The following is a 57,671-nucleotide window of genomic DNA, read 5'->3' on the forward strand; positions in this document are numbered from 1 at the left end:
CCTCCCTTTTTATTGAAGTAAATTATTGTCTATTCTTGACGTATTTTTCCAGCCACTCATGTTGTTCATGAAGGGTATGGAGTATGGATTCCAGAGCAGCATATCCATGGCTTTCGTGGGGTAGGAATACCAGTCTGGCCGTGGCGCCGTGTCCTTTTAATGCATTGTAATATCTATCACTTTGAATGGGGAATGTACCAGAGTTATTATCTGCCTCTCCATGGATCAGCAGAATAGGTGTCTTTACTTTATGTGCATTCATAAAAGGAGACATGATATTATATACCTCTGGAGCTTCCCAATACGTCCTTTGTTCATATTGAAAACCAAATGGGGTTAATGTTCTGTTATAGGCCCCACTTCTGGCTATCCCTGCGGCAAATAAATCAGAATGTGATAGTAAGTTGGCTGTCATAAACGCTCCATAAGAGTGGCCTCCTACTGCGATCCTGTTTCTATCACCGATCCCTCTTTCTACAATATAGTCTATCGCGGCTTCGGCGTTGGCTACCAGTTGCTCTACAAATTGATCATTTGGTTCTTCCTCTCCTTCACCTACTATAGGCATTTCGGTACGGTCCATGATGGCATATCCCTGAGTGACCCAGTAGAGGGGAGAACCCCAGTTTAACCTGGTAAATTCATATTTGGAACCCCTTACCTGTGCAGCAGTTTCAGTAGATTTATATTCACGGGGATAAGCCCACATCACCACAGGAAGAGGTTCATCACTTGCTGGATCAAATCCTTCTGGTGTATATATAGTGGCGGATAGGTTTAAGCCGTCTTTTCGGGTATAGGTTACCAGTTCTTTGTTTATATTTTTAATGGATTCATATGGGTGCTCAAATTCAGTAATCTGAATAGGTGCTATTCTTTTACGGGTATTTACCCTCCAGTAGTTCGGCTGCTCATCCGTACTTTCCTTAAGGGTGATAAATTCTGAGGCATCATCTGACAGTACCTTAGCTACTCGCTCGTAATAGGGGGCTTGGCTTCTCCATAGGATGTTTTCTGTTTTGCTTTTTACATCAAAACTGGCCAAATATGGCATACTCCCTTCTGGAGAACCTCCCTCACTGGTCATAAAAATCTGGTTTCCTTTACGGATTACTACAGATTTGCCATACTGGTTTTTCTTGAATACAGGGCTTCCCGGATCGTTGTATATATCGTCATACGATCTTTCTACTATTATATTTCCTTTTTCTCCTGGTCTGGAAGGATTAATAACCGTCCTTTTTTCCTGTCTGGAAGCAAACCATCTTTCGTTAAGTATAGCAAAACTATCATCCGACCAGTTCACACCGCTGTAACGCAATGAAGTGGATCCTAATTTTTGTTTATCACCATTAAATGGGGCATTGAGGTAATAGATGATGTCTCTTTCTTCAACCTCTTTTTTGGGATCTCCACCATCCTGAGCTTCAGCCCAATAAAGAGTAGCAGGCTTATCGGCCCTCCAATTAATAGATCTTGGACCTGTTACTGTAGCATCAAAGCCTGTGGGCCTAACTTCATCCAAAGGTATTTCTGCAAATGTTTTAATTTTCTTACCCTCTATATCCAAAATTTCCACGTCATATGGAAACCTGGATGCAGGAACTAAATAAGAGAAAGGTTTTTTTATTTTTTCCACTAGCAAAAATTTTCCGTCAGGCGATATATCCACTGATTTGATCATACCGGGTTCCCCAATGATATCATGGCTTCCATCCAAACTAACGATCATAAGCTGACTGTCCATGAAATAGGCAAACTGTTCTTCCTCATATGGATTGGTGAGAAGGTCCTGATACGTTCTGGAGGGGGCTGCATCACCCATAGTTTCTTGAATATTAGGGCCTTTTGGAGCTTTTGGAGCTTCCGGTTTTGATCCTCTTTCAGGATTTACTGCTTTAATTAGAATTCTATTATCCGGTAGCCATTCCAGCGATGTTCCATAAACCTGGTTTAGAATATCCTCAGTCAGTCTTCTGGCTTGACCTGTCCGAATGTCTGCTAACCAAAGACTAATACCGGCATCTGATGTATGGGTAAAAGCTAAATATTGTTCATCTTCAGATAGTGTCATACTTCCCAGCTTAGGATTTTCAGGCAATCCGTGGATGTCTATCACCTCACCTGACTGGAGACTTTTGATTTTAATTTTTTCTATACTTCCAGAGCGGCTAGGGCCATTGGTAGCGGGATTGATTCTTATGCCGGCTATGCGAAGTTCTTCTTGGGCTAAGTCCTCAATCGACCCGTGTCCTGACCTTACCATCATGAGCATGAAATCACCTCTATTACTGAAACTTACTATAGGGGTAATAGGCGCATTGACCAGTTCCTCAATTTGACTCGGAGGCTTTTGGTATGTATTATCCTGCGCTACGGCCAGGATGTTACAGGCAAATAATCCTGCCAGTAAGATTAAGCTGTGAATTTTTAATTTTTTTAGACCTTTCGACATAGGGTAAATTTTTTATCAGGTCTTAATTTACTATTTTATTTTGAACAGTGACTTTTTATTTATTTTTTGGTTTGTGGATTGTATAAGTGGTAAATGATGAGCATAAAAAAAACCGGTTGCAGGTAAGGCAACCGGTTTATAAAAGATTTTATTTTTAAATGTTATTTGTCTTTAGCTCCTACCGAAATCATGGCGCACCTGAAACCGATATGGTTGGTGGCTGAATCCTGGTGCATAAATCGTCTGGTCCCAGGAGATAACCAGTATGCTACGTCTCTCCATGATCCTCCTTTGTATACTCTAAAATTATCATCTATCAAAGTAGTTCCATAGGTACCTTCCTCATCATAAACACCGTCCCTTCTAAGGGGGTTTAGATCATCAAAGTCTTGATAGGAAAGTGGGCGGTACACATCTTGAACCCATTCGTTCATATTTCCCGCCATATTGTATAGGCCAAAATCATTTGGTGGAAAGTCATAAACGTTGGCAGGAATAATATCTCCATCATTGGTCATTCCACCGGCTATACCTGCGTAATCTCCCCTGCCTCTTTTAAAGTTGGCTAAGAAATCCCCCTGTTTTCTTTTTCTTTTTACATTATATGGATTTCGAAGACCTCTTCCGTCCCATGGGTATATCCTGCCGTTTTCTTGGTTTTCATCTAAATACTGGGTACCTATCATGGCTTTGGCGGCATATTCCCATTCTGCTTCATTAGGAAGCCTGTACTGTGGCAATACTACTCCTCTTTCGATAAGCTGGTTTCTAGTAAGGGTAGTGTCAACTTTGTTTCTTTCCTGCATGATTTCATTAACCCTTTCCGTTCTCCACAATCCATATGTATTGGCCTGGCTCCAACTTACCCCAGCCACAGGGTAGAAATTAAACCCTGGATGTCTGAAATAATAGGTGGAATACACATCATTATATGACATTGCTCCTGCCCAGACATTTTCGTTTGGTTCAAGTCTCAGCAGGGAATCTGCGCTCACTTTTTTGCGCATGTCAAAGAGAAATTCTTTGTAGTCCACATTCGTCACTTCTGTTTCATCCATGTAAAAGGATGCAATGGTCACTGTTCTTTCTGCATTGTCACGGAATGCCATGATATCCTGCTCCTGAGACCCTATAACTGCTCTGCCACCCTGAACATATTTTAACCTGGGGCCTACAACTTCCTGTGATAGTCTTACTACTCTAAACTGCGTGGTATCTCTATCATTAAAGCTAAAGGCAGCACCAGTGGATGCACTGACTCTTCCCGGATTTCCTGCTGTTCTTCTACCATCCCTGCTGCACGAAGAAAATACCGTGGCTGAAGCCAGGGCAATGACAGTCAATATCAAACCTAAATTTCTGTTTCCAAATATCATCTGACAATAATTTTTTGCCTATTTTAAAGTGCTAATATATAATCAATATAAACTTATCACAACTTAAATATTTTTAGTCCTATCTATAACATGGCATCATTTGAATAATTGTTGTAGATATGACATAATTTACATCCATAATGACAAAATTATACTGATAAAAATTTTAAATTTTTTTTACCTTAACATATCCTGAAGCCATTTAATCCCTTTAGCCACCGTAGTTACTGCACTGATAGTAAGTAACAAACGGTTTTTGTGTTCTTTTATTTTACAGTGCTTGGGCTGAGTTTGAATAAAAGCTAATATCTTACCAAAAACGGGGGATTTAAAATATACTTCATTGTTTGAAGGCACAAAGTAGCACTTCATTTGCCCATTTTTCAGTGCCAGTTTCTCAAACCCCAATTTTTCTGCCAGCCACCTTAATCTTACTGTATCAAATAATGTAATGACTTCCGGTGGTATTTTTCCGAATCTGTCCTCTACTGATAAATGGAATTTTTCAAGCTCCTCTTCTGAACCAATACTGTCGAGTTTGGAATATAGGCTTAGCCTTTCCGAAATATTGGATACATAGGATTCAGGTATCAGTAATTCCATATCCGTTTCTATGACACAGTCCTGAACCAATACTTGCACTTTTTCTTTCAGATCGGTTTCAAACAGTTCAGCAAATTCTGTTTCCTTAAGTTCTCTGACTGCTTCGTCTAAGATTTTATGATACATTTCAAATCCGATGTCAGTAATAAATCCACTTTGCTCAGCGCCTAGTAGGTTTCCTGCACCTCGAATGTCAAGGTCACGCATGGCCACTTTAAATCCATCTCCTAGGTCTGAAAACTCCTCCAGGGTCTGTAATCTTTTTCTGGCTTCAGGAGTAAGTCCTGATGTGGGAGTGGTAAGAAGGTAACAAAACGCTTTTTTATTGCTTCTTCCTACTCTTCCTCTCATCTGATGAAGGTCACTTAGACCAAACATATGTGCCCTGTTGATAATGATAGTATTCGCATTTGGTATATCAAGGCCTGATTCTATAATATTAGTAGATACAAGGACATCATATTCACCATCTATAAAATCTACCATGACTTTTTCAAGCTTTTTTCCATCCATCTGGCCATGGGCACCTATTACCCTGGCTTCAGGTACTAGTCTTAGAATGATGTTAGCTATACTTTCTATTTCTCCTACTCGGTTATGTACAAAGAAAACCTGTCCTCCTCTCCTGATTTCATAAGCTACTGCATCTCGAATGACCTCTTCCTGAAAGGTATGGATTTCTGTGGTCACTGGCTGCCTGTTAGGCGGCGGGGTAGCGATGACGGATAGGTCTCTGGCTCCCATTAGAGAAAAATGAAGGGTCCTAGGTATGGGAGTGGCGGTAAGGGTAAGCACATCTACATTTACCCTCATTTCTTTAAGCTGGTCTTTCACTTTTACACCGAACTTTTGTTCTTCATCTATTACCAATAAGCCCAAGTCCCTAAACTTAATATCTTTATTTACTATGCGGTGTGTACCCACCAAGATATCTATTTCGCCCGAGCTGACTTGTTTGGTGATTTCCTTGATCTCCTTTGAAGTCCGGAACCTGTTTATGTAATCTACTTTAACTGGAAAATCTTTTAATCTTTCGCTAAAAGTCTGGTAATGCTGCATGGCCAATATGGTAGTAGGTACAAGAATGGCTACTTGCTTTCTATCGTTCACTGCTTTAAAAGCTGCGCGGACGGCTATTTCTGTTTTACCAAAGCCTACATCTCCGCATACCAACCTGTCCATCGGGTAAGGTTTTTCCATATCTGATTTTACATCGCCCGTAGCTACCGCCTGATCAGGAGTGTCTTCATATATAAATGAGCTCTCCAACTCTACCTGTAATACACTATCATGGCTAAATTGGGTCCCTGGAGCATTTTTTCTTTTTGCATAAAGTGCTATCAGGTCTTTTGCTATGTCCTTTACCTTACTCTTTACCTTTCTTTTCTTATTCTCCCATTCTGGACTCCCTAGTTTGGACATAGCTGGTAATGTACCCTCCTGGCCAGAAAATTTGGAAATTTTATGAAGTGAATGGATATTTACATAAAGCAGGTCATCATCTCTGAATATCAATCTTACTGCTTCTTGAAAGTTTCCGTTGACATCTATTTTTTCCAGCCCAGCAAATCTCCCTATCCCATAGTCCACATGCACTATAAAATCGCCGGGATGTAGCGATTTTATTTCTTTTAAAGTAAGGGCTTTGGATTTGCTAGCTTTGGCTTTAGTCTTATATCTGTGGAACCTATCAAAAATTTGATGGTCAGTATAGCAGGCTATTTTTTGATTTTTATCTATAAAACCCTCTCTCATAGCTAGTGAAAGGGTGTTAATTTTGAGTGTAGGATCCTGCTCTTCAAAGATACTCAGCAAACGGTCCATTTGTTTTTCACTTTCAGAACAGATGATGTTCATATATCCTTCTTGGGCATTCGAAGAAAGGTTATCGACCAGCAAAGCAAAATTTTTATTAAAAGAAGGCTGTGGGTTAATATTAAATTGAAAACTTTTATAGGGATCTAAGTAATATTTGTTGCCAAATTCAATTTTATTAAACCGCTGTAAACTTTTTTGGAAGCTGACAGCATTATCAAATAAATTTTCTGGTTGAGTTAAAAGTTTACTTGAGGCACTGTTATGTGACAGAACGTCAAACTTATCCGAAGCTTTTTGATAGGCCATATCGAGTATGTCCAAATTCTGCTGGTAGTCTTTCATCCAAATGGTAGTATCCTCAGGCAAAAATTCCAGAAATGATTGCCTTACTTCCTGAAGTAATCTTGTCTGTATGTTAGGGATAATGTTTATTTTTTCTATGGGGGCTATGGAAAGCTGGCTCTCTGGATCAAAAGTCCTAATACTTTCTATCTCTCTTCCGAATAGTTCGAGCCGGAATGGGTTCTCATTGGCAAAGGAAAAGATATCAATGATGCCTCCCCTTATAGCAAACTGGCCTGGCTCATAGACGAAATCACTTTTTTCAAAATCATAAGTAGATAATAGTTCAGCGATAAATTCTACATCTACTTTTTCTCCTACAGTCGCGGTAAAGGTATTTTCTTTCAGGGCTCTTTTATTGATGACTTTTTCATAAAGTGCTTCAGGATAGGTGATGATGATCTGTCCTTTATTATTTTTGGCCAGTATATTATTTAAAATCTCAGCACGCATGAGGACGTTTGCATTTTCAACTTCATCATATTGATAGGGCCGCTTAAAAGATGAAGGAAATATAAGAGGCTCCTTATAGTCGATCAATGCATCCAGATCTCCTGCAAAATAGGCAGCTTCTTCTTTGTCATGAGCTATGATAAGATGGTGTCCCGGTAGTGTTTTATCCAAGGAGGCAATGATAACCATATCCATGCTTCCTGAAAGACCTTTTATATGAAAAGTTTTTTGTTGAGTGGAGTTGATTTCAGCACCGATGGTTTTAATGAGGGGATCAAGCTGATATAGGGTCAAAAAAGCTTTTTTTTCCAAAATAGGGGTTGATTTTTTATTTTTGATTGAAGGCTTTGGCTATAATAACCGCAAAGATACAAAAAGGATTTTTAAGTCTCTGCGGAACTGTTTGGTCTATAAACCTAAATGGATTTTTTTTGTTTATCACCTATCAGATATGCTTATGTCAGCTAGAAAATATTTAAGAATAATTGAAAAACTGCATCCTTATCAAACGATTATGTACTTGGGGATGTTCGGAAGCGGTTTGATTTTCTTGTTTTTGGCACTTGCATTTTTTTTTACCCACAACCCCGCCCTTATACATCTAAATGAAATAAGAATGCCGTATGCATTCTTGATCAGCTCTATAGTCATGGTGGGCAGTGGCTTTTATGTAGGCCGTCTGATACCCCTTTTTGAACAGGAAAAATTCTGGGAGGTAAGGAAAATGCTGAGCATTACGCTGATGTTAGGCCTCTTGTTTATAGTACTGCAGGTAATAGGATGGATAGAACTAGGCGATATGGGATTGCATTTTACTGGGATACCTTATAGTAGTTTTTTGTACGTTCTGACAGGTATACATATTTTTCATTTGTTGGGAGCATTGATATATGGGCTAATGATTACCTTTTATTTTAATAAAATAAAAAATGATACCGTTAAGGTTTTTTTGGTTATGATCAATCCTTTTGAAAAGATGAAGCTTAGCCTTTTTACCTTATACTGGTATTTTATGGATGGGATTTGGTTGGTTTTATTTATACTATTTTTTCTATCTTTTAATTGATTTTATGCTTTCATAAGCTGTTTTATCCTTACCTTCCACAACTTTAAAAAATTATATTTTCTATGTCAGATAAAGAATATGAGCTAAATATTAATCCCGATTGGATTAAAAAGTACCTCATCAAAATAGTATTCGGTCTTATTTTATTTATAGGCGTATTGTCTTCTATCCGAACAGTGGGACCAGAGGAAGAAGGAGTAGTGGTCCAGATGGGAGAATTTAACCGTATAGTTCCTCCGGGATTAAACTTTATTTTGCCATTTGGTATTGAAACAATGTCCAAGATACCAGTACAAAGGCAGTTAAAACAAGAATTTGGATTTAGGACCACAGATGCCGGACGTCAGAGCGAATATGCCAAGACAGGCTTTGGTGAGGAATCCATGATGCTTACCGGTGATCTGAATCTTACGGATGTAGAGTGGGTAGTTCAATATAGAATCATTGATTCTTATAATTACCTTTTTAGGGTACGTAATCCTGAGAAAACGCTGAGGGATATGGCCGAGGCATCGATGAGGAAAATCGTGGGTGACAGAACGGTCAATGAAGTATTAACTGTAGGCAGACAGGAAATAGCTACCAGTGTGGAAATATTGCTGCAGGAATTATGTGATGAGTATCAGAATGGGATACGAATAGATCAGGTGGTATTACAAGATGTAAATCCCCCCGAACCGGTAAAACCATCCTTTAACGCTGTAAACCAGGCTCAGCAAGAGCGAGAAACACTGATCAATCAGGCCGAAGCAGAATATAACAGGGTAATACCACGGGCTAGAGGAGAAGCCAGCGAAACCATTCAATTAGCTGAAGCTTTTGCGTTGAACAGGGTAAACAGGGCCAAAGGTGAGGCAGATAGATTTAATTCACTATTTGAGGCATACCAGCTATCTCCGGAAGTTACTAAACAAAGAATTTATCTTGAGACTATGGAGAGGGTGCTTCCACGCATAGGCAATAAGGTAATCACGGATGAGAAAGGCAATAATGTATTGCCGCTTTTAAACCTGGAAAGAAAGGATAACTAGACCATGAAAAAAAATTATATAGGATATATTGTACTCATAGCACTAGCGCTACTATTATTGAATAGCAGTTTGTACATACTGGATGAAACCCAACAAGTAATCGTTACGCAGTTTGGAAAACCTGTAGGCCAACCTAGAACAGCGCCAGGGCTACATTTTAAAACCCCGTTTATCCACAAAGTGCAGTATTTCGATAAGCGTTTTTTAGAATGGGACGGAGACAGAAACCAGGTGCCAACAAAGGATAAAAAATTTATCTTTGTGGATACATACGCCCGGTGGGAAATCACTGACCCTTTACAGTTTTTTATCAGGCTTAGGGACGAACGATCTGCCCAGTCAAGGCTCGATGATATTTTGGACGGAGAGACCCGTAATGCCGTAGCCAGCAATGAACTTTTGGACATAGTCCGGTCCAGCAACAGAGACCCTGAGATCACAGAAGATTTTATGGAAGAGATCGAAGTATTGGATGATATAGCGGTAGGAAGATCTGCCATTGAAAAGATCATACTGCAAAAGGCCAATGAGCGTACCATAGATTTAGGTGTCAGGATCCTTGATTTTAGGTTTAAGAGAATGAACTATGTAGATGAAGTCAGAGACCGGGTTTTTGACAGGATGATCAGTGAGCGTAACCGTATAGCGGACCAGTTTAGGTCAGAAGGGCAGGGAGAAGCCAGAAAAATAGAAGGGAATAAAGAAAGGGATTTAGCACAGATACAGTCTGAAGCTTTTAGGGAGGCAGAAGAGATCAAAGGCCGTGCCGATGCTGAAGCCACACGGATATATGCTTCCGCCTATAATAAGAATCGGCAATCTGTAGACTTGTATAAATTTCTCAGGACGATGGAGAGTTTTGAAAAATCTATGGATGAGAAGACAAGTCTGATCATATCTACAAACAGCGAGTTTTTTAAATATTTAAATAAGCTCAATTAAAAGACTTACCTCATAGGAAAATAATAAAAACCTAAAACAAAATATCCCTGATCGTGCTTAAGTGAATATGAAAATAAGCATCTCCACTTTAGTCGATCGGGACTTTATTTCTGTAAAGAACGGATTTAATGCTCAATTATTAAAAAGCTTAAGTCCGCCCTTTCCGAAAGTAACTATCAAAATCTTCGGTGGTATTTCTACATCAGATAAGGTAAGTATGGAACTTGACTTTCTGTTTTTTAAACAAACATGGGATGGAATTATAACCGATCATTTACAGACTGATGAAGAATTCTATTTTATAGATAAAGGCACCCGGCTTCCATTTTTTCTAAAGGAGTGGCAACATAAACACCGGATCATAAACAAAGGTGGTAAAACTTTAATTGTAGATGAAATAAATTATAAGTCTATGAATAAATTGATGACAGCATTACTTTATCCAGTTATGATCGGGCAATTTTTATATCGTAAACCGATATATAAGCGATATTTCTCGTTAAAAAATAAAGTAGTCTATCCTAAATGAAGATTATCACAATCCTGTATATAACAGTCTCCATATAAAACTAAAGAGTGGCTGGTGATTCCAGAAGCAAACTCTTTGCCCATAGCATCTTTGATCAGGTTAATTCTTTCATCAGAAAATTCCCGGATTTTTCTGCATTGGTTACAGACATGGTGATCATGATGTTTATAAGTGAGGGCCTGTTCATAAAGGGCTACCTTGTCTTTGAATTGATGTTTTACAGCCAATCCACATTCCACCAAAAGGTCCAGGGTATTATATATAGTAGCCCTGCTGATGGAATATCCTTTATTTCTCATCATCAAGAACAAACCTTCCACATCTATATGTTCATCCTGAGGCATAGCATAAAGCTCATCTATTACTGAAAACCTTTCAGGTGTCTTTCTGCTGCCTTGTCTAAGGAGGAAGTTTTCAAAAATTTTCTTTGCTTTTTCTGATAGGGATTTTTCAGCCATATAGGTTAAATGATTCTAAAGATTAAAGATGCACGATTTTAATTTTTTTTCAAAAGCTTTCTGCCATTTACGGCTAATTTGCCATCATTCTAAATTAGAAACACTATTGGGTGTAAATAGTTAGATGCTTATATTGAGCTCTAGATATTCATTTGATTATTAGTAAATTAAAGGTGTGTATCTATATCAGATTATCAGAAAAGCCCAAAGTAATCATTAGTACATCATGAGGTTGTGTTTTATTTCCATATTACTGCTTCTGTTTGTGCCCTCTTATCATCTATATTCCCAGATACCGGGATTTTTTATGAAGGGCAATGTTAACCGGATGGAAATTCCATTTATGCATCACCATGACATAATAATTATCCCGGTTTCAATTAATGGATCCAGTCCATATAATTTTTTGCTGGACACAGGTGTAAAAGCAAATCTCCTATTCAGTAAGGCGCTGGGAGATGAACTGGATTTATTTTACACACGGAAGCTGAATCTTATGGGTGCTGATGGAAAATCTATTCTGACAGCTTCCATTTCTCCAAATAATAAACTGGATATAGGTGATTTAAAAGGTGTAGCTCAGACTTTATTGGTACTCGATGAGGAATTTGTAAGCCTTGACCTGGTTTTGGGTGTGGCCGTGCATGGCGTGATAGGTTTTGAATTTTTTAAATTTAATCCCGTAAAAATAGATTATGACAGGAAAATGATAACCTTTTACCGGTCTACTGCGCTCAGAAAAAGACCTTTAGGTTATAAAAAATTAAAGGTGGATATGATCAATGCGAAGCCCTATATTAAAGGTACTATTTATCAAAGTGATGGGAGCCATTTGCCCGCTAAACTACTTATAGATACAGGAGCAAACCACAGCTTACTGATCAATCCCGAAACATCTGATAAAATTATTATACCGGAAGTAGTATTAGAAAGTGATCTGGGAACATCATTAGGAGGCGATTTAAGTGGGGTAGTAGGTAGGGTGCCACAACTCAAAATAGGTAAATTAAAATTTAAGAGAATAACCGCATCATTTCCGGATAAAACAGAATTCTCAGATATCATCATCCAAACGGGAAGGCAGGGAACTATTGGGTCAGATATATTGGGTAAAATGAAAATCATATTGGATTATACGCGTGAAAGGATGTATTACCGTAGAGGGGATAGGTATAGAGAGCCATTTGAATATGATATGAGTGGGATTACTGTAAGAATGATGCCTACAGCTGATAATAGAATCTATGTCTCCCAACTTAGAGATGGATCTCCAGCCGAGAAGGCAGGGATCAAGCAAGGGGATGAAATAATTAGTGTAAATGGGATTCCGGCTGAATTTTGGGCTCTAACGGGTATTACAGAACTGTTTAGAAGTAAGGATGGAAAGAAAATCAAAATTGAATTAATACGACAAAAAGGGGATGTGGCATTAGTGATTTCTAAAAATATTACCCTTCGCAGACAGATATAACATCCTTATAAAAAATCTTGACTGATAAATAGCAACAAATATTAAATTCATTTTTTTGTATTTTAAATGAATATTATTGGGTGAATATAGGGTCTGTATAGGAGTAGAATTAATGGTCTAAAAATTGTTTAAGGTTAAATATATTCCCTATCATAAATATTTAGCACATTTATAATCTGAAAGTGCTTGAAATAAGTCAGGAAAGTATATAACAATTTATTAGATAAAAAGATAAAAAGCTTATTTTTGGCTATTAAATGCAAATTTGTTTGAATATGTCGGAAAAGGCTGATTTTAAAAAAGAAAATATATTCCTAACGCTTAAAGGGCATAGCAATCAGAATGTAGAGGTGCTGTATGTTTCATCTGGATCTATAGATCTTAATATAACGCCCGGAATGATTGCTGAAAATTTAAATTTTGAAAGGCTCTTTCCAGGTTTGCAATTTCCGGTTTTACAATTATTCTTTGATACATTGAGAAGTAATAGGAAAATAATTACTCCGCTTTTGATTAGTGAACGTCAATTTCAATATGTAGAAATAGAAGGATGTGTAATACCGTTAGAGGACAATGATTTTATAGCTAATGTTTTGATTTCGTCTATCCCTCAAGATGTAAATACAAGTTTTTCCTGGTTATTAAATATTTCTGAAAATAAAGTATATAGTTTTGATCATAACAATAATTCTCCAGCTATGGAGCATATCGGAGATCTTAAACTATTTCTATTGAATAGGTACAGTTTTTTAGTTGAAAATACACTTGATCATTTTTTGAATAGGGCTGGTGATGACATTATTGAAATTATTTACCAACAATTATATCTTAAAAAAGAGACATTATCAAATGGCTTTGGCCTCTTATCCTTATGCTCGATAAAAGATATTAATGAGGATTTTGTTACAGAAGGTCAATATAGTTACGATCAGATTTTCCGTCAGTATTCTGGGTCTATCTATTATGAACATCAGGCTGGCAATAATGATATAAACTGGTCAGGGGCTACCTTGCAGATTCTGGGTTATTCCCCTTTCGAAATGAACCAGATATCGATGCATGATTGGATGGAAATGATACATCCAGATGATAGGGATTTTATAATAGACGGTTTTGAGAATGATTTTAATATACATGGCACCTATGAAGTGGTATACAGAATAAGACATAAAGAAGGACATTATTTATATGTCCACGATATAGCTAAACCCTTTTTGAAATCAGAACATGATACACCTATCATAATAGGTACTATAAAAGACGTCTCAGAACTCAAGAAGGTAGAGCAGGATCTATTGAATGTTGAATCTAAACTTAATGAGCTAACAGGTGTGGTACCTGGCATGGTATACATGATGAAATATCTGCCAGATGATAGGCATAAATTTGTTTTTGTAAGTGATGGAGCACGTGAACTTTTTGAGATTAATCCTGAATCTATCAAAGAGTCGGAATATAATCTTACAAATCTTATTCATCCTGATGATCTGGCACAAGTTTTAAAAGCTGATAAACATGCATATGCCAATGATGTTAATTTTGCCTCCCAGTTTAGGATAATTACACCTTCTGGAAATATTAAATGGATCTATGGCGCTTCCAGCCGATTGCCCCAATATGACAAAGAATCTATATGGGCAGGATTTTTTGTAGATATAAGTTATACAAAGAAAAAAGAAGAGGAGGCCAACTATAATTTTCAGAGGTATAGGGCCCTTTTTGAAGACAGCCCCTTAGCCATATTTCAGTTTGACAGGAAAGGCCAGGTTTTAGGGGCCAACAAAAGTCTTCTAGAAAAGATGAAAATTCAAAATGAAACTGACCTCTTGGGCCTCAATATTGATTCAGCATTTTCCGGTATGCCCATACATAGGATATATAAAGAAAGTATAGAAAAAGGCAATGCTACCTATGAGGGGCCATTTACATCACTAACCCACAAAATACCCCTTTATATCAGGGTAACTTCTTCTGCTATAGATAACGGGGAAAGCTTTCAAGCCATCATGGAAGAGGTCTCGGAGCAGGAATTTTTTCAAAACATACTGAATAAGGTCGCTGACATTTCTACCCGTTTGAGGGGACAGGAATTTCTAGAAAGTCTATGTGGGTTACTCACTACTAGTTTTAACATAAAATATTGCTATATAGGTCAATGTAGTGCGGATAATAAGTCCATAGATATAGTGGCACTGGCAAAAGAGGGCCGGCTTCAGAAAACCTTTTCCTATTTACTGGAAAATTCACCCTGCCAGGTCATGCTTGAAAATCCGGATTCACACTTTAAAATTATAGTCAATAATGTAGCCAGTGCTTATCCTGATGATCCCGTACTTCAAAAACTGGATGTCCAGTCCTATGGAGGAATATCGCTATTAAATGCTAACCATGAAAAAGTAGGGGTATTCGCTTTTTTAGATGTTAAACCTTTAGAAAATCATGAATATTTCGCTGAAATTCTCAAAATATTAGGTGACCGTATCGGTGCGGAGCTCCAAAGGGAGCAATATGAACAAGAGTTACTTAGGACCAATAAACTTCAGGAGACAATCCTAAATGGCTCAGATTATGCGATTTTTTCAATAGATGAGGACATGAAGGTTAATTTAATCAATTCAAAAACGCTTGAATTCTTTAATATAGCAGACAAAGATGAATTACTTGATGTAAACTTAAACAGGGGAGGATACCTCAAATCCTTAAAAGAATTGATTCTGGAATCTTCTGATAAAAAGACCAAGGCGGATTATTACCTGATGCCCATGGAAGGAGGGAAAAATAAAGAACTTAAACTATCATTTATATCCATCAGAGAACCCCAAAGTCATAATTTAACCTACGTAGTATTTGCAGACGATATCACTGATAGGACAGCGGCGGAGAAAAAACTTCAGGAATCTGAGCAGCTTTACCGAAGTATAGCAGAGAATTTTCCTAAAGGAACGGTAGATGTGCTCGATAAAAACCTAAGATACATCTATACTGAAGGTAAAGAATATGAAATTATAGGATTGAATCCCAAAGATCTTATAGGGTCCTACCACCTTTTAAAATATGAAGCCGAAGTGGTACAAGAAGCTAAACTCCACTTGGCTGATGTGTTTGATGGTAAAACCGTCATGTACGAAGTAGCTTATGGAGGCCAACATTATTTGAAAAGTGGTGTGCCGCTGTATAATGCCGGGGGACAAATAGATAGGATCCTTTTGGTGACCCAAAACATAACTGATTCTAAAAAGTCTGAAAAGGAAAGGGAAAAGCTAATCAAGGACCTCAAATCCCATAATGAGGAACTGCAAAGATTCGCCTATATCGTTTCACATAATCTACGCGCACCTATAGTAAATATATCCGCACTTCTAAATCTTTATAATGAAGATGATCCGGCTGATAAAGAAAATGAGGATGTCATAGAACATTTGAAAATTTCCACAGAACTTCTCAGTTCCACCCTTATGGATCTTATCGAGGTGGTTTCGATAAGAAAGCAAAAACTTCCCAAAGTGGAAAACTTAAGCTTCCAACAGGTACTACATAATGTAGAGCGAAGTTTGTTTCAACAAATTAATGAATCTAAAGCTCTTATCACCACTGATTTTGAAGATGTAGGGGAAATAAACTATGTGTACTCTCATCTGGAAAACTTCTTTTTAAATTTTCTTACTAATGGCATTAAATATAAACACCCTGACCGCTACCCGGTCATTCATATAAGTGCGTACAAAATGGGAGATTACCATGTAGTAAGCTTTACTGATAATGGAATCGGTTTGGATCTGGAGAGATACGGTGACCGCCTATTTGGTCTTTACCAGCGGTTTCATTCACATGTAGATGGCAAAGGGCTTGGGCTTTATCTGGTCAGAGAGCAGATAAGGGCTTATGACGGAGATCTTACAGTAGAGAGTACAGTGGGAGAAGGTACCACATTTAAAGCCTATTTAAAAAATATGAGGTATAATTCCTCTGCAGAGAAAAACGAACCTGCAAACCAAGATTAATTATAACTTATTAATCTTCTTTTTCGTAACCGGTAATTAGTAAATTTGCAGCAAATTTTATTTTAAAATGAAAAAAGCCTTAATACCCATTGCAATCATAGCCATCATTGGGCTATTCATTTATACCAAATCGGTAGGGACTTATAATCAGTTTGTTCAGAAAGAAGAAATCCTTAATGGCCAGTGGGCAGAAGTGGAAACCCAATATCAAAGAAGGGCAGATCTTATTCCAAATCTGGTATCCACTGTTAGAGGTTATGCGGATTTTGAAAGAGAAACGCTCGAGGGCGTGATCAACGCCAGGGCTAGAGCTACATCTGTAAATGTTAATGCTGATAATCTTTCACCTGAGCAGATAGCAGAATTCCAAGAGGCTCAAGAGCAGCTATCCGGATCATTGAGCCGCTTATTGGTTTCGGTGGAGCGGTATCCTGAATTAAAGGCAAATGAGAATTTTAGAGATTTACAGGCGCAACTAGAAGGTACTGAAAACCGGATTTCGGTAGCTAGAAGAAATTTCAACCAGTCTGTCCAGTCGTATAATGCTGAACTTAGGACTTTTCCCAATAATATATATGCGGGATGGTTTGGTTTTGAACGTAAGGGATATTTTGAAGCCTCTGCCGGGGCAGAACAGGCTCCAACAGTACAATTTTAGTATTATGGCAGAAAAATTATTTTCACAAGAAGATAAGGATATCATCACTGAGGCGATAAAGAAAGCAGAATTGGAAACGTCTGGTGAAATTCAAGTTCATCTGGAAAGTCATTGTAAAGGTGATGTCCTGGATAGGGCGGCAGCGGTTTTTGAACTTTTGAAGATGCATAAAACTAAATACAGAAATGCTGTATTGTTTTATCTTGCCACAGATGACCATAAATTTGCCATCCTAGGAGATGCAGGAATTAATGCTGTGGTAACGCCAGATTTTTGGGAAAAAATCAAAGATACAATGATAGTTTATTTTAAAAATCGCCAATTTACAGAAGGCTTAAGGTTAGGGATAGAAATGTCAGGGAAACAGTTAAAGGCTCATTTTCCCTATGATCAAAAAGGCAGTGAAAATGAATTGCCGGATGAAATTTCATTTGGTTAGTGTATGCTGTTTTACTTTTGAAGGGGTTAGTCATCATCAATATCTTTAGCTGAAATAGAAGCGATTTTTCCTAAAAAGAAAACCAATAGGAGGTTTACAAATCGCTTTGAATAGCGGATTCATTTAATATAATGTGGTATAAAAATATAGTTACTTTCATAATCTTACTCATCTCTTACCCTGGTTTTGGCCAAGGTGACTTTCCGGGGGCACCGACCCCTCCCAGGTTAGTAAATGATTTTACAGGTACGCTTTCTTCTAAAGAGATAGCGCATTTGGAGCAAAAACTGTTGGGTTATGAAGATACCACTTCATCGCAGGTAAGTATTGTTCTGATTAAGTCTGTCGGTCCCTATGAGATAGGGGACTATACCATCCAATTGGCAGAAAAGTGGGGAATTGGACGACGCGATAGAGAGAACGGAATTTTGATACTGGCTGCTATAGAAGACCGAAAAGTTTTTATCGCCACGGGATATGGTATGGAAGGTGCTATACCGGATGTCATGGCCCGTAGGATCATTGACCAGTTGATCGTGCCTTCGTTTAGAATGGAGGCTTATCATGAGGGGCTGGATAAAGCTACAGATATGATCTTCAGGCTCGCTTCAGGGGAATATAAGGCAGAAAGGTCAGATCAAAAAGGAAATCCGGGAAGTGCAGGTTTTTTCATAATGTTTTTTGTGTTTCTTTTTATTATTCTTCCATTGATAAGGAATAGAAAAGATAATAATAACCATATGGGAGGACGTGGAGGTGGTGTGAATATTATCACTACTATGATGCTTATGAATATGCTAGGAGGCGGGGGACGTGGTAAGTACGGAGACTTTTCTGGAGGAAGAGGATCCTTTGGCGGTGGTGGAGGCGGAGGCTTTGGCGGTTTTGGTGGTGGATCCTTTGGCGGCGGCGGCGCCGGAGGTAGCTGGTAATTTCCTTTTATAATATTTTCGGCATAATCTACCTAAAATTTTTTGCTTTTAAGTATAATATGGATAATATAGCTGATTAATACAACCATCCATTTATGCTGATTAGTAATATAGACTGGGCCATTATTGCTGGATTTTTTTTAATCTCTATGTTAATAGGGATAGTTACGGCAAAGCAGGCGGGTAAAAATGCCAAGGAGTTTTTCTTATCTGGTAGAAACATGCCCTGGTGGCTGCTGGGTGTTTCTATGGTAGCCACTACTTTTTCTGCTGATACCCCTAACCTGGTCACAGATATAGTCAGAAAAAACGGTGTATCTGGAAACTGGGTCTGGTGGGCTTTTTTATTGACAGGTATGTTAACTGTATTTGTTTATGCAAAGCTATGGAGAAGGTCAAAAGTTACCACAGATCTTGAGTTTTATGAAATAAGATATGGTGGTAAGCCTGCCGCTTTCTTAAGGGCCTTTAGGGCATTGTACTTAGGGGTATTCTTTAATGTAGTCATTATGGCCACTGTATCATTGGCCGCTATTAAGATCGGAGGCGTGATGCTGGGCCTCTCTCCGGTTCAGACAATGTTGATAGCTTCTATCGTTACAGTAATATATAGCTCCCTTGGGGGGCTCAGAGGTGTATTGCTTACAGATTTTTTCCAGTTTTTTATATCCATAGCCGGTTCATTCGGTGCAGCTTGGTATATACTTCAGCAGCCTGAGATAGGCTCATTAAATGCATTATTTACTCATCCACAAGTTTCAGATAAATTGAATTTGCTCCCTGATTTTGGAGATAGTAAAACCTTAATTCCCCTTTTGATCATGCCTATAGCGGTGCAATGGTGGGCGACGTGGTATCCTGGAGCAGAACCAGGTGGTGGAGGGTACATAGCACAGCGAATGCTTTCAGCAAAAGATGAAAAAAATGCTATCGGAGCTACCCTGTTTTTCAATATCGCACATTATGCCTTGCGGCCGTGGCCATGGATCATCATCGCCTTATCATCGCTTATCGTTTTTCCAGAGATAAGCGATCTTAAAGTGGCATTTCCCCATCTTCCGGATGACAAGCTGAATGATGACTTGGCCTATCCCGCTATGCTCACCTTTTTGCCTGTGGGCTTATTAGGTATAGTATTGGCCTCCCTTATAGCAGCTTTCATGTCCACCATTTCCACCCACCTTAACTGGGGCAGCTCCTATATAGTAAATGATTTTTATGTGCGGTTTGTAAAACCAGATGCATCAGATAAAGAACAGGTGAATGTAGGTCGGATCAGTACTGTTTTATTAATGTTCTTTGCAGCACTTTTGGCGCTGGAACTTTCTAATGCACTACAGGCTTTTGACATCCTGCTCCAAATAGGGGCAGGGACAGGCATGATATTTATATTGCGATGGTTTTGGTGGCGGATAAATGCATTTACTGAAATCACCGGTATGGTGGTATCTTTTATTGTAGCCATATATTTTGAACTGGTCCATGAAAAAACCGGTATGGAACCGCTGCTAAGCTATGAGAAATTATTGATAGGTGTAGGGATTACTACTGCTGCATGGCTGATAGTGACTTTACTGACTAAGCCGGAAAATAACAGCGTATTGAGAACATTTTACCAATTGGTAAAACCAGCATCTCATGGGTGGAAAACATTTCTTTCCCAAAACCCTGATGTCATAGCAGAAAGAGGACAGTTGCCCTTCGAAATAGGACTGATGATTTTGGGATGTGTGACCGTATATTGTGCGCTTTTTGCTACTGGTTTTTGGCTCTATGGGAATATAACAGCTGGCATCATCACTACATTTATAGCTGTAGCAGGCGGTTTATTAATGTTTTTAAGTTGGAAAAAAATGAAGGTTTCCTAGAGATCATGTTCTGTTTTTACTAAACCCTTTACGGATAAGTTTTGCCAGCCGCTTTTCCTTTTCCCAAAAGAAAGCAAACTGCCCAAAAAGAAATCCATAAAACAGTAAAATCACCTGGTAAAGTGGAAGGACAAATAGAAAGTACAGTGTATTTTTCCAAAATCCACCCGTACTCATGTCTATCCCAAGCGCTTCGAAGAGAGGGTTTTTAATGAACATAACCGTCATGCCTGTACAGGCAAATACCAATAAAACCAAAAATACTTGCCAAATATTTTGAAGTCCCCATTTGGTTTGTAACTTAAGAAGATAACTTTTCTTTTGATGTATTTTTTCTTTATTCATTTCATTTATGGTTCTATCCGATAAATGGGATATCGGTTATGCGCTGTTTCTTTCCAAGGTGAATGCTCATATACCCATCTTAACTGGGCGGGTCCGTTTGAAGCAAACTCATCGTCTTCACTTTTCTTTTTTTCCAGGGCTGCCTTTATATTAGGGTTTTGGTCTAGGAATGCGGCAGCAAGGTCCTCAAAGACATACGCAGAGTAACCTTCTTTGGCCTGTAATATAGTATCAAAATAGTTCCACATAAAATAACTGTCTTCAGCCTCTGGCTCCAGGACTTCCATAACAAACCTATTGGTCACTTGATTCATGGGTATCAAAAAATCCCCTTTACTAATGGGAACAATTTCATCTATTCGTTTAACCTTTACATTTGAATGTATATAATGTCCTTCATAAGGGTTGGATGCAGTTTCTAATCCTTCTATGAGGTAAACTGACACTTGGATGGAGGTGTCCCTATCAAAGGTCTCAGCTTTTACCCCATTTCTTTGGAGATTCTCCACTACCTCAAACCAACCTTGGGGGACTACATAGGCAGCTGGCTTATGCAAACTGAAGGACGCCTGATAAGTATCATAATATTTTACTTTATTTATAAAAGGTTTTGTCTGATCATAATATAAGCGGTCCTGTCCCGATATTTTACTTGGTTTAGTGGCGGAAGTATAGCCATGAAACGGTATTTCTGTATAGCTGGTTTTGTCGCTGATATGGTTAAACCCAAAGGTGTTTTGCAGTGAGGTTTGGTTTTCGTCCCTCAGTTTCATTTCCAGTATATGAGCCCCATCTTTTTCTACTATCTTTATAAATGTCTCTAACAGTGCGGTCATACTATTTACCCTTTCTTCATAAGTCTTCAGCATATGAGCTTCGGGCATAAAGCTGAGCGTATGGAAAAGGGCTGCATAACCGCTGCTATACCGTGGAGAATCCTTAAACTGAGGCCAGCCATTTTCTGGGGTGCCATTCCATGAATTTACATAAGGGACCATGGGGTAGCCACTTTTTTCCATTTCTTCAAATAGATAAGGAATCATACTGTTTTTGAGGTAGCCGCCAAGTTCCCCTCCTAATCTGTCATGCTGTGTAGGGATCAGGGTCATGATGTGCTGATAATCTGCACCATTGCTAGTATGGGTATCGATGAATACCAGAGGGTTCAGCCAATGGAATATTTCCTGAAAAGAACGGGAATTTTTGGTATCTGATTTTATAAAATCCCTGTTGAGATCGTAATTTTTAGCATTGCCCCTGAATCCGTATGATTCGGGCCCGTTCTGGTTTACCCTGCTGGTGGCATTTCTATTGAGGTGCCCACCTATATTATATACCGGTATGATGGCCAAAACGATATCTGGGGAAATTTTTATTTTACCCAGTACTACATCTCTTAATAAGATCATAGAAGCATCTATGCCGGCAGGCTCACCGGGATGGATGCCGTTGTTTATAAATATTATTTTTTTATTGGCTAATTTCCATTGATCAGGTTCAAAATCAGCATCATGATCATAGATGATCAAATGAAGGGGTTTGCCACTATCTGTCATACCTTTTTCATAGATCTGGACATTTTTTGAAAATGAAGCCAATGTATCATAAAAATTTATGATCTGATCATATGTGGGAGTTTCTTTACCGTAAGTTTGCTCAAAATGTGTGGGATATTGGGCGTTTACAGCAAAGGTTATTATAAAGAGAAGGATAAAAATGATATGTTTTTTCATCTATGGGTCTTTTTAAAACTGATTCTGAATTCATATATTTCCCAGGATGAAAATCACAACTTCCGTACAGTCATTTCTATAAATGCCATTATATAATACTAGGTATATTCAGCTTTATGGTAATCTTATTTATTTCAAGTTAATTCCTAAAAAAATATGTTTTCATTTAATATCTCTTTCTCGATATGATAGGATTAAAATCAAAGCCAACTTTATATGCGGTTGGCTTTGATTATGTCCCTGATGGTGTTAATTAAACGAAAAAAGGCCTTTATTAAGGTTTTGTAACGCCTCATTTTTAAGTGATGCACTGATCAATAGGGTAACATTATGCCTACTGCCGCCATAAGATATCATCCTAATAGGAAACTCTCCCAAGGCATCCATAACTTTTTTAATCGTTCCTTTATTATCAGCCACCATATTGCCTACGATACAGATGATGGTTTGGTTATGATCTACTTCTACCAAACCAAACTGTTCCAGCTCTGCTATTATTTGTTTGAGGTATGTTTCATCATCGATGGTAACCGATAGAGCCACTTCTGAAGTGGTAATCATATCTATGGGTGTTTTGTATTTTTCAAAAATTTCAAATACTTTTCTTAAAAAACCATATGCGAGAAGCATCCTGCTGGATTTTATTTTGATAGCAGTAATGCTATCTTTAGCTGCTATCGCCTTTACACCTGTGCCCTGTTCCTCTGCAGTGATGGTAGTACCCAATGCTTCCGGTTGCATGGTATTTAATAATTTTACAGGCACATTGTACATCTGAGCAGGCCATATAGAAGCAGGATGTAGGATTTTAGCACCAAAATAAGCTAGTTCTGCTGCTTCATCGAAGGAAAGCTGTGCGATAGGTTTTGTTTGGTCTACTATTCTGGGATCGTTATTATGCATCCCATCTATATCTGTCCATATCTCCACTACTTCTGCACTTATAGCCGCGCCAATAAGAGAAGCGGTATAATCACTTCCTCCCCTTTTGAGGTTATCTACTTCATTGCGATGGTTTTTACAGATATAACCTTGGGTGACAAAAATACTGTTATCCGGGTATTCTCCTAATATTGCTTTTAGCTTCTCCCCTATTTTTAGTAATTCTGGTTCCTGGTTTTCATCTATGCTCATAAAATCCATTGCTGAAAGGAACACCGTATCTACCTTTAGTTCTTCCATGAGTGTTTGGAAAAGCTTGGTGGATAGTAATTCACCTTGGGCTAAGATGTCCCTGTTAATGGCTTCATTAAAGCTTATCTTTAGGATAATATTTAAAAACTCAAAGTGCTCCTGTATAATTTTCAGAGCTTTGTCACGGCCGGCTGAACTTTGTAACAGTTCCTGATAAAACTGTTCATAATGGGCATGGAGCTCATCTATGCGTTCTTTGGCTAATTGTTTATCAGCCAGGGCGAGGGCTTCTCCTATTTTGACCAATGAATTGGTGGTTCCCGAAAGTGCCGAAAGCACTACGATCTTCCTTTCAGTGTCTTTAGTGATCAGGTCTTTTACCTGAAGCATTCTTTCGGGCTTTCCTACGGAAGTACCCCCAAATTTCATAATTTTCATATTATAAATGGATTACCGATATTTAATTTTAAGACTGGCCAATGCGTTCTGATAATAAATTACATTACCTAAACTGAAAATTTAGAACCCGAGCATTTTAATCGCCGTGATGGCTGCTTCATCGCCTTTATTGCCATGTTTTCCACCTGCTCTGTCTAGGGCCTGTTTTTGGTTTTCGGGAGTCAGGACACCAAAGATGACAGGTTTGTTGTATTTTAGCCCTACGTTGGTTATGCCATGTGCCACAGCATCACATATAAAATCAAAATGACGTGTTTCTCCCTGTATCACACAGCCAAGACAGATAACTGCGTCTATGTCTTCTATTTCTGCCACCCATTGGGCACCTAGGGATAATTCAAAAGATCCTGGAACATCTTTTCTATAAATATTTTCCTTTTGAGCCCCGTGTTTCATTAAGGTTTCTATAGCACCTCTATAGAGGGATTCAGTCACATCTTCATTCCACTCTGATACCACGATAGCGAATTTTTTGTTGCTGATATCCGGTATGTTAGAGGATGAGTATTGGCTGAGATTTTTTAGGGTAGTGGCCATAAATAAATTTGTGTTTGTTAATATGAATAAATAAAAAAAGAGTAAGATCTATCAGACCTTACTCTTCCTAAAATGCTGTATACCACAGATCATTACCTAGAAGCAAGGCCTTCCAAGCGAGCTTTATGCTTTCGAGCTGCGGTAAATTCGTATGATTCGAAATATTGGTTTTCTATAGTACTATAAGTATCTATGGCATTACTTACATCTCCAGCTTCTTCATAGGCAATGGCCAATTTATATAAATATCGAGGTGTAAAGAATTTATTCTCATTGTGATCAGCAGCCTTTTTGTAATTAGTGATGGCATCGCTGGTATTATCCAATTCCATATAGGCATCACCTATAAGTGAGTAAGCACGCGACTGTACGAAAAAATCGTCAGAAGAGAATTTTTTCAAATGGTCAATAGCATTCTGAAACTGGCCCTCTGAAAGGTAAATAGATCCTATATAAAAATTGGCAAGATTAGCAGAAGCTGTTCCTGAATATTCATCTGCTATGTATAGTAAACCTACATTGTCACCATCTCCATTTAAGGCAAGGTCAGTTTCATCCTGCTCCCAGTAATAGACCGCTTGGAACATCTCTTCCTGAGCTTTTTTATTTTGGTTTTCGCGGTTTATTTGAAAAAACAATACCCCTGCGATGACCAAAATTATGGCAATTATGATACCTCCGACGATTTTTGAATTTTGCTTTAAAAAAGCTTCCCCTCTACCTAATCTATCTGCAATTACATCAGGGTTTTCCAGAAGTTCATTTGATTGCTCTTGCTGGGCTTGTGCCTTGTTTTTAATATCTGTTTTAGCCATTATTACTGTTTTTCAGTCGCAAATATAGATTATGTTTTAATTATTAACAAAACCTTTTGCTTTTTATGACTTTTCTTAACATTATAAATCATATTCTCTCTTCTAATACTCGGTTACATCTGTTATCTTTTAATTCCGGGTAATTCAATCTGTTTTTTTATTTGTTTTTTAATGGATCAAATCCCCAGTTTTTTAAACTGTATCTCCAGGTGGTTTTACTGATGTCTCCTTCTGGCTTTTGGGCACTGTGTCTTGCTATATATGAATTTACTTTAGACATATGCTTGTAATCCACTTCTTTCAAATTTTCTTTCTTGGTACGTTTAATTTTAATAATCTTTTTCCCGCTTTTGTAGCCTATAGATTGGCCATTTTCGCTTCCTTGACCTGAACTTTTAGACTCTTCAGTTTCCAGCCATTTTTCCAGTTCTGATGGTGTCATATTCACCTTTTCATAGAACTCATTGTAGATATCATCATTTTCTTTGCTTGCCATGATAAGTAAATTTAGTATGGTACTTAAAAACAACTTGTATAACTCATTGTTTTAATGAAAAATGAATAAGGCTTATGATACGTAAGGGAAGTCAAGTAACTTGGAAATGGAGTTCGGGTATTGCTCAGGGTAAGGTTCTAGAAACTTATGATACAGAAGTGAGTAAAAATATAAAAGGATCGGAAATTAAAAGGAAAGGCAGTTCTGATGATAAAGCTTTATATATAGAACAATCAGACGGTGACAAGGTGCTCAAGCTGGAAAGCGAGGTGGAAAAGAAGTAAGTGTACCGCGGTCAGACCTGGGCCTTCATTAAATGCAGCAGTATGGGTAACAGGGAAATGGGGAATAAAAAAAAGTCAGCCTTTAAGGCTGACTTCATAATAATTATTTAAGGAAAATCATTCCATCACAAAAGGATAATCTTCCTGCATGTAGACATCTTTAAAAGCATCCTGCCCATTGGGCCAATCGCTTTCTTCGGCAAACTTTACCGCGTCTTCAACCTGTTTCTTCACTTTCTTATTGATTTCATCGATTTCATCATCAGAAAGGATCTGGTTTTCTATGATCGTTTTTTTAACCTGTTCTATAGGGTCTTTGCCTTTATATTCTTCTACCTCTTCGCGTGTTCTGTATTTCTGAGGGTCAGACATAGAATGCCCCTTATATCTATAGGTCCGGAATTCTAACAAGGTAGGTCCGTTTCCACTTCTCGCTCTTTCAGCAGCTTCTGCCACTGCTTCGTGTACGGCTTCTACATTCATGGCATCTACTGCAAAAGAGGGCATATCATATGATTCACCCAGGGTAGAAAGATCTTCTACATTGGAGGATCTTTTCACAGCAGTACCCATAGCGTAACCATTGTTTTCAATCACGAAAATAACAGGGGTTTTGTATAACATGGCCAGGTTAAAGGCTTCATGAACGGCACCTTGTCTTACTGCGCCATCTCCCATATAGCAGATACACAGGTTTTTGGTACCTTGATATTTTTCTGCAAATCCGATCCCAAGACCCATAGGAACCTGTGCTCCTACTATGCCATGACCCCCTATAAAGTTGACAGACTTATCAAATATGTGCATAGAGCCCCCTTTACCTTTAGTGGTGCCGGTGACTTTTCCATATAATTCAGCCATCACCGCCCCGGGATCTGTTCCCAACCCAAGCGGATGAGCGTGATCTCTATATGCTGTAATCCATTTATCTTCTTTTTCCAATGCTGAAATGGCTCCTGAAGCACATGCTTCCTGACCGATATATAAGTGACAGAATCCACGGATTTTCTGTTGTCCATATAATTGACCTGCCTTTTCTTCAAATCTCCTCATGAGCAACATGCTCTCATACCAAAAGGTATAGGTCTCTTTGGAGTATTTAACTTTCGATTTTGCTGTATTAGAACTGCTTTCTGCCATGTCGTATGATTATAAATATGCTAACGTTGGGCCCCAAATATAAGTAAATCAGCTGAAATTATGAACCCTTTACAAAATTACTGGGAAAAAGTAAGTAGATAATCTTTACGCTGATATTAAATTTACAAAGGTAGATTAGAAGTAACAGGCCTTCTCCCCTCTAAGTATGGGCTGAGATTACCTGCTATAGCAATAGGAGCTGCTGCTTATTAGATGGTTTCTTTTCTGAGTAGATCGTCAAAATAAGCTATGGTTTTAACCAAACCTGTCTCTAGGTTCACTTTGGGCTCCCAATCTAGTTCTTTTTTGGCTAATTCTATGACAGGCTTGCGCTGCATAGGATCATCCTGTGGAAGAGAGAGAAATTTTAGTTTACTTTTACTATTAGTGAGCCTTATGATGTTTTCTGCTAAAGCTAACATGGTAAATTCACCCGGGTTACCGATATTCACAGGCCCGGTAAAGCCATCTCTGGAGTTCATAAGTCTGTACATGCCTTCTATATTGTCATCCACATAGCAGAAGCTTCTCGTCTGCATTCCATCTCCGAAAATCGTGATGTCCTCTCCCTGTAGGGCCTGTACTATAAAATTGCTGACCACCCTTCCATCATTAGGATGCATTCGTGGACCGTAAGTGTTAAAGATCCGCATTACTTTGATATTCACTTTGTGCTGTCTGTGATAATCAAAAAATAATGTTTCAGCACACCTTTTACCCTCGTCATAGCATGCCCTGATCCCTGTAGTGCTTACACTTCCTTTATAGGATTCTGGCTGGGGATGTATTTCCGGATCACCATATACTTCTGAAGTACTTGCCTGTAATATTTTAATTTTTAACCTTTTGGCTAGGCCTAACATATTGATGGCCCCTATGACACTAGTTTTGGTGGTCTGGACAGGATCAAACTGATAATGGACCGGGCTGGCAGGACATGCCAGGTTATATATCTCATCTACTTCCACATACATAGGGAAAGTGATGTCATGCCTCATGAATTCAAAGCTCTTGTTATCCAGTAGGTGGTAAATATTGTTTTTTCTACCGGTGAATAGATTATCTACACAGAGAACTTCATTTCCTTCCTTAAGTAGCCTTTCACAAAGGTGGGAACCTAAAAATCCTGAACCACCGGTTACTAATATTCTTTTCATTAATTTCTAATTTAGATATGGTGCGAAAATACAGTAATTTAAACAATAGGTTTTAATATAAGCAATTATATTTGCTTTTTCATATTAATGAAATATAGCGCCAATTTTTATATAAAATATCAAATTCCCTTACGGTTTAGTGTTAAAATATTTTACATCTAATAATTTGTCTGTTAAAATCACTAATGTTACGTTCGTTAAATTTATGCGTTGAAAGCCTATGCACTTAAAAAATATCAATCTTCATCAATTTAAAAATTACCATTTGGTGCGGGCTGAATTTTCAAATGAAATCAATTGTTTTTTGGGTACCAATGGCAGCGGAAAAACCAATCTTTTGGATGCCATCCATTATCTATGTTTTACAAGGAGTGCATTCAATACAGTAGATGTCCAGAATATCCTACATGAAAAAAGTTTTTTTACCATCAAGGGAGATTTTGAGTTGGAAGAAAAAAATATAGAGATCAAATGTATAGTGGAAAGTGGGAAAAAAAAGCAAATGCTCCATACAGGCAAAGCCTATGATAAGATGAGTGAGCATATAGGGCTTTTGCCGGTAGTGATGATAGCCCCTGATGATACACAACTCATCAAAGACGGCAGTGAGGGTAGAAGAAATTTTTTTGATAGCATCATTTCTCAGTTGGATAAGCCTTATCTGCATCTACTGGTGAGGTATCAACACTTTCTAAAACAGCGGAATGCCTTGCTAAAACAGTTTTCAGAATCAGGGCAAATTGATCAAAGTCTTTTAGAACCTTACAATATCGAAATAATAAATCTGACCAAATCTATATATATCAAAAGGGAAACCTTTATTCAGGATTTTCTTAAAGGGTTGCAAAAGCATTATGGTGTGATATCAGGTGAGAAAGAAACAGTAGAGGTCGTTTATCAAAGTGATGGAAAGGATTTAGATTTTGAAACTAAATTTAAGGCTTCTTTAAGTAGGGATATCATACTTAAAAGAACGAATAAAGGTATCCATAAGGATGATTTTGTGTTTACGATAGGGGGGTATCCACTGAAAAAATTTGGATCTCAGGGACAGCAAAAGTCTTTTTTAATCGCGCTTAAATTATCCCAGTTCCAAATCTTAAAAGAAAGAAAGGGGATTTTGCCCATCCTTTTACTGGATGATATATTTGATAAATTAGATGATCTTAGGATAGCCAAAATGATAGAACTTGTAGCTAATCATGAATTCGGTCAGCTGTTTATAACAGATGCCAGGCCAGAGCGCTCAAAACAGATTCTGAGTACTATTAATGCCGACAAACGCTATTTTAATATTAAAGACGGCATGCTATCACCTGATTAATATCTCTTTTTCTTTAATATCTGGCCATCCATAGAATATAATCCAGGACCTCTGAGAAATAAAAATATAAAACTTAAAAGGTAAAGTAATGATAGTTCTTTATCTGAAAAGGGATCTCCAGCATGAACCATAAATGCAGCCGTAAGCATAGCAATAATCAAAGGAACCAAAGCTAACCTTGTCATGAATCCCAAACCTAATAATATGGCACAGAAAAATTCAGCAAATATGGTCAGCTGTAAAGATAAAGCCACTCCTATGCCCAAAGGATCAGGAAAGCTTTCCATTGTTTCGCTAAAATTGACTATTTTGCTCCACCCATGCGTGATCATCATTATCGCCACTCCTACTCTTAATACAAGTAAGGCAGTGTCTACAAAAAAAGGTCGGGTGGAAAACAACATTTTTTTCATTGTACTAGTGGTTATTAAATAGGTAGAATAGGATTTTTCGTTTCTGTTAAATTTGAACTTAATCAATTATAATACCTAATCCAAAAGGTTTCAGAATTTTTTGCTCCCTATTAGAACAAATTGGGTTTATTCTTACGCTTTTTATACCTACATACTCATGGAAAAAAGTTTTCCAAGAATGATAGATATGAATTAACCGGCCTTTGGCTATACGGAAATCTCCAATGCTTACTTCCCATTACTTTATTCTTATTAAACATTGTCCTCTTAGGGCTGTTTTATTTTTATCCAAGTGAAAAATGACAATTTAAATCTATAAATCGGCACATGGTTAAAATAGAAATAATTATTAATGGGGACCATATAGATGATGTACTTAAAAGTGTGTCTAATCTGGAAATCAATATGTTAAATTTTTTCGAAATAAGCAGTATCGGTAACCCTCTAGATCAGACTACAGTCTATAGAGGGGTAAGCCATTCAAAAGGATATACTTCTAAAATAAAAATTGAAATTTTGACTAGTAAAGAAAAAATTTCGGATTTAAAAACCGCTCTATCAGAATTGGTCAAAAATGCTCCTCAGCTCTCCCCGATCGAAGTTTTTTTCACTGACATTGTTGAATTTTCTCAATTTTCTTAATTATTTCTACTATGACTGATGATATATTCATCCTTCACAACCTATGGATGATCGTTGCCACCATATTGGTATTTATTATGCATTTGGGATTTGCAGCACTCGAAGCAGGACTGGTTAGGCAAAAGAACACCATTAATATCCTGTACAAAAATGCAATTATACCTTCTATAGGCATCCTAACATACGCCTTGGTCGGTTATAACATCATGCATGCAGTAGATATTTCATCTGTTTTTAGACTGGGTGTACATTTTCCAGGAGGAGATGGGCAGGATGCTTTTAACGATAAATTTACATTTTATACTAATTTTATTTTTCAGGCGATGTTTGCTGCCACCTCCGCTACTATAGTATCCGGAGCGGTGGCAGAAAGGATTAAGCTGACTCCTTTTCTGCTATTTTCTACACTTTATACTGGATTATGCTTTCCTATAATAGCCAGGTGGAAGTGGGGAGGAGGATTTTTGGACAATATGGATACCCCTTTTTATGATTTTGCGGGGAGTACGCTGTTGCATAGTGCCGGTGGATGGGCTGCTTTAGTAGGAGCATTGGTATTGGGGCCTCGTATAGGAAAATTTGTAGGTGGTGAAACCAAGGCTTTCCCAGGACATAATATACCATTAGCTACAATTGGCGTATTTTTACTTTGGTTTGGCTGGTTTGGGTTTAATGGAGGATCTATAGGTGGAGCATACGCAGGCCAGCTGTCACAAGTATTTGTCACTACAGGTGTAGCGGCGGCATCAGCAGCTATAGCAGCCCATTTTACCTCTCATTTACTGTTCAAAACATTTGATATCACTATGGTATTCAATGGCATTTTATCCGGACTGGTCAGCATTACGGCGGGCTCTAATTTAATGTCCATAGGAGAGGCTGTTATGGTAGGAGGTATAGGGGGAGTCATGGTAGTATTTGGCGTCAGATTGGTAGATAAATGGCGGATAGATGATCCTGTGGGGGTGATACCGGTTCATCTGTTTGGGGGTATATGGGGAACATTGGCCGTGGGTATTTTTGGAAAGCTGGCAGGATGGTCCCAACTAATTTCACAGATAATAGGGATAGGTGTCGTAGGGATTTTTTGCTTGGTTTTTAGTTATATAGCATTTAAAATAATAGACAAAATAATGGGACTGAGGGTGTCTGAAAAAGTGGAAAAGGATGGGTTAGATGTGCATGAACATAGCATGCATGCCTATCCTTATTTTGGAAGAAAGGAATGATCTTATTATTAGTAAATAATTTTAGATCCTTGTAAAAAAAGCAAAAGCTTTACGCGTAAGTTAATCTGTACATATTACAACCGAGTATGGAGGGGATTAATATAGAATTTATACCATTAAGGAAGTATAGAATTAAATAAGTCATGCTAGTAATGGCATGACTTATTATAAATTAATTCCACAGTTGTTTTGGATATTCACCTTCGTCATGAAGCTTTTTTAAAGCTGCTATTACATCTGGTTTATCATCAGCGTAGGTTACTCCAAACCAGGTTTTTCCTCCTGGCAAAATTTCTACTACTGCTTTTCCATCCTGTATCAGTTGGTTTGCTACTGTTGGGATATAAAATTCTGACTTTAGATTATTTTGGCTGCCTTTAAGAAAAGGGATCCACATGTCCTCAATAGCCTCAAAAATAGCAGGGTGAAATCCCCAACAGTTCATAGATACTGGAGTACCAGGTTTGATTTCTTGTGTGACCTGATCTTCTCTGCTTATAATTTTGTCCCCTTCTCTCTGTATATTGGTAGTTTCAACCATGCCCAGGAGTTGGTTTTCTTCATTGGTTTCACAGACACCTCTAGCTACTGATCCATTATCCGAAAGCACATCTTCCACTGCATATCCTATCATGCAGTGAAGGTTTGGCTGTACGCCATTGCTTAAGAACTTGCCTAAAGCATCAAATGCTTCCAGTCCATAAAAATCATCTGCATTGATAACAGCAAAAGGTTCTTTCACAGCATTCTTGGCGCATAATACAGCATGGGCAGTACCATAGGGCTTTGACCTTTCAGGGTTTTTAAGTTCCTGAGGAACTAACTTTTCTAATGACTGAAGTACAAATTGTACTTCGACTTTTCCTTCCAATTTTGGTAAAAATTTATCTTTTACCTCTTCTAAAATTTCGGCTCTCACGATAAAGACTACTTTGCCAAATCCAGCCCTTATCGCATCATAGATTGAATATTCTATTATAGTTTCACCATTAGGACCAAATCCATCAATCTGTTTGTTGCCTCCATATCGGCTGCCCATGCCTGCAGCAAGGACCAAAAGTGTTGGTTTACTCATTTTCTTATAATTTTAATTATTAAAGCTTCAAATGTAGGCATTTCTTAAAACTGATCTCAATTTTATAAAATGGTTTTTATGATTTTTGCTTTTATATGCTCTACATAAACTAAGCCATTCAAAAAAAGAACAGCTTATAAATTTTAAGCTGTTCTTTGGGAATCAATATCCTGGGTTTTGAGTAAGGTTATTGTTTATATCAAGTTCCAATTGGGGTATCGGAAACAATGCCCTTTGTGGATTCGTTAAACCTAAAGTTTCAAAAGCTAAACCTGTTCTTATTAAATCAAAATAGGCTTCTGATTCAAAGATCAATTCTTTCCTTTTCTCTAGTTGAACAGCACGGATAAATGCTTCTAATGCTGGTGTAGGAGTAGTTTCCAGACCAGCACGTGTTCTCACTTCACCCAAGTGGTTTTGGGGCTCGCCTAGGGGGGTCCCTTGGGATCTTGCCAGTGCTTCGGCACATATTAAATATATTTCTGCCAACCGGATAATAGGGATGTTCTGGGTGGCTGGGTTAAAATTACGGTATTTTCCTACATATAGATTTATATTCCCTGAATTGTCCACTGCTTCATTGATGGAAAAATCCCTTCTCAGATCATTTTCCTCAAAAAGGTCATAGGCTAGGTCGGAAGCAAAAAACTCCTGTCGGGATGCTGGATTAGCAACCTGTACAAAAGCATTGGTAGTTTGTTCATCAAATTGAAGTTCAAAAATAGATTCCTGGGAGTTTTCGTTTTGCCAAATGCTGCTATAATTACTTACCAAAGTAAACTCCATACTATTGATCACTTCATTGGCCAGCCGTGCTGACTCAGTATAGTTTTCCAGATAAAGGTGTACTTTAGATAATAGCGCTCTGCTAGAATAACCATTAGCCCTGCCCTTCATGATGCCTGTTCCTGCTATCATGGGTAGGTTCATCGCAGCTTCCAGGTCCGACACAATGGCGGTATAAACTTCCTGAGTGGAATTTCTGGATACCCTGGTAGCTGTCGAGGTGGTAGCTGGAGTGGTAGGGTTTAGAAGAAGAGGAACATCCCCCCAGGCCCTTACCAGGTTAAAATAAGTTAAAGCTCGAATCCATCTAGCTTCCAATACTAGATTTTGTAAAGCGGGGTTATTGGCAAAGCCATCTATTTGCGGGGCAAATCCGATAATATTGTTAACGGCATTTATGGTCTGATAAGAAGAAGTCCAAATATTAAGTGCCCAGGGATTGTCAATCCTAATATTAAAATTTTGGTATTCCATATATTCTGGGAAATTGGAAATATGGCGCATATGTCCTGCCGCAAATTCTGGAATAACTATTAAAGCTTGCCCATACGCAAAACTGCTGGTCAGACTTCTATAAGCTCCCATAAGCGCTGCTTGGGTAGTGGCTTCATTGGTAAAAAAAGTTTCCTGACTTAATTGATCAAGAGGCTGTTTATCTATAAAATCATCACATGCAGTAACTAGCATGGAAAATAGCAAAATGATATATAATTTTTTTTTCATGATTTCCTTATTAAAATGTAATGTTTACTCCGCCGGTGAAAATCCGTGGCTGTGGATAATTACTGTGATCAGTTCCGTACGCTATCCCATCAGTAGAAAGTGCATTTACCTCTGGATCAAAACCCGTATAATTGGTAATTAAAAATGCATTTTGTATAGTCGTATATACCCTAAAATTTTCTACTTTCAATCTTTCAGTAATAGAAGCTGGTAAGCTATAGCCAAGGGTGATATTTCTTATTCTAAAGAAAGAGCCATCTTCGACCCATCTGGTCGAAACTGCCGAATTGTCAAAATTACCGGGAGAAGGACGGGGTATATCGGTAATATCTCCTGGCTGCCTCCACCTCCTTGTCCATGCTATGTCCCCATTACTACTAAGATTGGTTCCAGCCAAGCGATAAAATGCCGTATAGTTATACAGTTCAATTCCAGAAACAAACTGCCCCATTATGCTTAAATCGAAGCCTTTGTAAAAGAAATTATTGGTGATGCCCCCATAAAGCCTTGCGTGGGGATTACCTATGATTCTTCTGTCTTCCTGTCGGGAAGGGGCTCCTAATGAACCATCATTCCTTAAGAAGTCGATCATCCCTGTTTCAGGATTGACTCCAGCAGTCTGCCATCCATAGAATGATCCCAGAGGCAGCCCCTCACGCGCGATGTTGAAATTTCCGACTCCTCCTAAAATATCTCCTTCTGGAAGGGAGATTACCTTATTACGGTTAAATGTCATATTCAGGGAAGTATTCCAGCTAAATTCTCCGATCAGGTTTCGGGTACTTAATTCAAATTCAAAGCCTTTATTTTGGATTTCGCCAAGATTTCTGAAGGCATTTTGATATCCTGAAGTTCGAGGGACTGCCACTAGTATGAGCAGATCACGCGTGTTTTTTACATAATAATCTGCTAATAAATTTATTCGGTCATTGAAGAGCCCTAAATCTAAACCAAAATTATATTGTTCTGTAGTTTCCCACCCCAAATTACTGTCTCCAAATACATTGGGCAAAAATCCGGGTTGGTTAGCATAATTCTGCCCTCCGGAATATAAGATCTGATTGACATAATTTGGAATTTCTTGGTTTCCACTTAGTCCCCAACTTGTTCTCAACTTCAAGTTGCTAACCGTGGAGCTGGTTCTAAGAAAATCCTCCTGTCCCACTCGCCAAGCTAAAGCAAAAGATGGGAATGTGCCATAGCGGCTATCTTGTCCAAATCTGGAGGAGCCATCTACCCGGAAATTAGCAGTAAACAAATATCTGTCCTTAAACCCATAATTCAGTCTTGAAAAATAGGATACAATACTCCATTCCTGAGCACTGGCATTGGCTCCGGTAATCACTCCTCCGGCACTTATCAGCGGGATGTCATTAAACGGAAAATTATTTCTTCTGGCATCAGTGAAATTAAAGCGGGATTCCTGAAAGGACAACCCCAACAATAGGTCCAGACTATGATCGCCAAATCTGCGTTCGTACTGAAGAATGTTTTCATTCAACCACAATTGGTCTCTGGTCACTCTGCTACCCCCTACTCCTATGCCTTCCAAATACCGCACACCATAAGGTGGTAGAAAGAAAGTCTCTTCTATATAAGATACATCTATTCCTACATTTGTTCTGAAGGACAAGCCCCTGGCTATTTCATAAGTGGCCCCAATGTTTGCTAGGATTCTGAAAGTTTCTGCTGTATTGGTAGGAAGTTCTAACCAGGCAATCGGATTTTCTCTGGAAGTACCTTGGGGATCAAAGACATAATTGCCCAGTTCATCTCTTACCCTTAGGGTTGGGGGAGAAGTCAGTCCGTTTCTAATGGGGGCTTCCCTGGCATTTTCTTCCTGTATTCTTCTATTAAATGCCCTGGTTAGGTTTACATTGGAACTAAATCTTAACCTGTCACTATGCTGATGGTCCAAGTTAAGCCTAAAACTCATTCTGTCAAAGCCAGAATTTTGGATAGTACCTTCCTGGTTATAATAACCAAAGGAAGTATAGTACTGGGTAGCTTCACTACCTCCGGTAGCGGATATTTCATAATTTTGGATAGGTGCTGTTCTGAATATTTCTTCTTGCCAGTCCGTATACACATTAGAGTTTAACAAAGCGGGGTTGATCTGTCCGCCGCTTGGATTATAGCTCCACAAATCCTGTATATAATCAATATATTGATTGGAATCCATAAAATTCAGCCTTCTTTCTCTAGGAACTTCGGAGTATCCCGCATAAGCATTTATACTGATTCTACTTTGGCCTGCTGCCCCACGCTTGGTAGTGATCAATACCACGCCGTTGGATGCCCTAGCACCATAAATGGCTGTAGCTGCAGCATCTTTTAATATTTCTACCGAAGCTATATCATTTGGATTTAAAGATGAAAGGATATTGATGCCCTGATCTGCTCCCCCAAAATCAAAATTCTGTCCTCCTGTAAAATTTGTGTTTCCGTTCACTGGTACCCCATCGATAACATATAAAGGCTCGGAACTGGCATTGATGGAAGTGGTACCTCTCACCCTGATACTCACTCCCCCTCCCGGTGTGCCGGAATTTTGGGTTACCTGAACCCCTCCGGCTTTACCTTGGATAGCTTGAGCTACACTGGGCAAGGGATCTCTTTCCAATGCATCACTGCCTATCGATGATACCGAGCTGGTAAGTCTTGACCTGTCCATGGTTCCATATCCGATCACTACTACCTCGTCCAATCTTTGTGCTTCATCTCTAAGGGTTATTTCCAAAAATGTTTGGTTCCCTACTGTCACTTCCTTTTCGGCCATTCCGACAAAACTGATTACCAGAACATCACGTCCCGAGTTTACCATGATAGTAAAATTGCCATCTTCATTAGTAACTACACCTGTAGTGGTTCCCTTTATCATAATACTGGCTCCTGGAATGGGTAAACCATCTTCGCCTGACAGTACTCTGCCGCTTATCTCCATTTCTTGAGCCCAAGAAAAGGTTAAAGTGCACAACAGGATCATCATTGTTAATATAGTTTTTTTCATATAATTATTTAGATTTCGCAAAAATTATAAGATTAAAGTTTCTAATTGGATTATTGTTTTAAATCTATCAATAAATTTTTTATGAATACATATAAAAAAATTACAGTTAATCGATTAATTTAAAAATAATAAAAAAGGAGACCTTGATGGTCTCCTATATGTAGTGGTTTATGCTAATAGTGATTATTTTTTTCTTGCTCTTTTCATAGGGTTATCACCTGTAGAGGCACCTCTGGCTGCTCCACTTTGTTTGAAAAGTTCAAAACGGGAAGGAAGTGCCTGTCTTGGCCAGTAATTATTATCTTCATCTATATCCGCTGTTTCTCTATATGGATCCAGAACTATACTCGATATGTTTTTTTTCTTTGGAAACACCTTCGTCACTTCTGTTTCATTTAATCTCCAAATTTCGGCAGGAATATGTTCTATATCTGAAGTACCGTCTTCGTAATTGAACTGAATGATGAGCGGCATGACCAGCCCGCCAATATTTCTAAAGGTAATTTCATAAAAATTCATACCGGATGACAATAGATCTCTTTCTTTCTGACTTAAACCAGCCATAAATTCTTTATAGGCCTTTTCTTCTTCAGGCGTGACGCGGAACCTATCATAACTGTTATAAAAATCCCTTGTTTCCGGATCAGCTTCTAATACTGTTTGGGTGATATCATTACGGTTGTGAGATCTGGTAACATAATCTTCTTCTTGGTCATATGCTATTTTTTCCCTGGCTTTGATTTCTTTTGGATCACCATTGTCTAATTTATACCATTTTACATTTTCTAAGGAGATATCCACCGGTTCTGTGCCGAAAAACCATCCTCTCCAATACCAATCCAGATCCACTGCAGAAGCATCCTCCATAGTTCGGAAGAAATCTTCTGGAGTAGGATGCTTAAACATCCATCTTTGTGCATATTCTTTAAATGCATAATCAAAAAGTTCACGACCCATGATAGTCTCCCGTAAGATATTCAATGCTGTGGCTGGTTTGGCATATGCATTAGGACCAAATTGTATGATATTTTCGGAATTGGTCATAATAGGTTCAAGTAAATGTTTTTCTGACCGCATATAAGGTACTATTTTATGGGCAGGCCCTCTTCTGCTGGGGTAGTTTCTGTCCCATTCCTGTTCGGCCATAAATTGCATAAAGGTATTGAGACCTTCATCCATCCAAGACCACTGCCTTTCATCTGAGTTGACGATCATAGGAAAAAAGTTATGGCCCACTTCATGGATGATTACAGATATCATCCCATATTTAACCGCTTCAGAATAGGTGCCGTCAGCATCCGGTCTGCCATAGTTAAAGCAGATCATGGGATATTCCATTCCATTTGATGCTTCTACAGATATAGCTACAGGATAAGGATAATCAAATGTTTTTTCAGAATATGATTTAAGGGTATGGGCCACTACTCTGGTAGAATATTGTTCCCAAAGCGGGTTTCCTTCTTTACCGTAATACGACATGGCCATTACCTTTTTTCCTCCAAGTTCTACTGCCATGGCATCCCAAACAAATTTTCTGGAACTGGTCCAGGCAAAATCCCGGACATTCTCTGCGTGGAAGATCCAGGTTTTTTTATTGGTAGCCCTTCCTTTTTCAAGTCTTTCTGCTTCGGCTTGGGTCCGGATGATAACAGGTCTATCGAATGAGGATTGAGCCTGATTCCATCTATCAAGTTCTGTGGGGCTTAGAACTTCTTCGGGATTTTGTAATACACCAGTAGAGCCTACCATATGGTCAGCAGGCACTGTAATTTTTACTTTATAGTCTCCAAATGTAAGTGCAAATTCTCCTCTACCATAGAACTGCTTGTTCTGCCAGCCTTCAAAATCGGAATAAACTGCCATTCTTGGAAACCATTCGGCCATGGTATATAGGTAGTTCCCATCTTTTTCAAAATATTCGTAACCAGGTCGACCCCCGATAAAACTCATTCTGTCATGAATATTGAAACTCCAGTCCACCCTAAACTCAAATTCTTCACCCGGCGGTAAGGGGCTGGGAAGGTTTACACGCATCATGGTTTTGTTAATGGTAACTGGTATATCATTACCTCCCATATCTGTTACGCTATGTATTTTATATCCCAGGTCAAGGTCGTGCCATAATATGCTTTCTAGCTGTCTCATGGACATACGTGGCCCGATACTGCTCTCTGCCACTTTATGGGTGTCAGAATCTTGTGCCCTTTCATTCTGGTCCAGCTGGATCCATAAGTAGGTAAGCTGATCCGGGGAATGGTTTATATAGGTTACTTTTTGGGATCCGGTAATAGATTGATGCTCATCATCAAGCTCCACTTCTATTTCGTGATTGGCTTTTTGCTGCCAATAAAGATGTCCCGGGGCACCTGAAGCAGTCCGGTATACATTTGGAGAGCGGAGCATTGGGCCGAGCTGTTCAAACCGTTCTGCATGATTTTGCCCATTTTGCTGGGCGGAAGCGGCGAATATTGAGCAGCAAAAAAGGACTAAAGTAAAAATATTTTTCATCTGTTTATAATTGTTTTTTAACCGTCAGAGCTTGTCCCTTACCGGAAGTCGGGGTGGAATCTCGCATGTTTATAATCATGCCAGTGTATGAGGTTATCCCCATGGTCGATTTCATCTGTTTATCATTATTCATTTATTTTCACAAGAAATATTGCATAGTTGTCCTTAAATAATCTGGCCGATATTCTATATGAATTCAGTCATGCTCTTTTTTAGCTTCTGCAATATTCATAAAACTCAAATAATAATCTATATCCAATACCTATTGTCTAAGATCATCATGATAGACATTCCTAACACTACCGAAGAAATCACCAAAGTCCATTCTTTTTTGTTATTTAAAATCCCTATCACTACTGAACTCACTAATATAAATATTGCCACTATAACCAATTGGCCTACTTCTAACCCAATGTTAAATGCTAATAATGGTTGGAAAAGAGATGCTTCTCTGCCCAATAAAGCTCTTAGGTAATTAGAAAAACCCAAGCCATGAATGAGTCCAAAGACAAGGGCAAAAAGGTAATTGATCTGGATGGCCTTACTTCCTGTAGGTTTTGGCCTGATGATGTTTCCTAAAGCAGTGATAGCAATGGTAACTGGAATCAGAAATTCAATGAGATCTGCATTTACACTGAATACATTGAAGGTGGCCAGAGCTAAAGTAATAGAGTGACCTATAGTAAAAGCCGTCACTAATATGATAATTTTGCGCCAGTCCCTTCCAGTATATAAGGCACAAAGAACTATCACAAAAAGGATATGGTCAAAACCGTTTAAATCTAAAATATGGGCAATTCCAATTTTAAAATATGCCTCAAACTGACTCATGAAATAATTTTAGGTAAAGTTTATAAATGTAAGCGCTTATAATCGTTTTATGATTTGGGTCATATGGATTATTCCTCTTATTAAGGTTAAAACATTTTCACCCTCCTACCATAATGTTTGTAATATTAATGTATATTTTGCACAAAAAGTAGAAAAGCTTATCTAAATGCATCATCATTACATTTTCACCATTATTCTGGGATGGATGGCTATTTTTCACCCCTTTTATATCAGTCTAACCGAAGCAAAATATAATGAGCAGTCGGGTTCATTTGAAATATCCCAGAAAATTTTCTGGGACGACTTTGAATCAGTGCTTTCCGGAGAATCTGGAAAAAAGTTAAATTTTCTCAATCCCGCCGATCAGCAAGAATTGGATGCTATGGTGGAGAAATACCTTTTGCTACACAATCTATTGTATGTAAATGGAAAAGAGGTTAAGCTAAAATATTTGGGATATGAAGTGGAGGAAGATGCGGCTTGGTTCTATTTTCAGTCCGAAAAGGTTAAATTTCCCTACGAGGTAGGAATGAAAAACACTGTTTTTCTCAAACAATTTGAAAATCAGCAGCATGTAGTCAATTTATATGTCGGAAAAAATCCAAAAACACTGATGTTGGATCGAAAAAAGAATTTTGGAAAAGTAAAATTCAATTAGTCGCTAATACTTAAAGTTAAAAATATGCATGAATATCCAGGATTTGGGTAAAATGTACAGCATCATATAATACCATTTCTTGGATTCTATTATTTCATATAATGGGTCGAAAATAAATATTTTTATTCCAGAAAAGTTATATTTTAATATTTAAAATATAAATATTGATCAAAGAGAAAGCCAGTAGGTCTAATCTTTTTTGAACTCCAGGCCATAAATTATAGGTTTATCTTTTGGACCTTTAGTTTTTATGAGCACCCTAAAATTGTGCTCATTACTAACGTAGTAGGCTATGTAATATTTAATATTAGATCCAGATTCCCCCTGGTGTACTATTTGAAAATCCGTAGGAGGATTTTTTTTAAAAAAATCCCTTACAACCACCTCAGCTTGGTTTTTTGAAAAATCGCCCTGTAACCCATTCATGTTTAGTTCTACAGTAGTATTGAAATATTTGACCAAGTCCTTACTCGATCCTGTTTTAAAAATAGGTATTATTTCGTCAATTATTTTATTTTGGGCAATAGCCGGATAGGCTGTGACCATAATAATAGTGAGTATAAAAGTATATAAAGGGGCAATCATTTTTTTCATTTTTTAACAGTTTCTCAAATTCTGTTCCAAATTTAACTTAACCGAGTTTTATAGGATTATTTTAAGGGTGCAAAGAAGTAAAGTTATTCCAAAAATGAAAACATATCAGACAAAAAAGTTGGTTTTTCTATAAATAATCCAGTTTTTTATGTTCAGGTTGATGATGTCAATTTTTACTATATTTACCAGATGAATAAGAAAGTAATATTAATGATTTTAGATGGTTGGGGATTAGCCACCAATCCGGAAGTATCGGCTATTGCTAAAGCTAAAACCCCATTTATCGATAGTCTATTTGAGAACTACCCTCATTCAAAGTTAGATGCTTCTGGTCTGGCTGTAGGCCTTCCTGAAGGACAGATGGGCAATTCAGAAGTAGGGCATATGAATATCGGTGCGGGTAGGGTCGTCTATCAAGACCTTGTTAAAATAAATAAGGCAGTACAGGAAGGAGATCTGAGGAGCAATCCCGTGCTTCAGAGATCTTTTGAAAAAGCCAAAGCAAGAGGATCAAAAGTACATTTTATAGGCCTTGTATCTGATGGGGGCGTTCATTCCCATATTAATCATGTAAAGGGTTTATGTGATGCCGCCAAGGCCAACGGCGTCTCTGAAGCATACATTCATGCTTTTACGGATGGAAGAGATACTGATCCTAAAGGTGGAATAACCTATTTACAGGAACTTCAGGCTTATCTAAATGAATCTACGGGGAAGATAGCCTCTGTAGTAGGCAGGTACTATGCCATGGATAGGGATAATAGGTGGGAAAGAGTAAAACTGGCTTATGATGCCATGGTAAATGGAGAAGGGGAAAAATCTAGGAATATACTTGAAGCTTTAAAAAAATCCTATGACAATGGTGTGACTGATGAATTTATCCGTCCCATCATCCAGGTAGATGAAAAAGGGGTTCCTGTAGGAAACATAGAAAAGGATGATGTTGTGATCTGTTTTAATTTTAGGACAGACAGGGGAAGGGAGATAACACAGGTACTTACACAGCGGGATTTTCCAGAATACCAAATGGAAAAATTGGAACTGGATTATATCACCTTTACTACGTATGATGAGACTTTTAACAATGTAAAAGTTCTTTTCGAAAAAGATAATCTTCAGAATACATTGGGGGAAGTACTTTCAAATGCAGGAAAAACACAAATAAGAATCGCCGAAACAGAAAAGTATCCCCATGTTACCTTTTTCTTTTCAGGAGGCAGAGAAATGGCTTTTCAGGGAGAAAGCAGAATTATGTGCAGTTCCCCAAAGGTCGCTACTTATGATCTGAAACCCGAGATGAGTGCTTTTGAAATCACTACCAAAATTAATGCGGAACTCGATAAACAAGATGCTGATTTTGTCTGTCTGAACTTTGCGAATGCTGATATGGTTGGACATACAGGTGTATTTGAAGCGGCCGTGAAGGCATGTGAAGCTGTGGATAAATGTGCTAAATCTGTGATCAAGAAAGCGCTGGCCAATGATTATAGCATCATCGTAATAGCGGATCATGGTAACAGTGACTGTATGATCAATGAAGATGGCTCGCCCAATACAGCCCATACCACTAATCTGGTTCCTTGTATCATGGTGGATAAAACAGATAGGCTAGAGGTGAATGATGGGAAGTTGGGGGATTTAGCCCCTACCATACTCACCATGATGGGCGTAGCTATACCACCAGAAATGACCGGTGATGTATTAATCAAATAAGATGATTTTAAGAATATTAATGCTCTTTATTGCCACAGCTGTATTGGTTTCATGCGAATCAGGAGAAGATGAACTGCTAAAGAATCCGGTTCAGATAGATAACTACTTTCCGTTGTCTCAATTTATAGATAGGCAAATAGGTCTTTTGGATGGAAGAAAAATAGGAAAGGAAATTAATATCAATGGAGAAAAGCAGCATCTTGAACAGGTGTTGAATGTGCAGGATTGGAGAGAAGAGTTTGATTGGCTGATACAGTCTGATATCAATAAAGCTTCATTAGCCCAGTCTTATCATACTGAAGAGCAGGGTAACAGGATAGCACACACGCTTAAATCAGGCGAACAGGGTACACTTCAACAAATGGAAATTCTATATGAAGGAGATCAGGTCAAGGAAATTAACATTATTTCTTCCCGAAAAAATACGTTTTATCAGTCAAAGGCTATCGGTAGATTGACGGTAAGTGGAGACGGATTGATAGATTTCTACAGTTTGGAGAGCATTCAGAAAGTATGGTTTTTAGAACCCAATAATTTAATAGTAAATAGCCGTGTACATGATTAATTTACTTTTAGATTTGAAATAAGCTTAATAGTATATAAGTTATACACATATTCAGCTTCTGTGGGGTAAGCAGGAATGCTAAAATTAAAATGTGGATAAGTGGTGGCTACTCCATTTATCCACATTTTAATTCATCATAAAACCCTACTGATCAATATGGTATGTGGATGGTTAAAGATTTTTTATAGATCCATCCACCTAAACAAATGCGAAAAATATCAGCCATGTGATGATCAGTATAGGTAGTAGAATGGGAAGCGAGAACCTTAGGATGTATCCAAAGAATGAAGGCATTTTTATACCATTCTGTTCTGCTATAGATTTTACCATAAAGTTAGGTCCGTTTCCTATATAAGTCATGGCCCCAAAAAATACAGCTGCTATAGATATGGCCATCAGTTCGAAAGATGAATTCTCATATCGATCTAAAGCAAAATCTTGAACCATAGCTACGCTATTGATATCTGCACCCTGAGAAGCCATGGCTGCAGCTAAGAAATTAAGATAGGTAGGGGCATTATCCAAGAAACCTGAAAGTAGTCCTGTCCCCCAAAAGAGCGTATTATGGGTGATGAGTGCTGCCCCTTCTGGTGATTTAGCAAACGCTCCTACGAGCTCGAGTGCAGGCATCATCGTTCCAAAAATCCCTATAAATATAAAGGCCACTTCCCTAATGGGTTCAAAATTGAATTCATTCCCTCGTATGGCTTTTTGATCTGCAAATCTGTAGGAGAAATAGGCTACGCTAAGCATAATCAGTTCTCTCAAGAATGAAAATTGCTGCCCGTCATATTCTATAGCAGGCACCCATTCCAATACATTTGGGTCTAAAAAAACAGATAAAATGATCACTAACAACCATAAAAAGTTTTTAGAACCGATTAGTGAAAACTTATTGGTATAAATTTCTGGTTCTACAGGATATTCTGCCCCCAAATTTCCATACTTTCGATCGATAAAATAGAAAATTAAAGATAGGAAGCCGAGCACAAACACCCATGCGGGCCAATTATGTGTCAATGTCCAAAAGAATGGCACCCCTTTCAAAAATCCTAGAAATAAGGGAGGATCTCCGATTGGCGTAAGTGAACCGCCTACATTGCTCACCATAAATATAAAGAATATGATATGGTAAGGCTGGATTTTTGATTTGTTTAACCTTATAAACGGTCTTATGAGAAGCATGGATGCGCCAGTCGTGCCTATTAAATTAGAGATAAGTGCTCCTATTATCAGAAGTGCGACATTAGCTAAGGGGGTAGATTTTTTATCTATTTCTATTAATATACCACCGGATGCGATATATAGGGAAGCTAAAAGTGCTATAAATTGGACATATTCAGCTAATGCATGTACAGGTTGGTGTACATTATGCAGTATAAATAAGTAATAAAGCACTACTATGGCAGCAAGTCCTACAGCGACTTTTGGATAGTTATGGTGCCAGAAATGTTCATAAAACAGTGGTCCGGTAGCAATCATCAACAGTAACAAAACAAATGGAACTACAAGCCATACAGGTGCATGACCGTGTTCATCTAAATGTTCTGGTTCTAATATGGATTCAGGCACCTCATCCGTGTCCAGATCTTGGACGTTTTCCTCATATTCAGGATTGGTTTGTGATGTGGAAGGATTTTGCTGGGCAGCCAGATTTGAGCAGGGTGCTATTACCGCTAGAAATATAAGCAGGGATAAGACACCAAATAATTTCTTCATTCAGGTTCGAGTGATATATAAAATATTTTCAAATTTAAAGATTAGAATCATCTTTTAATGTATTACAAATCATTTTGGGTCTTATTTTTTATGAGAGGCAAATTTCTAGACATATTCGCCTTATCTATAAAAGGAGAGGAATGCTGTGCCCAAATCCTTCTTTTTTATACAAGTTGATTAAGGGCAATTTCAAATGATGATTGTGCTATTTTGGTCCTGGTCGGATTGATGGCATGTGTTTTTTTCAAAGCCTTTGCTATGGTCCTGCTCACATCCTTAAAAATAGCATCGTCAGTTAATTCTACTTTTTCTGACATGAGATAGGCAAAGACCCTTGCCATGCCACAGTTGGCTATGAAATCTGGGATTACCGCTATTTTTTCGTCTGCAAACAACCCTGTAGGGCCGAAAAATATCTCCGGGTCTGAAAATGGGACATTTGCCCCACAAGAGATGACCTCCAGTCCAGCATTTGTCATTCTTTCTACCTGGTGTTTTGATATCAATCTGGATGCTGCTGCCGGTATAAAAATCTCGCTCTTCAAATCCCATATGAGCTCATTGATTTCTATATATGGGATTAGATGTTCAGCTACCAACCTATTTCCTTCCCGATTAAGGAAAAGGGTGCGTATTTCGTCCAGCGAAAAACCTTCTTGCTTGACCAAACCGCCTTCTCTGTCTATGATTCCTACTATCTTAACACCTTCTACTGCCAGAAAACAGGCTGCTGCAGCACCTACATTGCCCCATCCCTGTATGACTGCCCGCTTTCCTTTTAGCTGTCCCCCCCATATTTTATAATAATGTCTAACAGCTTCCGCTACTCCAAACCCTGTGATCATATCCGCCACGGTATATTTTTTTATACCGTTTGGCGTATAATGCGGATCTTCCAATACTTTGGAAACCCCTTGTCTTAACTGACCTATTTTTCTGATCTTTTGGGGTTCGGTGGCATTGAAATGTCCATTCACAACACCTTCCTGGGGATGCCACAGTCCATATGATTCCGTTATCGGTATGACCTCATGGATTTCATCTATATTTAAATCACCTCCGGTGCCATAATAATTTTTCAGAAGAGGCATGACTGCTTTATACCATCTTTTGAGAACATCGTTTTTTCTTGGATCAGCCGGATCAAAGTTTATACCTGATTTTGCTCCTCCAATGTTGGGCCCAGATACTGTAAATTTTATTTCCATGGTTTTAGCCAGCGATTCTACTTCACGCTTATCCAAACCCTTCCTCATACGTGTACCACCTCCAGCTGCTCCTCCTCTCAGAGAATTGATGACTACCCACCCCTCAGCTTCAGTCTCACTGTCACTCCATTCAAAAACTATTTCCGGTTGCTTATTTTCAAACTTGGCTAATAACTCTTTCATATATTCGGGTTTATGCTATGGACAAAAATATAAAAATTGTTGAAGTTTCTGATTCAAACACCAAGATTAACTTTTAGAGTTTCTTGTTTACAGTACGATAGTATGATTATAGTTAAGGCAGTATGCATTTATCGTCTATGTGAATTTACATTTAATGTCAATTGATGTATTCTACTGTTTAGCCATATATCACGCCACCTATACTGTCTCGGCTTGCGCCGGTTACAGTGCTCAGGCAGTTTATTTCTCCTCTTAATCTCAGGACCCCCAAAAATCCAAATATGAGTGCCTCTTTAAAATCAATTAATGTGCGGTCAGGAAGTACGACTTGAACTTTACCCTCCAAAGCCAATTTTAATTGATCTATGAAATAGCTATGATAAGCACCCCCACCAGTGATTAGTAATCTATGATCATGTCGAGGTATAATGACTTGGCTGATCTGATAGGTATAGTGAGCTATTAATGTAGATAATATATCTTCTATGTTTTCATTTTGCTTTTCTAGCAGCGGGATAAAATCTTTATCTATATCTTCTCTTCCCAGTGATTTACTTCCTGACTTTTTATAAAAGGCTAATTCGTTTAATTTATTTTCTAATTCTGGGATTGGCTTCCCACTTTTTGCCATCTTGCCATTTTCATCATAGGTTACGCCTGTCTTTGCGGCAAAATGATTGAGGAGCAGGTTAAAGGGGCATACATCATATGCCACTAGGTTTGGTCCGTTATGGAAGGATATGTTGGCAATCCCCCCTAGGTTTAGGCAGTAATCATATTGGGGAAACAATAAGCTGTCACCTATGGGCACTAAAGGAGCCCCTTGTCCACCAAGCTGTACGTCTAGCATCCTAAAGTCATTGATCACCTTAATACCAGATGCTATATGCATACTCCACCCGTTTCCTATCTGAAAGGTGTTTCCTACATCCGGTGTATGAAAAACTGTATGCCCATGTGAAGCTATGGCGATAGGCGATAAGTCATGATCATGGCAGAATACTCTGACTTTTTCTCCGATCCATTTTCCAAAGGCTACGTCCAAGAGCCGTAAAGCTTCTCCTGATAGCATGTGACTATTCGATAGCTGATATGCTAAAGTATCAGGAAAGGTTAGGGTTGCACTATGAGGCATTTCAAATGTCCATGTACCATCATAGTGAAACAAGCAAAAGGCTATGTCCAGTCCATCACCTGAAGTGCCAGACATCAATCCTATGATCGGGTAAGTAGTAGTATGCATGTGGGTTAATGTTTGTTAAATCAAGGCAGATAAAGGTAAAATTAATCCTGAGAAATATTGAACAATTTTATAAATCACTAAATTTAGAACAAAATATAGCACACCCGCCAAAACTATCAGGAATACATTTGAGAAATCTGATCATCGACATAGGAAATACACGCATCAAAGGTGGAGTATTTGAAAATGGAAAGTTAATTAGTGAATACTATTGGAAGGATATACATGAAGTAGAAAAGGTTTATCTCGAAAAGGGGATAGCGCATGTATTGGTAAGCTCTGTGAAAGAAAAGCAAAATGAATTCAGAGATATTCTGGATTTCCCTTTTATGTATTTTGATAAAAACACACCTTTGCCTATTCTAAATCTATATAGTACTCCTGATACACTTGGATCTGATAGGCTAGCCGGTGTGGTCGGTGGCCTGTCCCTTGTGGGAAAAGGGCCTATACTGTCAATAGATCTGGGGACCTGCATTACCTATGATTTGCTTTCTGCTGATCTTGAATATTTAGGAGGTGCCATTTCTCCCGGTCTGGAGATGAGGGCATCTGCTATGGCTTTGCAGACCCGAAATCTTCCAAAGGTAGATTTAGTAGGCGGAGAATCGGTATCAGATATAGGAAATTCTACCATAAGGGCTATTCAAGCAGGTATATATTATGGAGTAAAGGGAGAAATAGCTGAATTTATCAATAGTTATTCAGAAAAACACGAAAATTTAACCGTATTTCTTTGTGGAGGAGATGCAAATTTCTTTGAAAAATTAACAAAAGACCACATATTTGTAATCCCCAATTTGGTCCTTCATGGATTAAATAGAATTTTAACATATAATGTCGACAAAAACTAGACTGCTAATATTGAGCGTTTTCGGCGCTTTCATTATACATCAGCCATTACTGGCACAATCCAGTTCATCTACCTATAGTTCTATAGGTATGGGAGAATTTAATAATTCAGGATTTACTCAGAATCAAGGTATGGGTGGACTTGGTATCAGTTATGGCAATTCTTTTGGCGTAAACCATGTCAATCCAGCTCTATCTGTTCAGAATTATGCCTTTAATTTTCAGGCAGCGATTAATTATGAAAGGATTAATGCATCTTCAGCAGAAAATTCTGCAGATATTGATGGGGGAGGTTTAGGCTATGTGGCGATGTCATTTCCGATTAAGCCATCAAAAATGTCCTTGGGCCTTGGTTTAAATCAGGTTAGTTCGGTAAATTATAACCTTACTTTCACAAACAGTATACCTAATTCCACCAATACAGCCACTAGCGTTATAAATGGGGACGGAGGGATAAGTGAAGCTTATCTTTCGACTGGTTTTCAGGTGGCAAAAAACTTAAATTTGGGTATTCAAGCTTCTTATATTTTCGGCTCCACTATCAGGAGAAATGTCCTTACTTTAAAAAATGAGCAGGGAGCAAATATAGGAGAAGAATCTGAATACTACGAAAGACTAACTGTAAATGATCTTTCTATCAAAGGTGGAGCCCATTATATGGCTAAAGTGGGGAACAGGAAATTTCTGCACTTTGGTACCATATATCAGGTTTTTGGGGAATTGAATGCGAAGGAGTTTTCTAAGATGTCTAATCAAGGCCAGGCCAGCAATCCAGATGCTCCTGGAGATATATTAAGTAATGATTTACCGGGAACCATTTACTTACCTAATAGGTTAGGTTATGGCATAACTTATGAAAGGCTTAATAAATTCATGATAGGTTTGGAAGCCCAACATCAGAATTTCTCCACTTATCGTTCCTTTAATGGCGCGACCGGAGAGCTAAACAATAGTTTCAAGGTAGGTTTGGGAGGTCAATATATTCCTGATTTGTTTTCTATGGAAAATGTATTTGCCCGTTCTATGTATAGGTTGGGTTTTGAATATGAACAAATGCCATATTTGGTTCAAAATACAGCCATAAATGATCTTGGCATCAGTTTTGGTGCTTCGATTCCAATGAACAACCTGTCTTTAATGAACCTTGCATTTAAACTGGGGACGCGAGGTTCAGCAGATAATAATTTGGTCAGAGAGAATTATATAAGAGTATCCTTAGGGTTTTCGATTAATGATAATAGTTGGTTCTATAAAAAAGTATTTGAATAAACTTTGAAATATGATGAAAATTAAAATTGCCTTAGTAGGGCTGTTTTCCTTTGCTATAGCAGGGATGGTACAAGCTCAGGAGTGGAATTGGCCCACAGATCCACAAGCAGAAGCTAGAGCTAGAGAGTATAATGCTGCCTATAACGATTACCTGAATTCTGGTGATTTTGTAGCGGCCACTAGACCTCTCAACTGGCTATTGACCAATGCTCCCGATCTCAATGAGGCCTTGTATATCAATGGTGTTAAAGTATATGACGGTGCTGCCAAAGAGGTAGAAGATGATGCCCAAAAAAGAGTATATCAGGATTCAGTGATAACTCTTTATAATAAAAGAGCGGAACTATATAATAATGAGGATAAATGGATAGAAAATAAAGCTTATTACGCCTATAATTTCTACAAAGGAGATAGGAATAGAGTAGCTGATGCGGCTGCAGAATTTGAAAGGGCGTATGAAATACACGGTACGCTTACCTATAGCCTAGCACCGGCATATTTTGACCTGGTCTATAGAAACTACGCCTATAAAGGTTATTCTGCCGATGAAGTTTTGGATAGGCTTACTATGGTAAATGAGATACTGGACAATGCTGAAGAAAGAGGCGAAAATGTAGCTAATCAGCGAAGTACAGTAGAGCAATTAGTGGTGGCCATGGAACTAATTGATTGTGACTTTATTGAAAATAAATTAGGTCCAAGACTTCAGGCTGATCCTTCCAATATGCAGTTGGCACAACAAGTATTTCAGTATTCTGTAAGGTATAAATGTACCAATACAGAAGCTTTTACAGCAGCATTGGAAATGATTGATAATGACGATCCCACTTTCTCCACTTCTCAGGTTAGAGGGATGAGGTTTTATCAGAACAAAGAATATGGTAGGGCTATTGAATTGTTTGAAAAAGCACTTACTTTGGCCAATACTGACGAGCAAAGGGGTGATGTTCATTATGACATAGCCCGGGCTAATTCTGCTATGAACAGAAAGTCTCAGGCTAGAGCTGCAGCACTTAAAGCTGCTGAACTTAACAGAGATAAATCAAGTGATGCTTGGGGACTTATAGCAAACTTATATATGGCTTCCTCTTCAGACTGTAGAGGTGGTCAGAGCAGGGTAAAAGATCAGTCTATATTCATAGCCGCTCATGAAGCTTTTAGAAGAGCAGGTGATAATAGTGGAATGGCTAACGCCAGAGCTAGATTCCCTTCTAAAGAAGAACTGTTTACTGAAGGCTTTCAAGTAGGTGAATCAGTAAATACGGGCTGTTGGATAGGTGAGTCTGTCACCCTTGCCACTAGAGATTAATAAAAATTAACATATAAAAATTTGGAGAGCGGTGAATAGCCGCTCTCTTTTTTGTGTTGTATATCTACACTATAAATTAAATACGTAGATTTGCATATGAAATATTTATGTTTCGTTTTCATTACTATCTTATTATTGGTTTCCTGTAGAGAAGATGTAGATCCAAGTCAGCTGGAAAACTATGAGGGCCCTATCAGGATAAGTAGGCACATGGAAATGCTGCATAGTGATTCTGCCATCGTTAGGACTAAGCTGATGGGGGATCTCCAGTTGGAATTTCAAGAAGGTGATTTCGAGTTTCCAGAAGGGATAGAAATCCATTTTTACGAAATAGATGGTCAAATATCCACTACTATTCAAGCAGATAAGGGGTTTTATGACAGAAAAGCTGACTTATATAGGGGGGAAGGGGATGTAAGGGTGAATAACATTGCTAAAGACCAAAAACTTAATTCCGAAGAACTTTATTGGAATCCTGTAGAAAAATTGATTTTTACTGAAAAATTTGTTACAGTACAGGAAAAAGGCAGGATCATAAATGGAACGGGTCTGGAAGCAGATGAAGGGTTTAATGATTACATAATAAAAAAACCTACCGGTATATTACCTATACCGGGAGAGGAGGACAATTGATGGATATAAAAGATGTAATTTTGCTATCAGTCGGTGCTGCATTGATCATAGTGGGTATTCAACTTTCATTTACACAGGGTGCAGGAGTTTCTTATCCTGTTTTTATGTTTGCAGTGGCTTTCTTATTCTGGTTTAAATACAGAAGGGATGTGGCTAATGAAAAGAAGAATAAAGAGGAATCCACCACAAGAGACAATCTGGGGCAAACCAGAAAAAGAAAACGTTAATGGAATATCAGTATCTCATTATAGTATTGGTTACACTGCTTTTTTCCGCATTTTTTTCGGGGATAGAAATTGCATTTATTTCTTCCAATAAATTTCAGATAGAACTTCAGAGTAAGCAGGGCACATTTACGGGTAGGGTGCTGTCAAATTTCAATGACAAGCCCGGTCAGTTTATAGGAACTACCCTGATGGGTAATACCGTATGCCTTGTTTTATATGGGATTTATATGGTTTATCTGCTTGAACCGCCTTTGAAAGAATGGCTTCCTTCCACTTTGGATAACCAAGCTACTATTTTGGTGCTTCAGACAGTCATTTCCACTGTTATCGTACTTATTACAGCAGAGTTTATCCCGAAGAGTATTTTCATTCTGAACCCTAATAGTTTATTATCGTTTTTTGCAGTTCCATTTTTAGTGATTTATTACCTGATGTATCCCGTGGTATGGGTAGTGGTGACTTTATCGCGTTTTTTTATCACCAAAATTTTAAAGCTGGATTACAATGAAGATAAGCCGGTTTTCAAAATTACCGATCTGAACAGCTTTATACAGAATAATCTTGAAGTAGTGGGGGAAGACCAAAAGGTCGATCTCGATACAAAAATATTTGATAATGCGGTGGAATTTAAAACCATCCGAATAAGAGAATGTGTGGTCCCCCGTACGGACATAGTAGCTGTAGATATAGAAGACAGCATAGAAGATTTAAAACAAGTGTTTATTGAAAGTGGTCATTCAAAGGTAATCGTGTATAGGGAGAGTATAGATGATGTCATAGGATACTGCCACCTTCTGGAGCTATTTAAGAAACCTAAGACCATTTCTGATATTCTTACACCAATTATCATCGTGCCCGAGTCAGCTCTGGCAAATGATTTATTGGTTCAATTTATAGCTGAAAGAAAAAGCCTTGCCTTAGTAGTAGATGAATTTGGAGGTACCAGTGGTATAGTCAGTATGGAAGACATCATAGAAGAGATATTTGGCGAGATCGAAGATGAGTATGACAATGATGACTTAGTAGAACAAAAATTATCTGATACCGAATATTTATTAAGTGCACGCCATGAAATTGATTATCTCAATGAAAAATATTCGTGGAATTTGCCTAGCGGTGATTTCGAAACTTTATCCGGTTTTATTTTGTCTTTGACAGAAAATATACCGAAAAAAGGCGAATCTACGAGTTTTGGCCCATTTCATTTTACCGTTGTTTCGAAACAGGAGCACCGAATAGATACTATAAAAGTTAAAATAATACCCACATCGTAGTACGCCAAATAATTATAGAACGCATTTAATTTTGAAATTAGAGTTAGATGTAATTATTTTGCGACACTTCAAAAACTAGAAGAATGGCATTAATAAAGAAAATCAGACAGAGAACAGGTCTTGCAATAGGTGTTATTGCGGTCGGTTTAATATTTTTCCTTGTTGGAGGTGATATATTGAGCCCAAATTCAACCCTTTTAGGAGGCGCCCAGACTAACGTAGGTGAAATTGCGGGAGAAAAAGTTTCCTATGAGGAGTACATGCAGAAAATCGAGGAAGCAAAATTTTCTTTTCAGCAAAATACCGGAAGAAATCCTAGTGAAAATGAATTGTATAGTATTAGGGAACAAGCATGGCAAGCTTTGATAGTAGAGAGAATGTTTGCCGCCCAATATGAAGAATTGGGTCTAGCGGTATCTGATGCAGAACTCGTAGATATGGTACAAGGTAGAAATATCATAGCAGAGCTGCGTCAGCAATTGACCAATCCAGAGACAGGCGAATTTGACAGGCAACAGTTGATCGCATTTCTTCAGTCATTAGAAGATGCCACCCCACAGGAGAGGGCATTCTGGGCCCAGCAGGAAAGATTGTTTGCAAACGCTCGTCTGAGATTAAAATATGATAACCTGCTGACCACAGCTGATTATGCGACAAGAGCAGAGGGAAGAATGGAACATAAGATGGCCAATACTACTGCAGATGTTGAGCATTTATTCATTCCATACTATGCCATATCCGATAATGATGTGACGGTTACGGATAATGAACTGAAGGATTATATCAAAAGAAACAAAGAAAAATTTCAGGTTTCTAATGCAAGAGACCTTGAATATGTATCCTTTCCACTTACTCCAAGTGCCGAAGATTCTTCCATAGTCAGTAGAGAAATCAACCGATTGAAGGATGAGTTTAATGCTGTTGACTCTGATTCTGTTTTTGCTATGAGAAATTCAGAGGCAGCTAATCCATTCAGAACCTATCTGCCAGGAGAAAGCCTTCCCGCTTCATTGACAAGAAATGTAGAGGATCCTCAGGAAGGAACTATATATGGTCCCTTTCTCACAGAAAGATCAAGTTATGTAGTTTATAAGATAACGGATAAATTTGAAGGAACACCCCGAATGAGAGCTAGCCATATCCTTTTAGGGGTAGAAGGCTTGGATGAAACACAGAAGGCACAAGTAAGGGAACAGGCTGAAAACATTTTAAGGGAAGCTCAGGAAGCACCGGAATTTGGTCCCTTGGCCCAAAGGTATGGTCAGGATGGTACTGCTCAGCGTGGAGGGGACCTGGGCTGGTTTGCCCAGGATGATTTTATAGAAGATTTTGCACAAGCTGTATTTGCTTCCAGAAGTACCGGAGTGATTCCTAGGGTAGTGGAAACAGAGTATGGATTCCATATTATAAAGGTAACCGAAATGCCTCAAACGCAGTCATACAGAATAGCTACGATAGAACTTGAGCTTATGGCCAGTGATGCTACCAGAAACGAAGCTTATAGAAATGCTGACTATTTTGCTTCAAGCTCATCTAATCATAAGGAATTTAGAGCCAATGCCGAACAGGAAGGATATAGGGTAGTGCAGGCTAATGGATTAAACCAGGGCGCTAGAAACCTTAACAACATACCAAATGCCAGGGAAGTCGTAAGATGGGCTTTTAATGATGCATCGGTAAATAAGGTGTCTGACGTTTTTGAACTCGATAATGCTTATGTGGTGGCAGTGCTTACCAATAAAACTGAAGAGGGTACGGCCTCTCTGGAACAGGTAAGACAAGAAGTAACCACACTGGTTAAAAATGAGAAAAAAGCAGCGATCATAGCAGACAGATTAAAAGGAAAATCTTCTCTGGCAGAAATGAAAGCTTTATTTGAAGAGGAGTCATCTCTCGGTTCCACTCCCGATCTTAAGCTTAGCGCTACTGTTATACCAGGGGTGGGTTTTGCACCAAAGGCCATTGGAAGAATATTTGGACTTGAGACTGGACAGACTTCAGAACCCATTTCGGAAGATATAGGTGTACTGGTAGCAAGGGTAAATGCTTTGACTCCAGCAGGAGAAATAGCCGATTATGCCAGATACCAAAGCCAGGTAGTCATGAATGCTTCTCAAAGAACTGCATATATGGTAATGATGGCCATGGAAGATATGGCTCAAGTAAAAGATTATAGGTATCGGTTCTTTTAATAAAAGGTGATATATAGGTATCCCATTCTCCCTGGAGGATGGGATTTTTTTGTTTTTGGGGATTTAATTTGACTTGATCATAGTTAAAACTTAAATTGGATCTTTATGGAAAAAAAGTTTGATAAGATAAGCTTTAAAGAAAAACTGGATGCGCAGACCGTCTTTCCTGCCATTTATATGTTTAAATTCATTGTGCCTAATGGCAGACAGGATGAAATTGCCACACTATTGCCGAGCAATGAAATGGTGGTAAAAGCATCTACAAAAGGCAAATATGTCAGTGCAACTATCAAAGCGATGATGCCAAGTAGCAGTGCAGTGATAGAAATATATGAAAAGGCTTCAGAAATTGAAGGTGTTATAGCATTATAAAATAAAACTCGTATTATGTGGGCAGAAGATAACGGTAAGTTAAAAAAAACATTTGAATTCAAGGATTTTCAGGAGGCTTTTGGTTTTATGACCAGGATCGCCTTTATAGCAGAAGCGCATAACCACCACCCCAATTGGAGTAATGTGTACAACAAGGTATTCATTGAGCTTACGACACATGATGCAGGAAATACCGTTACAGAAAAAGATAGAAAATTAGCCCAAGCCATAGATAATATTTAATATGACTGAAGCTACCAGGCCAGACCTTTATGTGGTACCTACACCTATAGGTAATTTACTGGATATTACGCTTAGAGCCATTGAAGTGCTTAAATCAGTGGATCTGATATTAGCAGAGGATACCCGAACTACTGGCAAGTTACTAAAGCATCTGGAAATACAGCGGCCCTTTCAAAGCTACCATATCTTTAATGAGCATAAAACCGTGGAACGGCTTATAGAAAGGATGCTCAGAGGCGAGCAAATGGCACTGGTAAGTGATGCCGGAACACCGGCTATATCTGATCCAGGCTTCTTACTTGTAAGGGCAGCCAGGGAAGCAGACCTTATCGTT

At 38.3% G+C, this 57,671-nt stretch carries 49 protein-coding genes (1 of these 49 running past the window's edge); 27 read left to right on the top strand and 22 right to left on the bottom strand.

The features are described from left to right. Positions 1-22: 22 nt before the first annotated feature. The 3 genes from EL17_RS12930 to mfd all read right to left on the bottom strand — a co-directional run bounded on the left by EL17_RS12930 (position 23) and on the right by mfd (position 7,359). Positions 23-2,455 carry a S9 family peptidase gene (locus EL17_RS12930; RefSeq protein WP_035074703.1) on the bottom strand — a complete coding sequence of 811 codons (2,433 nt, stop codon included), beginning with the start codon at positions 2,453-2,455 and terminating at the stop codon, positions 23-25. A gap of 161 nt (positions 2,456-2,616) precedes the next feature. After that, positions 2,617-3,831: a gliding motility lipoprotein GldJ gene (gldJ, locus tag EL17_RS12935; protein WP_035074706.1), complete on the bottom strand. Its 1,215-nt coding sequence runs from the start codon at positions 3,829-3,831 to the stop codon at positions 2,617-2,619. Between the two features lie 177 nt (positions 3,832-4,008). Continuing rightward, positions 4,009-7,359, bottom strand: a complete 3,351-nt coding sequence (gene mfd / locus EL17_RS12940) for a transcription-repair coupling factor (protein WP_035074709.1) — start codon at positions 7,357-7,359, stop codon at positions 4,009-4,011. 145 nt (positions 7,360-7,504) lie between these two features. Between mfd and EL17_RS12945 the strand changes: the two genes are divergently transcribed. The 4 genes from EL17_RS12945 (at position 7,505) to EL17_RS12960 (ending at position 10,615) form a co-directional block, all read left to right on the top strand. Next, on the top strand, positions 7,505-8,113 hold the full coding sequence (locus EL17_RS12945; RefSeq protein ID WP_164675081.1) for a cytochrome c oxidase subunit 3: 609 nt from the start codon (positions 7,505-7,507) through the stop codon (positions 8,111-8,113). A 62-nt stretch (positions 8,114-8,175) separates the two neighbouring features. After that, positions 8,176-9,144 (top strand): FtsH protease activity modulator HflK, encoded by a 969-nt coding sequence (hflK, locus tag EL17_RS12950; protein ID WP_035074713.1) that lies wholly within the window; start codon positions 8,176-8,178, stop codon positions 9,142-9,144. Between the two features lie 3 nt (positions 9,145-9,147). Then, entirely contained in the window at positions 9,148-10,086 is a 939-nt protein-coding gene (gene hflC / locus EL17_RS12955; protein ID WP_035074716.1) for a protease modulator HflC, read from the top strand. A gap of 67 nt (positions 10,087-10,153) precedes the next feature. Then, on the top strand, positions 10,154-10,615 hold the full coding sequence (locus tag EL17_RS12960; RefSeq protein ID WP_035074719.1) for an SRPBCC family protein: 462 nt from the start codon (positions 10,154-10,156) through the stop codon (positions 10,613-10,615). On the opposite strand, the gene EL17_RS12965 is transcribed toward EL17_RS12960, so the two are convergent. Then, positions 10,603-11,073 (bottom strand): Fur family transcriptional regulator, encoded by a 471-nt coding sequence (locus EL17_RS12965; protein WP_035074722.1) that lies wholly within the window; start codon positions 11,071-11,073, stop codon positions 10,603-10,605. The two genes, EL17_RS12960 and EL17_RS12965, sit on opposite strands and share 13 nt — an antisense overlap. Positions 11,074-11,380: 307 nt before the next feature. Between EL17_RS12965 and EL17_RS12970 the strand changes: the two genes are divergently transcribed. The 6 genes from EL17_RS12970 (at position 11,381) to EL17_RS12995 (ending at position 20,442) form a co-directional block, all read left to right on the top strand. Continuing rightward, positions 11,381-12,544, top strand: a complete 1,164-nt coding sequence (locus EL17_RS12970) for an aspartyl protease family protein (RefSeq protein ID WP_240485995.1) — start codon at positions 11,381-11,383, stop codon at positions 12,542-12,544. Between the two features lie 275 nt (positions 12,545-12,819). After that, positions 12,820-16,545 (top strand): PAS domain S-box protein, encoded by a 3,726-nt coding sequence (locus tag EL17_RS22670; RefSeq protein WP_051719993.1) that lies wholly within the window; start codon positions 12,820-12,822, stop codon positions 16,543-16,545. Positions 16,546-16,612: 67 nt separating this feature from the next. Beyond that, complete coding sequence (locus EL17_RS12980) at positions 16,613-17,203, top strand: LemA family protein (RefSeq protein ID WP_035074727.1); 591 nt, start codon at positions 16,613-16,615, stop codon at positions 17,201-17,203. A 4-nt stretch (positions 17,204-17,207) separates the two neighbouring features. Next, entirely contained in the window at positions 17,208-17,642 is a 435-nt protein-coding gene (locus tag EL17_RS12985; RefSeq protein ID WP_035074740.1) for a TPM domain-containing protein, read from the top strand. Between the two features lie 131 nt (positions 17,643-17,773). Continuing rightward, positions 17,774-18,574, top strand: coding sequence for a TPM domain-containing protein (locus EL17_RS12990; RefSeq protein ID WP_035074742.1), 801 nt, complete (start codon positions 17,774-17,776; stop codon positions 18,572-18,574). A 95-nt stretch (positions 18,575-18,669) separates the two neighbouring features. After that, a complete protein-coding gene (locus tag EL17_RS12995; protein ID WP_035074744.1) occupies positions 18,670-20,442 on the top strand; it encodes a sodium:solute symporter family protein in 1,773 nt (590 codons plus the stop codon). Positions 20,443-20,445: 3 nt separating this feature from the next. On the opposite strand, the gene EL17_RS13000 is transcribed toward EL17_RS12995, so the two are convergent. The 6 genes from EL17_RS13000 to EL17_RS13025 form a co-directional block, all read right to left on the bottom strand. Further along, positions 20,446-20,787: a DUF6787 family protein gene (locus tag EL17_RS13000; RefSeq protein WP_035074746.1), complete on the bottom strand. Its 342-nt coding sequence runs from the start codon at positions 20,785-20,787 to the stop codon at positions 20,446-20,448. 5 nt (positions 20,788-20,792) lie between these two features. After that, positions 20,793-22,520 (bottom strand): M14 family zinc carboxypeptidase, encoded by a 1,728-nt coding sequence (locus EL17_RS13005; RefSeq protein ID WP_035074749.1) that lies wholly within the window; start codon positions 22,518-22,520, stop codon positions 20,793-20,795. Positions 22,521-22,769: 249 nt separating this feature from the next. Beyond that, complete coding sequence (locus EL17_RS13010) at positions 22,770-24,092, bottom strand: aspartate kinase (RefSeq protein WP_035074751.1); 1,323 nt, start codon at positions 24,090-24,092, stop codon at positions 22,770-22,772. Positions 24,093-24,173: 81 nt separating this feature from the next. After that, positions 24,174-24,650, bottom strand: coding sequence for a 6,7-dimethyl-8-ribityllumazine synthase (gene ribH / locus EL17_RS13015; protein ID WP_035074753.1), 477 nt, complete (start codon positions 24,648-24,650; stop codon positions 24,174-24,176). Between the two features lie 92 nt (positions 24,651-24,742). Further along, positions 24,743-25,465 (bottom strand): tetratricopeptide repeat protein, encoded by a 723-nt coding sequence (locus EL17_RS13020; RefSeq protein WP_035074756.1) that lies wholly within the window; start codon positions 25,463-25,465, stop codon positions 24,743-24,745. 157 nt (positions 25,466-25,622) lie between these two features. After that, entirely contained in the window at positions 25,623-25,961 is a 339-nt protein-coding gene (locus EL17_RS13025; RefSeq protein WP_035074759.1) for a DUF3140 domain-containing protein, read from the bottom strand. Positions 25,962-26,035: 74 nt separating this feature from the next. Between EL17_RS13025 and EL17_RS13030 the strand changes: the two genes are divergently transcribed. Further along, positions 26,036-26,245, top strand: a complete 210-nt coding sequence (locus EL17_RS13030) for a hypervirulence associated TUDOR domain-containing protein (protein ID WP_035074761.1) — start codon at positions 26,036-26,038, stop codon at positions 26,243-26,245. Between the two features lie 117 nt (positions 26,246-26,362). Here the strand turns inward: EL17_RS13030 and pdhA are convergent, their stop codons facing one another. Further along, complete coding sequence (pdhA, locus tag EL17_RS13035) at positions 26,363-27,385, bottom strand: pyruvate dehydrogenase (acetyl-transferring) E1 component subunit alpha (RefSeq protein ID WP_035074763.1); 1,023 nt, start codon at positions 27,383-27,385, stop codon at positions 26,363-26,365. A gap of 209 nt (positions 27,386-27,594) precedes the next feature. Beyond that, entirely contained in the window at positions 27,595-28,542 is a 948-nt protein-coding gene (locus EL17_RS13040) for a UDP-glucuronic acid decarboxylase family protein (protein ID WP_035074766.1), read from the bottom strand. 220 nt (positions 28,543-28,762) lie between these two features. On the opposite strand from EL17_RS13040, the gene recF reads away from it, so the two are divergent. After that, entirely contained in the window at positions 28,763-29,866 is a 1,104-nt protein-coding gene (gene recF, locus EL17_RS13045; protein WP_035074768.1) for a DNA replication/repair protein RecF, read from the top strand. Here recF and EL17_RS13050 read toward each other — a convergent pair. After that, on the bottom strand, positions 29,863-30,279 hold the full coding sequence (locus tag EL17_RS13050) for a DoxX family protein (protein WP_035074770.1): 417 nt from the start codon (positions 30,277-30,279) through the stop codon (positions 29,863-29,865). The two genes, recF and EL17_RS13050, sit on opposite strands and share 4 nt — an antisense overlap. A gap of 327 nt (positions 30,280-30,606) precedes the next feature. Between EL17_RS13050 and EL17_RS13055 the strand changes: the two genes are divergently transcribed. Both EL17_RS13055 and EL17_RS13060 read left to right on the top strand, forming a co-directional pair. Continuing rightward, positions 30,607-30,921: a P-II family nitrogen regulator gene (locus EL17_RS13055; RefSeq protein WP_035074772.1), complete on the top strand. Its 315-nt coding sequence runs from the start codon at positions 30,607-30,609 to the stop codon at positions 30,919-30,921. 11 nt (positions 30,922-30,932) lie between these two features. Continuing rightward, on the top strand, positions 30,933-32,150 hold the full coding sequence (locus EL17_RS13060) for an ammonium transporter (RefSeq protein ID WP_035074774.1): 1,218 nt from the start codon (positions 30,933-30,935) through the stop codon (positions 32,148-32,150). A 172-nt stretch (positions 32,151-32,322) separates the two neighbouring features. On the opposite strand, the gene EL17_RS13065 is transcribed toward EL17_RS13060, so the two are convergent. The 5 genes from EL17_RS13065 to EL17_RS13085 all read right to left on the bottom strand — a co-directional run bounded on the left by EL17_RS13065 (position 32,323) and on the right by EL17_RS13085 (position 41,083). Beyond that, the gene (locus EL17_RS13065; RefSeq protein ID WP_035074778.1) at positions 32,323-33,225 is read right to left on the bottom strand and encodes a nucleotidyltransferase family protein; all 903 of its coding nucleotides are present in this window, start codon (positions 33,223-33,225) and stop codon (positions 32,323-32,325) included. Between the two features lie 162 nt (positions 33,226-33,387). Then, positions 33,388-34,734, bottom strand: a complete 1,347-nt coding sequence (locus EL17_RS13070; protein ID WP_035074781.1) for a RagB/SusD family nutrient uptake outer membrane protein — start codon at positions 34,732-34,734, stop codon at positions 33,388-33,390. Positions 34,735-34,744: 10 nt separating this feature from the next. Then, complete coding sequence (locus tag EL17_RS13075) at positions 34,745-37,744, bottom strand: SusC/RagA family TonB-linked outer membrane protein (RefSeq protein ID WP_035074783.1); 3,000 nt, start codon at positions 37,742-37,744, stop codon at positions 34,745-34,747. A gap of 183 nt (positions 37,745-37,927) precedes the next feature. Beyond that, entirely contained in the window at positions 37,928-40,252 is a 2,325-nt protein-coding gene (locus EL17_RS13080) for a M1 family metallopeptidase (RefSeq protein WP_035074785.1), read from the bottom strand. A gap of 249 nt (positions 40,253-40,501) precedes the next feature. After that, on the bottom strand, positions 40,502-41,083 hold the full coding sequence (locus EL17_RS13085; RefSeq protein ID WP_035074787.1) for a HupE/UreJ family protein: 582 nt from the start codon (positions 41,081-41,083) through the stop codon (positions 40,502-40,504). A gap of 166 nt (positions 41,084-41,249) precedes the next feature. On the opposite strand from EL17_RS13085, the gene EL17_RS13090 reads away from it, so the two are divergent. Beyond that, the gene (locus EL17_RS13090; RefSeq protein WP_035074790.1) at positions 41,250-41,741 is read left to right on the top strand and encodes a DUF6702 family protein; all 492 of its coding nucleotides are present in this window, start codon (positions 41,250-41,252) and stop codon (positions 41,739-41,741) included. 189 nt (positions 41,742-41,930) lie between these two features. Here EL17_RS13090 and EL17_RS13095 read toward each other — a convergent pair whose 3' ends face one another. Then, the gene (locus EL17_RS13095; protein ID WP_035074792.1) at positions 41,931-42,335 is read right to left on the bottom strand and encodes a DUF4783 domain-containing protein; all 405 of its coding nucleotides are present in this window, start codon (positions 42,333-42,335) and stop codon (positions 41,931-41,933) included. A 189-nt stretch (positions 42,336-42,524) separates the two neighbouring features. Here EL17_RS13095 and gpmI point away from each other — a divergent pair, with 189 nt between their 5' ends. Then, positions 42,525-44,048, top strand: coding sequence for a 2,3-bisphosphoglycerate-independent phosphoglycerate mutase (gpmI, locus tag EL17_RS13100; protein ID WP_035074795.1), 1,524 nt, complete (start codon positions 42,525-42,527; stop codon positions 44,046-44,048). Position 44,049: 1 nt separating this feature from the next. Further along, complete coding sequence (locus tag EL17_RS13105) at positions 44,050-44,613, top strand: hypothetical protein (RefSeq protein WP_164675082.1); 564 nt, start codon at positions 44,050-44,052, stop codon at positions 44,611-44,613. A 198-nt stretch (positions 44,614-44,811) separates the two neighbouring features. Here EL17_RS13105 and EL17_RS13110 read toward each other — a convergent pair whose 3' ends face one another. The 3 genes from EL17_RS13110 to EL17_RS13120 form a co-directional block, all read right to left on the bottom strand. Further along, the gene (locus EL17_RS13110; protein ID WP_035074800.1) at positions 44,812-46,332 is read right to left on the bottom strand and encodes a sodium:proton antiporter; all 1,521 of its coding nucleotides are present in this window, start codon (positions 46,330-46,332) and stop codon (positions 44,812-44,814) included. Positions 46,333-46,496: 164 nt separating this feature from the next. Next, positions 46,497-47,723 (bottom strand): Glu/Leu/Phe/Val dehydrogenase dimerization domain-containing protein, encoded by a 1,227-nt coding sequence (locus EL17_RS13115; RefSeq protein ID WP_035074803.1) that lies wholly within the window; start codon positions 47,721-47,723, stop codon positions 46,497-46,499. A 178-nt stretch (positions 47,724-47,901) separates the two neighbouring features. Then, positions 47,902-48,966 carry an anhydro-N-acetylmuramic acid kinase gene (locus tag EL17_RS13120; RefSeq protein ID WP_035074804.1) on the bottom strand — a complete coding sequence of 355 codons (1,065 nt, stop codon included), beginning with the start codon at positions 48,964-48,966 and terminating at the stop codon, positions 47,902-47,904. A 128-nt stretch (positions 48,967-49,094) separates the two neighbouring features. Here EL17_RS13120 and EL17_RS13125 point away from each other — a divergent pair, with 128 nt between their 5' ends. The 10 genes from EL17_RS13125 to rsmI form a co-directional block, all read left to right on the top strand. After that, positions 49,095-49,820: a type III pantothenate kinase gene (locus tag EL17_RS13125; protein WP_240485996.1), complete on the top strand. Its 726-nt coding sequence runs from the start codon at positions 49,095-49,097 to the stop codon at positions 49,818-49,820. Next, a complete protein-coding gene (locus tag EL17_RS13130; RefSeq protein ID WP_035074806.1) occupies positions 49,804-51,087 on the top strand; it encodes a hypothetical protein in 1,284 nt (427 codons plus the stop codon). The genes EL17_RS13125 and EL17_RS13130 overlap by 17 nt, the downstream gene beginning before the upstream one ends. A 10-nt stretch (positions 51,088-51,097) precedes the next feature. Further along, positions 51,098-52,396 (top strand): tetratricopeptide repeat protein, encoded by a 1,299-nt coding sequence (locus tag EL17_RS13135; protein WP_316932665.1) that lies wholly within the window; start codon positions 51,098-51,100, stop codon positions 52,394-52,396. 96 nt (positions 52,397-52,492) lie between these two features. Further along, positions 52,493-53,029 carry an LPS export ABC transporter periplasmic protein LptC gene (lptC, locus tag EL17_RS13140; RefSeq protein WP_035074812.1) on the top strand — a complete coding sequence of 179 codons (537 nt, stop codon included), beginning with the start codon at positions 52,493-52,495 and terminating at the stop codon, positions 53,027-53,029. Continuing rightward, positions 53,029-53,256, top strand: coding sequence for a hypothetical protein (locus EL17_RS13145; RefSeq protein WP_035074815.1), 228 nt, complete (start codon positions 53,029-53,031; stop codon positions 53,254-53,256). Before lptC ends, EL17_RS13145 begins: the two co-directional genes overlap by 1 nt. Beyond that, positions 53,256-54,530: a hemolysin family protein gene (locus tag EL17_RS13150; RefSeq protein WP_035074816.1), complete on the top strand. Its 1,275-nt coding sequence runs from the start codon at positions 53,256-53,258 to the stop codon at positions 54,528-54,530. The genes EL17_RS13145 and EL17_RS13150 overlap by 1 nt, the downstream gene beginning before the upstream one ends. Positions 54,531-54,613: 83 nt before the next feature. Then, positions 54,614-56,722, top strand: coding sequence for a peptidylprolyl isomerase (locus EL17_RS13155; protein WP_035074819.1), 2,109 nt, complete (start codon positions 54,614-54,616; stop codon positions 56,720-56,722). A 105-nt stretch (positions 56,723-56,827) separates the two neighbouring features. Next, on the top strand, positions 56,828-57,094 hold the full coding sequence (locus EL17_RS13160) for a DUF493 family protein (RefSeq protein WP_035074822.1): 267 nt from the start codon (positions 56,828-56,830) through the stop codon (positions 57,092-57,094). 15 nt (positions 57,095-57,109) lie between these two features. Continuing rightward, positions 57,110-57,337, top strand: coding sequence for a 4a-hydroxytetrahydrobiopterin dehydratase (locus EL17_RS13165; protein ID WP_035074825.1), 228 nt, complete (start codon positions 57,110-57,112; stop codon positions 57,335-57,337). Position 57,338: 1 nt separating this feature from the next. Beyond that, positions 57,339-57,671, top strand: the beginning of a protein-coding gene (gene rsmI, locus EL17_RS13170) for a 16S rRNA (cytidine(1402)-2'-O)-methyltransferase (RefSeq protein ID WP_035074828.1). The gene runs 351 nt beyond the window's last position; only the first 333 of its 684 coding nucleotides appear in the window; its start codon is at positions 57,339-57,341; the stop codon falls past the right edge of the window.

Source organism: Anditalea andensis, assembly GCF_000714815.1.
GTDB lineage: Bacteria > Bacteroidota > Bacteroidia > Cytophagales > Cyclobacteriaceae > Anditalea > Anditalea andensis.

Excerpts from the sequence above, each read along its gene's own strand:
- EL17_RS12930 (WP_035074703.1), bottom strand. The coding sequence starts at position 2,455 with ATGTCGAAAGGTCTAAAAAAATTAAAAATTCACAGCTTAATCTTACTG.
- gldJ (WP_035074706.1), bottom strand. The coding sequence starts at position 3,831 with ATGATATTTGGAAACAGAAATTTAGGTTTGATATTGACTGTCATTGCC.
- EL17_RS12945 (WP_164675081.1), top strand. The coding sequence starts at position 7,505 with ATGTCAGCTAGAAAATATTTAAGAATAATTGAAAAACTGCATCCTTAT.
- hflK (WP_035074713.1), top strand. The coding sequence starts at position 8,176 with ATGTCAGATAAAGAATATGAGCTAAATATTAATCCCGATTGGATTAAA.
- hflC (WP_035074716.1), top strand. The coding sequence starts at position 9,148 with ATGAAAAAAAATTATATAGGATATATTGTACTCATAGCACTAGCGCTA.
- EL17_RS12960 (WP_035074719.1), top strand. The coding sequence starts at position 10,154 with ATGAAAATAAGCATCTCCACTTTAGTCGATCGGGACTTTATTTCTGTA.
- EL17_RS12965 (WP_035074722.1), bottom strand. The coding sequence starts at position 11,073 with ATGGCTGAAAAATCCCTATCAGAAAAAGCAAAGAAAATTTTTGAAAAC.
- EL17_RS12970 (WP_240485995.1), top strand. The coding sequence starts at position 11,381 with ATGAAGGGCAATGTTAACCGGATGGAAATTCCATTTATGCATCACCAT.
- EL17_RS22670 (WP_051719993.1), top strand. The coding sequence starts at position 12,820 with ATGTCGGAAAAGGCTGATTTTAAAAAAGAAAATATATTCCTAACGCTT.
- EL17_RS12980 (WP_035074727.1), top strand. The coding sequence starts at position 16,613 with ATGAAAAAAGCCTTAATACCCATTGCAATCATAGCCATCATTGGGCTA.
- EL17_RS12985 (WP_035074740.1), top strand. The coding sequence starts at position 17,208 with ATGGCAGAAAAATTATTTTCACAAGAAGATAAGGATATCATCACTGAG.
- EL17_RS12990 (WP_035074742.1), top strand. The coding sequence starts at position 17,774 with ATGTGGTATAAAAATATAGTTACTTTCATAATCTTACTCATCTCTTAC.
- EL17_RS12995 (WP_035074744.1), top strand. The coding sequence starts at position 18,670 with ATGCTGATTAGTAATATAGACTGGGCCATTATTGCTGGATTTTTTTTA.
- EL17_RS13000 (WP_035074746.1), bottom strand. The coding sequence starts at position 20,787 with ATGAATAAAGAAAAAATACATCAAAAGAAAAGTTATCTTCTTAAGTTA.
- EL17_RS13005 (WP_035074749.1), bottom strand. The coding sequence starts at position 22,520 with ATGAAAAAACATATCATTTTTATCCTTCTCTTTATAATAACCTTTGCT.
- EL17_RS13010 (WP_035074751.1), bottom strand. The coding sequence starts at position 24,092 with ATGAAAATTATGAAATTTGGGGGTACTTCCGTAGGAAAGCCCGAAAGA.
- ribH (WP_035074753.1), bottom strand. The coding sequence starts at position 24,650 with ATGGCCACTACCCTAAAAAATCTCAGCCAATACTCATCCTCTAACATA.
- EL17_RS13020 (WP_035074756.1), bottom strand. The coding sequence starts at position 25,465 with ATGGCTAAAACAGATATTAAAAACAAGGCACAAGCCCAGCAAGAGCAA.
- EL17_RS13025 (WP_035074759.1), bottom strand. The coding sequence starts at position 25,961 with ATGGCAAGCAAAGAAAATGATGATATCTACAATGAGTTCTATGAAAAG.
- EL17_RS13030 (WP_035074761.1), top strand. The coding sequence starts at position 26,036 with ATGATACGTAAGGGAAGTCAAGTAACTTGGAAATGGAGTTCGGGTATT.
- pdhA (WP_035074763.1), bottom strand. The coding sequence starts at position 27,385 with ATGGCAGAAAGCAGTTCTAATACAGCAAAATCGAAAGTTAAATACTCC.
- EL17_RS13040 (WP_035074766.1), bottom strand. The coding sequence starts at position 28,542 with ATGAAAAGAATATTAGTAACCGGTGGTTCAGGATTTTTAGGTTCCCAC.
- recF (WP_035074768.1), top strand. The coding sequence starts at position 28,763 with ATGCACTTAAAAAATATCAATCTTCATCAATTTAAAAATTACCATTTG.
- EL17_RS13050 (WP_035074770.1), bottom strand. The coding sequence starts at position 30,279 with ATGAAAAAAATGTTGTTTTCCACCCGACCTTTTTTTGTAGACACTGCC.
- EL17_RS13055 (WP_035074772.1), top strand. The coding sequence starts at position 30,607 with ATGGTTAAAATAGAAATAATTATTAATGGGGACCATATAGATGATGTA.
- EL17_RS13060 (WP_035074774.1), top strand. The coding sequence starts at position 30,933 with ATGACTGATGATATATTCATCCTTCACAACCTATGGATGATCGTTGCC.
- EL17_RS13065 (WP_035074778.1), bottom strand. The coding sequence starts at position 33,225 with ATGAGTAAACCAACACTTTTGGTCCTTGCTGCAGGCATGGGCAGCCGA.
- EL17_RS13070 (WP_035074781.1), bottom strand. The coding sequence starts at position 34,734 with ATGAAAAAAAAATTATATATCATTTTGCTATTTTCCATGCTAGTTACT.
- EL17_RS13075 (WP_035074783.1), bottom strand. The coding sequence starts at position 37,744 with ATGAAAAAAACTATATTAACAATGATGATCCTGTTGTGCACTTTAACC.
- EL17_RS13080 (WP_035074785.1), bottom strand. The coding sequence starts at position 40,252 with ATGAAAAATATTTTTACTTTAGTCCTTTTTTGCTGCTCAATATTCGCC.
- EL17_RS13085 (WP_035074787.1), bottom strand. The coding sequence starts at position 41,083 with ATGAGTCAGTTTGAGGCATATTTTAAAATTGGAATTGCCCATATTTTA.
- EL17_RS13090 (WP_035074790.1), top strand. The coding sequence starts at position 41,250 with ATGCATCATCATTACATTTTCACCATTATTCTGGGATGGATGGCTATT.
- EL17_RS13095 (WP_035074792.1), bottom strand. The coding sequence starts at position 42,335 with ATGAAAAAAATGATTGCCCCTTTATATACTTTTATACTCACTATTATT.
- gpmI (WP_035074795.1), top strand. The coding sequence starts at position 42,525 with ATGAATAAGAAAGTAATATTAATGATTTTAGATGGTTGGGGATTAGCC.
- EL17_RS13105 (WP_164675082.1), top strand. The coding sequence starts at position 44,050 with ATGATTTTAAGAATATTAATGCTCTTTATTGCCACAGCTGTATTGGTT.
- EL17_RS13110 (WP_035074800.1), bottom strand. The coding sequence starts at position 46,332 with ATGAAGAAATTATTTGGTGTCTTATCCCTGCTTATATTTCTAGCGGTA.
- EL17_RS13115 (WP_035074803.1), bottom strand. The coding sequence starts at position 47,723 with ATGAAAGAGTTATTAGCCAAGTTTGAAAATAAGCAACCGGAAATAGTT.
- EL17_RS13120 (WP_035074804.1), bottom strand. The coding sequence starts at position 48,966 with ATGCATACTACTACTTACCCGATCATAGGATTGATGTCTGGCACTTCA.
- EL17_RS13130 (WP_035074806.1), top strand. The coding sequence starts at position 49,804 with ATGTCGACAAAAACTAGACTGCTAATATTGAGCGTTTTCGGCGCTTTC.
- EL17_RS13135 (WP_316932665.1), top strand. The coding sequence starts at position 51,098 with ATGATGAAAATTAAAATTGCCTTAGTAGGGCTGTTTTCCTTTGCTATA.
- lptC (WP_035074812.1), top strand. The coding sequence starts at position 52,493 with ATGAAATATTTATGTTTCGTTTTCATTACTATCTTATTATTGGTTTCC.
- EL17_RS13145 (WP_035074815.1), top strand. The coding sequence starts at position 53,029 with ATGGATATAAAAGATGTAATTTTGCTATCAGTCGGTGCTGCATTGATC.
- EL17_RS13150 (WP_035074816.1), top strand. The coding sequence starts at position 53,256 with ATGGAATATCAGTATCTCATTATAGTATTGGTTACACTGCTTTTTTCC.
- EL17_RS13155 (WP_035074819.1), top strand. The coding sequence starts at position 54,614 with ATGGCATTAATAAAGAAAATCAGACAGAGAACAGGTCTTGCAATAGGT.
- EL17_RS13160 (WP_035074822.1), top strand. The coding sequence starts at position 56,828 with ATGGAAAAAAAGTTTGATAAGATAAGCTTTAAAGAAAAACTGGATGCG.
- EL17_RS13165 (WP_035074825.1), top strand. The coding sequence starts at position 57,110 with ATGTGGGCAGAAGATAACGGTAAGTTAAAAAAAACATTTGAATTCAAG.